The sequence below is a fragment of the Pseudenemella bisphenolivorans genome, from assembly GCF_051133435.1.
In the GTDB taxonomy this organism is placed as follows: domain Bacteria; phylum Actinomycetota; class Actinomycetes; order Propionibacteriales; family Propionibacteriaceae; genus JAAYAO01.
Genome location: NZ_JBPGNY010000004.1, coordinates 395,230 through 452,422, shown reverse-complemented (window position 1 = coordinate 452,422; position 57,193 = coordinate 395,230). Strand labels below are relative to the sequence as shown.

General features: G+C 67.6%; 54 protein-coding genes, 1 tRNA gene and 2 pseudogenes (2 of these 57 running past the window's edge). 44 read left to right on the top strand and 13 right to left on the bottom strand.

What is annotated here, in order from left to right:
- From ACR4XW_RS12265 to ACR4XW_RS12245, 5 genes are all read left to right on the top strand, one after another.
- On the top strand, positions 1-627 hold the 3' portion of the coding sequence (locus ACR4XW_RS12265) for a bifunctional DNA primase/polymerase (RefSeq protein WP_434760831.1). It extends 276 nt beyond the left edge of the window; only the last 627 of its 903 coding nucleotides appear in the window; the start codon falls outside the window, past its left edge; its stop codon occupies positions 625-627.
- A complete protein-coding gene (locus tag ACR4XW_RS12260; RefSeq protein WP_434760830.1) occupies positions 624-1,457 on the top strand; it encodes a helix-turn-helix domain-containing protein in 834 nt (277 codons plus the stop codon). The genes ACR4XW_RS12265 and ACR4XW_RS12260 overlap by 4 nt, the downstream gene beginning before the upstream one ends.
- Positions 1,454-1,996 carry a hypothetical protein gene (locus ACR4XW_RS12255; protein ID WP_434760829.1) on the top strand — a complete coding sequence of 181 codons (543 nt, stop codon included), beginning with the start codon at positions 1,454-1,456 and terminating at the stop codon, positions 1,994-1,996. The genes ACR4XW_RS12260 and ACR4XW_RS12255 overlap by 4 nt, the downstream gene beginning before the upstream one ends.
- 99 nt (positions 1,997-2,095) lie before the next feature.
- Positions 2,096-2,986, top strand: a complete 891-nt coding sequence (locus ACR4XW_RS12250; RefSeq protein ID WP_434760828.1) for a hypothetical protein — start codon at positions 2,096-2,098, stop codon at positions 2,984-2,986.
- A complete protein-coding gene (locus tag ACR4XW_RS12245) occupies positions 2,983-4,032 on the top strand; it encodes a ParB N-terminal domain-containing protein (RefSeq protein ID WP_434760827.1) in 1,050 nt (349 codons plus the stop codon). Before ACR4XW_RS12250 ends, ACR4XW_RS12245 begins: the two co-directional genes overlap by 4 nt.
- Before the next feature lie 78 nt (positions 4,033-4,110).
- Here ACR4XW_RS12245 and ACR4XW_RS12240 read toward each other — a convergent pair whose 3' ends face one another.
- Both ACR4XW_RS12240 and ACR4XW_RS12235 read right to left on the bottom strand, forming a co-directional pair.
- Positions 4,111-4,629 carry a helix-turn-helix transcriptional regulator gene (locus ACR4XW_RS12240; RefSeq protein WP_235829200.1) on the bottom strand — a complete coding sequence of 173 codons (519 nt, stop codon included), beginning with the start codon at positions 4,627-4,629 and terminating at the stop codon, positions 4,111-4,113.
- A 36-nt stretch (positions 4,630-4,665) separates the two neighbouring features.
- Positions 4,666-4,827: pseudogene (locus tag ACR4XW_RS12235) on the bottom strand (helix-turn-helix domain-containing protein); the annotation flags it as partial.
- 85 nt (positions 4,828-4,912) lie between these two features.
- Between ACR4XW_RS12235 and ACR4XW_RS12230 the strand changes: the two are divergent.
- The 4 genes from ACR4XW_RS12230 (at position 4,913) to ACR4XW_RS12215 (ending at position 8,456) form a co-directional block, all read left to right on the top strand.
- The gene (locus tag ACR4XW_RS12230) at positions 4,913-5,782 is read left to right on the top strand and encodes an NAD(P)H-binding protein (protein ID WP_434760826.1); all 870 of its coding nucleotides are present in this window, start codon (positions 4,913-4,915) and stop codon (positions 5,780-5,782) included.
- Between the two features lie 85 nt (positions 5,783-5,867).
- Entirely contained in the window at positions 5,868-6,560 is a 693-nt protein-coding gene (locus ACR4XW_RS12225; RefSeq protein WP_434760825.1) for a hypothetical protein, read from the top strand.
- Positions 6,561-6,567: 7 nt separating this feature from the next.
- Positions 6,568-8,184, top strand: a complete 1,617-nt coding sequence (locus ACR4XW_RS12220) for a M23 family metallopeptidase (protein WP_434760824.1) — start codon at positions 6,568-6,570, stop codon at positions 8,182-8,184.
- Positions 8,185-8,189: 5 nt separating this feature from the next.
- A complete protein-coding gene (locus tag ACR4XW_RS12215; protein WP_224355028.1) occupies positions 8,190-8,456 on the top strand; it encodes a DUF6112 family protein in 267 nt (88 codons plus the stop codon).
- Between the two features lie 18 nt (positions 8,457-8,474).
- Here ACR4XW_RS12215 and ACR4XW_RS12210 read toward each other — a convergent pair whose 3' ends face one another.
- Positions 8,475-9,500 (bottom strand): hypothetical protein, encoded by a 1,026-nt coding sequence (locus ACR4XW_RS12210; protein ID WP_434760823.1) that lies wholly within the window; start codon positions 9,498-9,500, stop codon positions 8,475-8,477.
- Positions 9,501-9,647: 147 nt separating this feature from the next.
- On the opposite strand from ACR4XW_RS12210, the gene ACR4XW_RS12205 reads away from it, so the two are divergent.
- The 3 genes from ACR4XW_RS12205 (at position 9,648) to ACR4XW_RS12195 (ending at position 13,008) form a co-directional block, all read left to right on the top strand.
- The gene (locus ACR4XW_RS12205; RefSeq protein ID WP_278687820.1) at positions 9,648-9,971 is read left to right on the top strand and encodes a DUF6112 family protein; all 324 of its coding nucleotides are present in this window, start codon (positions 9,648-9,650) and stop codon (positions 9,969-9,971) included.
- Between the two features lie 113 nt (positions 9,972-10,084).
- On the top strand, positions 10,085-11,524 hold the full coding sequence (locus ACR4XW_RS12200) for a TrbL/VirB6 family protein (protein WP_434760822.1): 1,440 nt from the start codon (positions 10,085-10,087) through the stop codon (positions 11,522-11,524).
- Complete coding sequence (locus ACR4XW_RS12195) at positions 11,521-13,008, top strand: SCO6880 family protein (RefSeq protein WP_434760821.1); 1,488 nt, start codon at positions 11,521-11,523, stop codon at positions 13,006-13,008. Before ACR4XW_RS12200 ends, ACR4XW_RS12195 begins: the two co-directional genes overlap by 4 nt.
- Before the next feature lie 18 nt (positions 13,009-13,026).
- Here the strand turns inward: ACR4XW_RS12195 and ACR4XW_RS12190 are convergent, their stop codons facing one another.
- Both ACR4XW_RS12190 and ACR4XW_RS12185 read right to left on the bottom strand, forming a co-directional pair.
- Positions 13,027-13,404, bottom strand: coding sequence for a VOC family protein (locus ACR4XW_RS12190; protein WP_277051204.1), 378 nt, complete (start codon positions 13,402-13,404; stop codon positions 13,027-13,029).
- Between the two features lie 41 nt (positions 13,405-13,445).
- On the bottom strand, positions 13,446-14,087 hold the full coding sequence (locus ACR4XW_RS12185; RefSeq protein ID WP_277051205.1) for a hypothetical protein: 642 nt from the start codon (positions 14,085-14,087) through the stop codon (positions 13,446-13,448).
- Positions 14,088-14,151: 64 nt separating this feature from the next.
- On the opposite strand from ACR4XW_RS12185, the gene ACR4XW_RS12180 reads away from it, so the two are divergent.
- From ACR4XW_RS12180 to ACR4XW_RS12150, 7 genes and pseudogenes are all read left to right on the top strand, one after another.
- Positions 14,152-14,946, top strand: a complete 795-nt coding sequence (locus tag ACR4XW_RS12180) for a hypothetical protein (RefSeq protein ID WP_277051206.1) — start codon at positions 14,152-14,154, stop codon at positions 14,944-14,946.
- The gene (locus tag ACR4XW_RS12175; RefSeq protein ID WP_277051207.1) at positions 14,943-16,427 is read left to right on the top strand and encodes a putative type IV secretion/conjugal transfer ATPase; all 1,485 of its coding nucleotides are present in this window, start codon (positions 14,943-14,945) and stop codon (positions 16,425-16,427) included. The genes ACR4XW_RS12180 and ACR4XW_RS12175 overlap by 4 nt, the downstream gene beginning before the upstream one ends.
- Complete coding sequence (locus ACR4XW_RS12170; RefSeq protein WP_277051208.1) at positions 16,427-16,963, top strand: hypothetical protein; 537 nt, start codon at positions 16,427-16,429, stop codon at positions 16,961-16,963. The genes ACR4XW_RS12175 and ACR4XW_RS12170 overlap by 1 nt, the downstream gene beginning before the upstream one ends.
- Entirely contained in the window at positions 16,960-18,753 is a 1,794-nt protein-coding gene (locus ACR4XW_RS12165; RefSeq protein WP_434760820.1) for a type IV secretory system conjugative DNA transfer family protein, read from the top strand. The genes ACR4XW_RS12170 and ACR4XW_RS12165 overlap by 4 nt, the downstream gene beginning before the upstream one ends.
- Positions 18,754-18,837: 84 nt before the next feature.
- The gene (locus ACR4XW_RS12160; RefSeq protein ID WP_277051209.1) at positions 18,838-19,287 is read left to right on the top strand and encodes a single-stranded DNA-binding protein; all 450 of its coding nucleotides are present in this window, start codon (positions 18,838-18,840) and stop codon (positions 19,285-19,287) included.
- Positions 19,288-19,302: 15 nt separating this feature from the next.
- A complete protein-coding gene (locus ACR4XW_RS12155; RefSeq protein WP_277051210.1) occupies positions 19,303-19,923 on the top strand; it encodes a hypothetical protein in 621 nt (206 codons plus the stop codon).
- Positions 19,924-20,266: 343 nt separating this feature from the next.
- Positions 20,267-21,349: pseudogene (locus ACR4XW_RS12150) on the top strand (recombinase family protein); the annotation flags it as partial.
- A 601-nt stretch (positions 21,350-21,950) separates the two neighbouring features.
- Here the strand turns inward: ACR4XW_RS12150 and ACR4XW_RS12145 are convergent.
- Together ACR4XW_RS12145 and ispD are read right to left on the bottom strand one after the other, a co-directional pair.
- A tRNA-Ala gene (locus ACR4XW_RS12145) sits at positions 21,951-22,023 on the bottom strand.
- Between the two features lie 63 nt (positions 22,024-22,086).
- Entirely contained in the window at positions 22,087-22,833 is a 747-nt protein-coding gene (gene ispD / locus ACR4XW_RS12140) for a 2-C-methyl-D-erythritol 4-phosphate cytidylyltransferase (protein ID WP_434760819.1), read from the bottom strand.
- Between the two features lie 186 nt (positions 22,834-23,019).
- Between ispD and ACR4XW_RS12135 the strand changes: the two genes are divergently transcribed.
- The 11 genes from ACR4XW_RS12135 to ACR4XW_RS12085 all read left to right on the top strand — a co-directional run bounded on the left by ACR4XW_RS12135 (position 23,020) and on the right by ACR4XW_RS12085 (position 33,072).
- Positions 23,020-23,718 carry a triose-phosphate isomerase gene (locus ACR4XW_RS12135; RefSeq protein ID WP_434760818.1) on the top strand — a complete coding sequence of 233 codons (699 nt, stop codon included), beginning with the start codon at positions 23,020-23,022 and terminating at the stop codon, positions 23,716-23,718.
- Positions 23,719-23,729: 11 nt separating this feature from the next.
- Positions 23,730-24,578, top strand: a complete 849-nt coding sequence (locus ACR4XW_RS12130; RefSeq protein WP_434760817.1) for a class II fructose-bisphosphate aldolase — start codon at positions 23,730-23,732, stop codon at positions 24,576-24,578.
- A gap of 11 nt (positions 24,579-24,589) precedes the next feature.
- Positions 24,590-25,120 carry a YjbQ family protein gene (locus tag ACR4XW_RS12125; RefSeq protein WP_434760816.1) on the top strand — a complete coding sequence of 177 codons (531 nt, stop codon included), beginning with the start codon at positions 24,590-24,592 and terminating at the stop codon, positions 25,118-25,120.
- Between the two features lie 71 nt (positions 25,121-25,191).
- Positions 25,192-25,452, top strand: a complete 261-nt coding sequence (locus ACR4XW_RS12120) for an HPr family phosphocarrier protein (RefSeq protein WP_434760815.1) — start codon at positions 25,192-25,194, stop codon at positions 25,450-25,452.
- 172 nt (positions 25,453-25,624) lie between these two features.
- A complete protein-coding gene (gene srlA / locus ACR4XW_RS12115; protein ID WP_434760814.1) occupies positions 25,625-26,233 on the top strand; it encodes a PTS glucitol/sorbitol transporter subunit IIC in 609 nt (202 codons plus the stop codon).
- Positions 26,230-27,249, top strand: a complete 1,020-nt coding sequence (srlE, locus tag ACR4XW_RS12110) for a PTS glucitol/sorbitol transporter subunit IIB (protein WP_434760813.1) — start codon at positions 26,230-26,232, stop codon at positions 27,247-27,249. Before srlA ends, srlE begins: the two co-directional genes overlap by 4 nt.
- A gap of 51 nt (positions 27,250-27,300) precedes the next feature.
- On the top strand, positions 27,301-27,666 hold the full coding sequence (locus ACR4XW_RS12105; protein WP_434760812.1) for a PTS glucitol/sorbitol transporter subunit IIA: 366 nt from the start codon (positions 27,301-27,303) through the stop codon (positions 27,664-27,666).
- 3 nt (positions 27,667-27,669) lie between these two features.
- Positions 27,670-28,101 (top strand): transcriptional regulator GutM, encoded by a 432-nt coding sequence (locus ACR4XW_RS12100; protein ID WP_434760811.1) that lies wholly within the window; start codon positions 27,670-27,672, stop codon positions 28,099-28,101.
- Between the two features lie 51 nt (positions 28,102-28,152).
- Positions 28,153-29,457 (top strand): NAD(P)H-dependent oxidoreductase, encoded by a 1,305-nt coding sequence (locus tag ACR4XW_RS12095; RefSeq protein ID WP_434760810.1) that lies wholly within the window; start codon positions 28,153-28,155, stop codon positions 29,455-29,457.
- 94 nt (positions 29,458-29,551) lie between these two features.
- A complete protein-coding gene (locus tag ACR4XW_RS12090; RefSeq protein ID WP_434760809.1) occupies positions 29,552-30,550 on the top strand; it encodes a sugar-binding transcriptional regulator in 999 nt (332 codons plus the stop codon).
- A gap of 14 nt (positions 30,551-30,564) precedes the next feature.
- Entirely contained in the window at positions 30,565-33,072 is a 2,508-nt protein-coding gene (locus tag ACR4XW_RS12085) for a bifunctional FO biosynthesis protein CofGH (protein WP_434760808.1), read from the top strand.
- A gap of 9 nt (positions 33,073-33,081) precedes the next feature.
- On the opposite strand, the gene ACR4XW_RS12080 is transcribed toward ACR4XW_RS12085, so the two are convergent.
- The gene (locus ACR4XW_RS12080; RefSeq protein WP_434760807.1) at positions 33,082-33,585 is read right to left on the bottom strand and encodes a DUF1707 SHOCT-like domain-containing protein; all 504 of its coding nucleotides are present in this window, start codon (positions 33,583-33,585) and stop codon (positions 33,082-33,084) included.
- A 148-nt stretch (positions 33,586-33,733) separates the two neighbouring features.
- On the opposite strand from ACR4XW_RS12080, the gene ACR4XW_RS12075 reads away from it, so the two are divergent.
- From ACR4XW_RS12075 to ACR4XW_RS12060, 4 genes are all read left to right on the top strand, one after another.
- Positions 33,734-34,768, top strand: a complete 1,035-nt coding sequence (locus ACR4XW_RS12075) for a neutral zinc metallopeptidase (protein ID WP_434760806.1) — start codon at positions 33,734-33,736, stop codon at positions 34,766-34,768.
- Positions 34,768-35,742 carry a neutral zinc metallopeptidase gene (locus ACR4XW_RS12070; RefSeq protein WP_434760805.1) on the top strand — a complete coding sequence of 325 codons (975 nt, stop codon included), beginning with the start codon at positions 34,768-34,770 and terminating at the stop codon, positions 35,740-35,742. Before ACR4XW_RS12075 ends, ACR4XW_RS12070 begins: the two co-directional genes overlap by 1 nt.
- A gap of 108 nt (positions 35,743-35,850) precedes the next feature.
- Positions 35,851-36,762, top strand: coding sequence for a hypothetical protein (locus ACR4XW_RS12065; RefSeq protein ID WP_434760804.1), 912 nt, complete (start codon positions 35,851-35,853; stop codon positions 36,760-36,762).
- 11 nt (positions 36,763-36,773) lie between these two features.
- A complete protein-coding gene (locus ACR4XW_RS12060) occupies positions 36,774-37,940 on the top strand; it encodes a glycosyltransferase (RefSeq protein ID WP_434760803.1) in 1,167 nt (388 codons plus the stop codon).
- Positions 37,941-38,042: 102 nt separating this feature from the next.
- Here the strand turns inward: ACR4XW_RS12060 and ACR4XW_RS12055 are convergent, their stop codons facing one another.
- Entirely contained in the window at positions 38,043-39,035 is a 993-nt protein-coding gene (locus tag ACR4XW_RS12055; RefSeq protein ID WP_434760802.1) for a DUF368 domain-containing protein, read from the bottom strand.
- Positions 39,036-39,245: 210 nt separating this feature from the next.
- Between ACR4XW_RS12055 and ACR4XW_RS12050 the strand changes: the two genes are divergently transcribed.
- The 3 genes from ACR4XW_RS12050 (at position 39,246) to leuS (ending at position 43,863) form a co-directional block, all read left to right on the top strand.
- A complete protein-coding gene (locus ACR4XW_RS12050) occupies positions 39,246-40,301 on the top strand; it encodes a LacI family DNA-binding transcriptional regulator (protein ID WP_434760801.1) in 1,056 nt (351 codons plus the stop codon).
- Positions 40,302-40,393: 92 nt separating this feature from the next.
- Positions 40,394-41,356: a DUF4192 domain-containing protein gene (locus tag ACR4XW_RS12045; RefSeq protein ID WP_434760800.1), complete on the top strand. Its 963-nt coding sequence runs from the start codon at positions 40,394-40,396 to the stop codon at positions 41,354-41,356.
- Positions 41,357-41,391: 35 nt separating this feature from the next.
- On the top strand, positions 41,392-43,863 hold the full coding sequence (gene leuS, locus ACR4XW_RS12040) for a leucine--tRNA ligase (RefSeq protein ID WP_434760799.1): 2,472 nt from the start codon (positions 41,392-41,394) through the stop codon (positions 43,861-43,863).
- A 32-nt stretch (positions 43,864-43,895) separates the two neighbouring features.
- On the opposite strand, the gene ald is transcribed toward leuS, so the two are convergent.
- Positions 43,896-44,990, bottom strand: a complete 1,095-nt coding sequence (ald, locus tag ACR4XW_RS12035; RefSeq protein WP_434760798.1) for an alanine dehydrogenase — start codon at positions 44,988-44,990, stop codon at positions 43,896-43,898.
- Positions 44,991-45,123: 133 nt separating this feature from the next.
- Between ald and ACR4XW_RS12030 the strand changes: the two genes are divergently transcribed.
- The 5 genes from ACR4XW_RS12030 (at position 45,124) to rpiB (ending at position 51,316) form a co-directional block, all read left to right on the top strand.
- Positions 45,124-45,969 carry a ComEA family DNA-binding protein gene (locus ACR4XW_RS12030; RefSeq protein ID WP_434760797.1) on the top strand — a complete coding sequence of 282 codons (846 nt, stop codon included), beginning with the start codon at positions 45,124-45,126 and terminating at the stop codon, positions 45,967-45,969.
- Positions 45,966-48,317: a ComEC/Rec2 family competence protein gene (locus ACR4XW_RS12025; RefSeq protein ID WP_434760796.1), complete on the top strand. Its 2,352-nt coding sequence runs from the start codon at positions 45,966-45,968 to the stop codon at positions 48,315-48,317. The genes ACR4XW_RS12030 and ACR4XW_RS12025 overlap by 4 nt, the downstream gene beginning before the upstream one ends.
- Before the next feature lie 49 nt (positions 48,318-48,366).
- Positions 48,367-49,917 carry a hypothetical protein gene (locus ACR4XW_RS12020; RefSeq protein WP_434760795.1) on the top strand — a complete coding sequence of 517 codons (1,551 nt, stop codon included), beginning with the start codon at positions 48,367-48,369 and terminating at the stop codon, positions 49,915-49,917.
- Positions 49,918-50,309: 392 nt separating this feature from the next.
- Positions 50,310-50,759, top strand: a complete 450-nt coding sequence (locus ACR4XW_RS12015; RefSeq protein WP_434760794.1) for a class F sortase — start codon at positions 50,310-50,312, stop codon at positions 50,757-50,759.
- 80 nt (positions 50,760-50,839) lie between these two features.
- Positions 50,840-51,316, top strand: coding sequence for a ribose 5-phosphate isomerase B (gene rpiB / locus ACR4XW_RS12010; RefSeq protein WP_434760793.1), 477 nt, complete (start codon positions 50,840-50,842; stop codon positions 51,314-51,316).
- Between the two features lie 85 nt (positions 51,317-51,401).
- Here rpiB and ACR4XW_RS12005 read toward each other — a convergent pair whose 3' ends face one another.
- The 3 genes from ACR4XW_RS12005 to ACR4XW_RS11995 form a co-directional block, all read right to left on the bottom strand.
- On the bottom strand, positions 51,402-51,998 hold the full coding sequence (locus ACR4XW_RS12005; RefSeq protein ID WP_434760792.1) for an acetate uptake transporter: 597 nt from the start codon (positions 51,996-51,998) through the stop codon (positions 51,402-51,404).
- A gap of 244 nt (positions 51,999-52,242) precedes the next feature.
- On the bottom strand, positions 52,243-53,022 hold the full coding sequence (locus tag ACR4XW_RS12000) for a sulfite exporter TauE/SafE family protein (RefSeq protein ID WP_434760791.1): 780 nt from the start codon (positions 53,020-53,022) through the stop codon (positions 52,243-52,245).
- An 11-nt stretch (positions 53,023-53,033) separates the two neighbouring features.
- A complete protein-coding gene (locus tag ACR4XW_RS11995; protein ID WP_434760790.1) occupies positions 53,034-54,407 on the bottom strand; it encodes a rhodanese-like domain-containing protein in 1,374 nt (457 codons plus the stop codon).
- Between the two features lie 202 nt (positions 54,408-54,609).
- Here ACR4XW_RS11995 and dnaE point away from each other — a divergent pair, with 202 nt between their 5' ends.
- Complete coding sequence (gene dnaE, locus ACR4XW_RS11990; RefSeq protein WP_434760789.1) at positions 54,610-56,973, top strand: DNA polymerase III subunit alpha; 2,364 nt, start codon at positions 54,610-54,612, stop codon at positions 56,971-56,973.
- Between the two features lie 29 nt (positions 56,974-57,002).
- Positions 57,003-57,193 carry the 5' end (the start) of a DNA polymerase III subunit delta gene (gene holA, locus ACR4XW_RS11985; protein WP_434760788.1) on the top strand. Its footprint extends 775 nt past the window's final position, so only the first 191 of its 966 coding nucleotides appear in the window; the start codon lies at positions 57,003-57,005; its stop codon lies beyond the right edge, outside the window.

The window sequence follows — 57,193 nt, the reverse complement described above, 5'->3', positions numbered from 1 at the left end:
CGCCGCGCCCTCAATGCGGGGCGGGTGGGGATGCCGGTGTTCACGGTGGTCTCCCCCTCGGGTGGACGGCATGGCTACTACCCGGCCACGCCGGATGTGGTGCAGCGATCGTGGCAAGCTGCCCGAGCCGGTGTGGATTTCCGCGGCGATGGCGGCTACATCGTCATCCCACCCTCACACACCGACGCCGGCTCATATCGGCTGGTCATGGTCCGGCAAGGGGCGTCGTCCGGGATCGACAGTGACGCGCTGCGGGACTTCCTCGACCCCCGGCCCGCCCCGCAACCCCGCGCTGCTGCTGATCGCGGCATGGCTCAAAGCGAGCCTGGGGTGGTGGTATCGCGGCTGGCTGCGTGGGTGGCGGGTTTGGGTGAGGGCGAGCGGAATCGGGGGTTGTTCTGGGCGGCCTGTCGGGCTGCGGAACACGACATCGCACCTGCCACGGCGGTGGATGTGCTCGGCGCTGCCGCCGCTGAGGCGGGGTTGGGGCCGCGGGAGATCGCCGCCACCGTGCGGTCGGCCTACCGCACCACCCACCCCACCACGTCCACAGCACCCAAGACTGCCGGACCAGCGGCAGCATCGCCGGTGCGGGTGCCGGTGGGCGCGGGTTGGGGGCTGGCGTGAGTGCGCGGCGGTGGGCGGTGCGGACGGCGGTCGCGGGGACGGTGTTCATCGCGATCGGGGCGTTCTGGCTGTCCTTCACCTCTCTGGCTGATCTCGCGGCCCGTTCGGGCATCGGGGCAGGTCAGGCGTGGGCGTGGCCGTTGATCGTCGACGGCATCATCGTGGTCGCCACCGTCGCCGTGGTCGCTCTGGCTGGGCAGAAGGCCGCTTGGTATCCCTGGGCCCTGCTGATCGGCGGTGCCGTCGTCTCGGTCACTGCCAACGCCCTGCACGCCATCGTCGCCGCCGATGCCGACGTCCCGGCCTTGTTGGCAGCAGCGATTGCCGCGGTTCCGCCCGTGGTGTTGCTGGCGATCACCCACCTCACCGTCGTCCTCACCCACACCACCGATTCACAGCCGGTGATCTGGCAGACCGTCACCCAACAGCACGACCGGCCCACACCCGGCCCAGGGCCGGGCATCGAGTCAGGCCGGCCACCGGCGGCACTCCCGGGGACCGTCAGCGCCCATCCCATCGGCGCTGACGACGAACCGGTGACTTCGCCTGCACCAGATCCCGCTGCCGAGCACGCCGAGGAAGCACCCGAGGCCGACCGATCCGCCCCGCCGGATTGTGAAGGGTCAACCGGACCTGACGTTTCCGCGTCGGGGACGGCTGGGGTGGGTCGGCGAGAGCGGGCTGCCGGGCTGCGGAGTGAGGGGTGGTCGAACAAGCAGATTGCCGCCGAGCTGGGCGTGCATCCGTCCACGGTGGGCCGCTGGCTCACCTCCACACCGACGAGAGGTTCTGAACCTGACACCAGTCCATCGATGAAGGAGGAATCATGAGCACCCACGAACACGAGCACCACCCAGTGGAGCCGCCGGTCCACGACGACTACGGCCCACCCGATCCCGAAGAACTCGCCCTGACCAGACCCGACCGCCACATGGAGGACATCAGCCGACCGACGGTGAGTGAGGGCGATCTTGCTCCACGCGAGGCGCCGGTGCAAGAACTCGATGAGCAGCCCACCCCCGACGTCGAAGGACCAGAGGGGGGCTCCCCGGGGGTGGGTGAGGGTGCGGAGGGGGTGCCGGATGCGGTCAAGGCCCGCACCGCCCGGGCAGCAAGCCGGCCTGTGGGTCGACAGGTGGGGCGGGGCGTGGAGTGGGTGCGGCCGACCGACCTGCTGGCCCGACGTGGCGCCACAGTCGCTGGCCGCGGCATCCACTTCCAGACCGCACTGAGCCAGAAGACCCGCCACGGCATCACTGTGAGTACGCGGCGCGTCGGTGATCGAGCTGCACGGTTGGCTCCATTGTCGGCGTTCGGCCACGGGCGGGGCCAGTCGGTGTCGGGTCGGTCCGCGGTGGGGATGAGTTGAGCGTGGTTACCCGCAATGACGAATCTCGCCAACACGACGACACCGCTGCCGCCGATGTCTGGGGTGGGGGTGCGCACCTGCTTGTCAGGAGGCACCACCATGACCCACACCACAACACCAACCACCGGTACCGCTGAGACCGGGAGCTCGTCGACAACGCCGTCGACACCCCGCCCCGACAGTGCTGACTTCCGCACCAGTGAGGGGCTGCGGGCCTTGCTGGAGCATCTGGCCGAGCACGGATGGCGCAACAACCCCCAAGCCAGTGAGCTGTTGGAGTTCGCGGCGGAGCGGTTCGCACCCTTGGCGCGCAAGCACGGCCTGGATGTGTGGGAGGCCGCGTCGGCGGCGTTTGATGTGATGCGAACGCCTGCGGCAAGGAGGGCCGCAGATCCGTGGGCGGTGGTCACGCATGCGGTGCGGATCACCTGCATCTACGAAGAACGCGCCCAAGGGCTCCTGTGTTCGGTCCACCAGGCCCGCCGCGCCCACATCTCCGCCCACCACGACCCCGAACGGTTCTCCGACCGCGAAACACCCCTGTACGAATACCATCCCGCCTTCCAGCTCACCGACCCCCACCACCACGACCAGCAGGAAAACGTGGATGTGGATGCGAGCGTGCACGCAGCAGTGGCGGACGCGACCCGATTGTTCGTGCTCCTGGGCTGGCCGGAACCCTCCGCTCGGGCCGGGGTGGATCACGTCACCAATGCCTTGGCCCGGATCGGGTCGCGGCGGGGCACCTACGAAGCATTGCGGCGCGACAAACACGCTCGCGCCCTGCTCGACCTCCCCGCCCCAGCCTGGACGTGCCTCCTACGTGTCCTGCTGGGCCACCCGGAACCTGCCTACGCCACCACGACGGCCGGGCGCGGGATCCTGCTGCGTCTGCTGCTCGGAGAAACACTGGCAGACCTGTTGGGTGATGACGCCCTGGTCACCGTGATCGTCCGCGCAATACCGGGACGGGAACGGGTGCGGTCATGAGCACGCCGGGGCACATCGAGCTGGACCGCACCGTCGACTCCCTGCATGTCGGCCGACGTCACCGCGCCGACCTGGGTGACATCGATGCGCTGGCGGCCTCGATTGAGCGCGATGGGTTGTTGCAACCGTTGACGGTCAGCCCCGACGGGGTCCTGATCTGCGGGGCACGACGGCTGGCGGCAATCAAGCAGCTCGGCTGGCGCACCGTCAACGTGTGGGTCCGCTCCGGCATCTCCGACCGGCTCGGCCACCTGCTGGCCGAACAAGACGACAACGTCCTACACAAGCCGCTCACCGCGCTGGAAGCCGCCGCCCTCTACCGCGAACTGAAATCCCTCATGGCCGAGGATGCTGCGCGTCGCAAGGCCGCGACCCAGTTCCGCAGCGACAACCAGCCCGGAACCGACGGTCCCGGAAAATTTCCGGAACCGTCGGGAGCCACCGGTGAGGCTCGTGAGCAGGCTGCCGGAATGATTCCCGGTGGGGCCTCGTACAAGACGCTGGACAAGATCGGCTATCTCGAACACGCCGCCACCGACGAGACACTGCCCGAACACGTGAGGGCCGCAGCGCAACGGGGGTTGGAGCAGATCGACGCGGGCAGCCCGGTCCATCCGATCTACGAGACCATCCGCAACCACACCGCCAGCCCCGATGCTGGCGATGAGGCGTTGCATCAGGCCGCGGCCGACGCCCTCGCCCGCATCCAATCCAGTGGCAAACCGAAGCCCGCGTCCATCAAGAAACCCAAGAACGACACCGAGGACGCGCCGGTGCAGTACCCGGTACGGGCGTTCGTGGTGACGTGGACCGAACTGGATCAGTGGTGGACCCACTACGACCCGGCCGTGCTCGCCGTCGAACTCACCGACGAACAGGTCGCCACGTTCCTGCGCGTGATCGAACACACCATCGCGTTCGCCGACGCCCTCCAAGCCGCCCTCACCAACCCCGACAACACCACCACCGCCTCCGGCCCTGTAGACGTCGACGACGAGAGGAACGAGGAGGCTGCGGATGGGCGTCCGCAGTTACGAGCGGTCTAGTTGACCAAGCCGTGGATGTTCGTTGAGCAGCGCAGGACGCGGGACAGCCGTTTGATCTGGACGCACTGGCCGGACGTGTTAGCCGTTTGAGACCCGAACTCGTCCAAAATCAGTGGTGAGCCAGTCCTCGATAGAGGGGCTGGGGAAGTCGGGGACGTCGATGCCGGCGGCAGCCGGCTCGGGAGTGGCGCGTTGAATGCCGTCGAGCCGAAACAGTCGCCAGTCAGTGCGGAGAATGTCGTAGGCGATCAGGTACCAGGCGCCTTGGCGCAGCGCGTGCCGGTAGGGGCGTACGTGGCGTTCGCTCACCTTGCCATGCTGGTCTGTGTAGGTGAAGCGCAGGTCCTGCCCCTGGGCCACGGCCTCTGCCAGCACGCCGAGCAGCCGCCAATCAACCGGCTCGGCGACGGGAGTGATCACTTGGGTCGCCAATGCCGTCGCTGCTGCCTGTTGACGCAGCTTCGGCGGGAGAAGCTGTTCCAGCTTGGTGCGCACCGTCGTCACTGCCTCATCTACGCCACCGGCTTCCAGGAGGAGCAGCCCGGTGACGAGTGAGCAGACCTCGTCTGCGTCTAGCAACAGGGGCGGGATCTTCACGCTCGGCACCAGTCGATATGTTCCGCCAGGTCCGGGCACGGACCGAATGTCGTATCCCAGGTATCGCAACCTGGCGACGTCCCGGCGCACCGTCCGATCTGCTATATCGAGTCGCTGGGCGAGGTCGGCTGCCGTCCAGGCGCGTCCGGTCTGTAACAGTGACAGCAGGAGCAGGGCGCGTGATGAAGGACTGTCCACAAGGCCATTATCAACCAAGATGAGGACCAAGACAGGCCGGATCTGTCGTTAGCGTGCCGTGTAAGACTTCACGAAAGGAGATCACATGCGCATTGCGGTCACGACGCCGATGGGTCACGTCGGGCGGCACGTCACATCCATGCTGATCAGATCAGGAGTGCGCCCACTCCTCCTGGCACGAAAGCCCACGAACGTCGCCCCTGAGCTGTGGGAACACGCTGACATCGTCGAGGCGAACTCCACTGATCCTGCGCAGGTCACCGCGGCGACACAGGGCGTAGACGCAATCTATTGGGTCGATCCCAGTGTGATGTCGTCTGATCCCGTGGCCGACTACACCCTAGCCACGAAAGCTCTGGTGAAGGCGGTTACCGCCAACGGAATCGGCCGTGTCGTGTTCCAAAGCAGCATCGGTGCCGAGAAGCGTCACGGTGTCGGCGAGATTGACGGCCTGGCAGTCACCGAGGTCGCGCTTGATGCCCTCGATGTGGATGTCACCCACCTGCGGTGCGGCTATTTCTTCACCAATTTGCTGCTGGACATTGATGCCGTTCGGCAGGGGCAAGTGACGACAGTGCTGCCACTCGACCAGCCGATGAGCTGGGTAGCCCCACGCGATATCGCCGAGGTCGCCAGCCTCACGCTGCTCAACACGCAGTGGCGCGGCCGCCGAGTCCACGCCGTCCACGGACCACAGGACCTGTCCTGGCGTCAGGTGGCCGAGACCTTGACTGCCCATGTCGGTCACCCGGTCCAGGCGGAGCAAATCACTGACACCGAGATGCTCCAGCGCTACCTCGCCGTAGGGATGCCTCCAATGATGGCCGACGCCGTCCTCGGCATGAGTACCGGACTGCGCGATGGCTTCCGCCCCGAACAGCGGAGAACTCTGGCAACGACCACACCCACAACTCTGACCAGCTGGATCCACGAGGAACTAATCCCGGTGCTCTGATTCCAAAGACTCGTCAACGTCCCTCAGCGGGCGGTCTCCTTCTGGAAATCGCCCGCCGGTGTTTGTGGTGGGTGCACCTCTGGGCATGGACACTTCTGATCGTTCGTCGCGTCGCCGGCTCGTGCTGATCGCTGCCGGCTCAGTCACGGCCCTGGTGTGTGGGGTCGGGATCTACGGCCTGGCCACCGGCCCCTGCACCCCGACCAGCACCCCGGGCACGTCACCGACCATCACCACCAGCCCGTCCCCCTCCGCAACCAGCACCGCCAAGCCTTCGGCCTCGGGGGCGCCGCTGGTGCCACCGGTGGCGAGTAGTGCTGATCCGGAGCAGTTCGCTCGCAATGTCGCGACCACGCTGTTTGCGTGGGACACCACCACCGGGCTGCTGCCGCTGGACTACACCTCGGCGATCCTCGCCGTCGGGGACCCCAGCGGCACCGAACAAGCCGGCCTCGCCACCGACGTCGCCGCCTACCTGCCCTCGCGGACCGCCTGGCAGGACCTGCGTGAGTACGGCACCAGTCAGCATCTGACGATCGCCCGCGCCTACATCCCCGACCAGTGGGGCGAAGCCGTTGCCCAGGCACCTGAGGGGCAACTCGCACCAGGCACGGTCGCCTACACCATCGAGGGCACCCGGCACCGCACCGGAACCTGGAACGGCGAACCAGTCACCTCGGCCCACAAGGTGGAGTTCACCGTGTTCGTAGTCTGCGCGCCGACCTACGACACCTGCCACCTGCTGCGCCTGTCACAGCTCGACAACCCGCTGCGGTGACCCGGCCGTGAAGAAACTCGCCGTCATCGCTGCCGTGCTCGTGCTGTTCAGTCCCGCCCTGCTCCTGCTGGGGGTTGGGATGATCTTCAGCCCCGGCGCCAACGCCTCCTGCACCACCAGCACGACTGGCCCGTCGGTGGTGGGGCCGGTGCCGGACTCGCTGGACGTGACGACCGCTGACGGGCAGACCTTCACGCTGAACACCACCCAGCTCACCCATGCCGCCACCATCATCCAGACCGGATCCCAGATCGAGGGCGTCACGCGTGACGGGCTGCAGATCGCGCTCATGGCCGCGCTCACCGAGTCGAATCTGCGGATGCTGGCCAACACCAGCGTCTACCCCGACTCCGGGAATCACCCCAATGACGGGGACGCCTCCGACCACGACAGCCTCGGCCTGTTCCAGATGCGACCCCAAGCCGGATGGGGCACCGTCCCTGACCTCATGGACCCTGGCTACCAGGCGCGCGCGTTCTTCGGCGGACCCACCGGCCCCAACCACCCCTCACCCCGCGGACTGCTCGACATCCCCGGCTGGCAGACCCTGTCCAAGGGCGAAGCCGCCCAAGCCGTCGAGGTGTCGGCCTACCCCGACCGGTATGCGAACTACGAGCCCGTCGCCGAACAGATCCTCACTACCCTCACCACCCCCACAGCCGACAGCCCCCAGCTGCCCGAGACCGGGCGTGTGGTCTTCCCGCTGCCCGAGGGCACCTGGGTCGCCACCTCGCCATTTGGGATGCGGGTCCATCCCATCACCGGGGAGAACAAGCTCCACACCGGCGCGGACTACTCCGCCCCCGACGGCACCCCCGTCCTCGCCGCCGCCGACGGCATCGTCACCCACGCCTCGATGTCCGGCGGGTACGGCGGGCTGATCATCATCGAACACACCACCGGCGGGCAGAAGATCGCCACCGCCTACGCCCACCTGTGGGAGACCGGCATCCACGTCAATGTCGGCGACCAAGTCACCGCCGGACAACACATCGGCGATGTCGGCTCGGCCGGCTACTCCACCGGCGCACACCTGCACTTCGAACTCCGCCAAGGCGGCAGCGACGGCGAGTTCACCGACCCCCAGCCCTGGCTCGACCAACACACCAGCGGCAACCTTCCAGCCCCCACCACACCGGTCGAGCAGGAAGGCTGCAACCCGGCCGCGACCCAGCCCGCGCCGCCCCAAAGGCCCGATGCCGGAGACCCGGACCGCAAGGTCGATGACCCCACCACCGACGGACAGATCACCGCCCGCATGCTCCACGTCTACACCCAAGCCCTCACCGCCTACCCCGACAGCTCCTGGGCCTGCTACTCACCCCGCCCCGGCACCAAATCCGAACACCCCCTCGGACGAGCCTGTGACGTCACCTTCGGCAACGCCATCGGCTCCCGACCCACACCCCAGCAGCTCGAAGCCGGATGGGCGCTGACGAACTGGCTCCAAGACAACGCCGAAACCCTCGGCGTCGAGTACCTGATCTGGCAAGGCCAGATCTGGTCCCTCGCTCGCGATGCCGAGGGCTGGCGCCCCTACAACGGCGGTGGCATGCACGACCCCACCGACGTCACCGGCGGCCACTACGACCACGTCCACATCACCGTCAAAGAAGGCAGCTGATACCCGTGAACATCTACCCCGACTTCGGCGCCTTCGGCGACAACACCACCCTCCACACCGTGATCGGCGCCCTCTTGACGTTCGTCCTCGTCACCGCCGTCCTCACCATGCTCATCAGCGGCATCACCTGGGCCATCGCCACAGCGAACGGCAACCACACCACCGCCACCAAAGCCCGCACCGGACTCCTCGTCGCCCTCGGCACAGCCACCCTCGCCGGCGCCGGCATCACCTGGCTCAACTGGCTCATCAACCTCGGCGACCAGCTGTGAGCAGCTCGAAGACAGCTGTCAGAACGGTGGTTCGTCGGTCTTCAGCCAAGGGTTGGGTGGCGAGGACGGCTGTGCTTCATCCGGCAACGGGAGGGTGCTGACGACGTACAGGTTCAAGATGTCGTCACGGTCCAAGAACATGATCTGGCTACGTTTGGATGCGTCAAGGGCGTTGCCCAGCCAGTTTCGAGCTGACTTGGTGATTTCGCCGCCAGCCACGATGAACGCGTGATCGACCAGCACTCGACGGTTGACTTCGGGATCGAAGATCTCGTGGGCGAGCATCATGAGGGCCTGGTTATGGATCTCGGCCATATTCGCATTGCCAGCCTTGGTGACGCCCGAGGCATCAAGCTTGCCCTTCTTGGCCTGAAGGCCGAAGTACAAGACGTGTTGCGTAGGCAGCGTGTAACGCATCCACACGTCCTTGCCATACTCCAACGATTTGTCCTTGTGCCCTGCCGCAGTGATGCGGTGGTAGCCGAGTTGTCTGAACATCGGGAGCAGGATCTTCTCGATGAGGTCGTCCTCGCTACACGAGTCCAGATAGGCAGCAAGGAGTTTGCGGCGCTCCTGCTCTGCCTTGCTGAACGGCCGATGCGGGTTGGCGGCCAGCACGGTCACTGACTGGGTACCCATGTGCCGGAGGTAGCAGTGGTTGTCCTCCGCGTAGAACGCGTGAAACCTCTCGCGCTCCAGAACAGCGTTGAGGAGAGCCAGAGCGCGGGGCCGGTCAGGTCCTTCGTTGAGGCGATCAGCGGGACTCATGAGCTGATCGATCAAGCGGCAGAACAACTCCGGAGGATGGCTCGGACCTTCGTGCGGTTGAGCCAAAATGTCGTCGAGAACGTCCGCAACCCACTCCCTGCGCGTCGAGCCGTCGTGTCGATACTCGGTATCAAGGTCCTGAAAGAACTCCGTAATCCGGGAACTCGACCGGTAGGGAAAGTACTTGGCCTCATCCTCGGTCTCGGCATCGTCACGTCCCACGTTACCGACCACCAAGTCAGCCAACGCGACCAGATTCCTGCGCTTGAACTTCACCCTCGAAGTATCGCAGCAGCACCGAGGGCCGTCGATCACAACAGGAGCAGGCTGCACACCTGACAGGCAGACCTCCCCTGGTTGCCTGGCCTCCCGGTCGTCCCGGGGGCGGGTCCCTTTCGTCCTTCTGTCTGTGAGGAGCTTGCTGTGCTTGATCTGATGACGTCTGTCCTGCCCACGCTGCCGATGATGCTGCCGATGGAGGTGGACATCACGCCGAACGATGATGGGCTGCCGGGGATCGCGCAGCTGCGCAACATCGTGGGGGCGGTGATGACGATCGGGCTGATCCTGTCGGTGCTGGCGCTGATCATCTCCGCGATCGTGTGGGGCTTCGGCGCGAACTCCTCCAACCCGCACCTGGCCGGCCGCGGCAAGGTCGGTGTCCTGGTCTCCTGCGGGGCAGCGATCATCTGCGGTGCCGCGGTCACGCTGATCAACTTCTTCTGGAACGTCGGCCAGTCCGTCTAACCCCTACCCAACCGTTCCAACCCCACGTGTGAGGAGTGATTGCGGTGGGTGTGTGCGATCTGCCCGTCATCTCAGGTGTCTGCGAAACCGCTGGCGAAGCAGCCGCCTCACTGGTGTCGGCTCCGTTCGACTGGCTCGCCCAAGCCATGGGCTCAGCCGCGGGCTGGTTGTTCGAGGCCGTGTGGAACGTCTTCGACGCCACCACCCTGGTCGACATCACCAGTGACGGATACCTGTCGGTCTACAACCTGCTGTTCGGCATCGCGGTGTTCGTGATGCTGCTGTTCTTCTGCCTCCAACTCATCACCGGCCTCATCAGACGTGACCCCACGGCCCTCACCCGGGCCGCCCTCGGCCTCGCCAAGAGCGTGTTGGGGTCGTTCGTGGTGATCACCCTGACCGGGCTGCTGTTGGAGGTGGTCGACCAGCTGTGTGTCGGGATCGTCCAAGCCGCCGGCGAGACCACCGAATCGATGGGCGAGAAGATCACGATCCTCGCCGGCGGACTGACCGCGATCAACATCGCCGCCTCCGGGGTCGGGGCGATCATCACGATCTTCCTCGCCGGGCTCGCGATCACCTCCGCGGCGATCGTGTGGCTGTCGCTGCTGGTGCGCAAGGCCCTGCTGCTGGTCGCGATCGTGTTCGCACCCCTGGCCCTGTCAGGCTCCTCGTGGGACGCAACGAGGGGGTGGATCAGCAAGTGGGCGATGTTCGTGGTCGCGCTGATCTGTTCCAAGCTCGTGCTGGTCGTGATGTTCCTCGTCGCGATCACCCAGGTCGCCGCCCCCATCGATGGGGACCTGTCCTCGATCAGTGACCCGCTGGCCGGGGTCGTGCTGATGGCGATGGCCGCGTTCGCCCCGTACCTGACCTACCGGTTCATCAGCTTCGTCGGGTTCGACATGTACCACGCCATCGGCGCCGAACAAGACGCCAAGAACTCCCTCAACCGCCCCATCCCCCTCCCGGACCGCCAGCCCGGCAACCCCCAACAGGTCCTCGACGGCAGTGGCGGTGACAGCGGTGGTGGCGGGAAGCAGCCGCCGAAACCCAGCACCCCGAACCCCTCGGCCTCCCAGGGTGGAGCCGAAGCTGGGGCTGGCGCTGGCGGGGCAGCTGGGTCTGGGGCTTCCGGGTCGGGTGCGGCATCCGGTGGGTCTGCTGCCGCTGCGGGTCCTGCGGCCGCGGCCGTGGTCGGGGTGCAGGTGGCCAAGGATGCCGCCACGGTGGGCCCGAAAGCTGGTGCCGAACTGGGTCAGCAGGCCGAGACCGCGGCAGACGCCGCCGACCACACCCCCACCAACAACGGAGGCGCAGGCAATGGTGGGAATACTCCGCCGGCGCCTGCACCCGGTGGAACGCCGCCACAGCCGAGCACACCACCTGCCAGTACACAACCCACCCCGCCCAGCACCCCAAGCTCACAACCACCGGAGTCGTCCTCACATGGTGGGGGTGAGCAAGTGTCGCCGTCCGCGCCAGTGCCGAACCCGCCGCCCGCTGACAATCCGCCACCGCCGTCGAGTGCAGGGAAGGAGCCGCAGGCATGAGCCGCCGCAAGAAGAACAACAGCCACGAACCGGAGGCGACCGGTTCGGAGCTGGTGCCGGTGAAGTTCTCCCGGCTCACCCGTCGCGGCATCCTGCTTGGCCTGTCCGCGGCCCAGCTGGTCACCGTCGGGATCGCGATCGCCACCATCATCACCGCCCTGTACGCGGGGGGCGGGATGTGGCTGGCCTACACCGCCCCCGTCTGGGCCACCGCCGTCCTCCTCACCTGGGTACCTGTCGCGGGACGCCCGGTCATCGAGTGGGTGCCCGTGGCCGGCTGGTGGGTCTACCGCACCACCATCGGCCAGCTCCTCTACCGGCGCCGCATCGTCACCCCACGCCCCGCCGGAACCCTCGCCCTGCCCGGCGACCAAGCCCGGCTGCGCGAGTACGAGGACCCGACCACGGGGGCGGGAATGATCCACGACCCCCACCAGAACACGCTCACGGTGGTGTGCGAGATCACCCACCCCGCGTTCGTGCTCCTCGACCCCGCCGAACAAGAACGACGCGTCACCGCCTGGGGCCGCGTCCTGGCCACCGTCTGCCGCTCCGGCAGGATCGCCACCCTCCAGATCCTGGAACGCACCCTGCCCGACTCCGGCACCGGACTGGCCGAATGGTGGACCACCCACGGACAGCCCGATGACACCAGCTGGGCTGCCACCACCTACGCCGAACTCATCAACCGCGCCGGCCCCGCCGGCGAACGCCACGCCACCACCCTCTCCCTCTCCCTCGACATGAAGGCAGCGGCGAGGCAGATCCGCACCGCCGGCGGCGGCATCCGCGGCGCCGCCGCCGTCCTCCGCCAAGAAATGAACACCCTCACCGCCGCCCTCCGATCAGCCGACCTCACCCCATCTGGTTGGCTCACCCCCGGCCAGATCGCCGTGATCCTGCGCTCGGCCTACGACCCCGCCATCGCCGCCACCCTGGAACGCCACGGCCAGATCGGCCACGACCTCGCCACCGCCGGACCGGTCGCGGTCAACGAAACCTGGAGTCGTATCCGCACCGACTCCGCCCACCACGCCGTGCTGTGGATCAGCGAATGGCCCCGCTCCATGGTCTACCCAGGCTTCCTCTCACCCATCCTGCTCTCCAGCGGAATCCAACGATCGTTCTCCCTGATCTGCACCCCCATGCGCTCCGACCAAGCCGCCCGCGACATCCGCAAGAAGAAAGTCGAACACATCTCCGACCAAGCCCAACGCGCCAAAATCGGACAGATCGAAGACGCCTCCCAGACCGCCGAATACCACGACGTACTCCAACAAGAAGCCGACCTCACCGCCGGCCACGGCATCCTGCGCTACACCGGCCTCATCACCATCACCGCCACCACGATCGAAGACCTCGACGCCCACGTCGCCGCCCTCGAACAAGCCGCCATCCAAGCCAACTGCGAAACCCGACTGCTCGCCGGACAACAAGCCCAAGCCTTCACCGCCGCAGCCCTACCCCTCTGCCGCCAAGTCTGACGACCAGGAAGGGTGGGGTCATTCAGGCACTGTGACGAGGCAAAAGGGATGGCCTGCGGGGTCAGCGTAGATGCGCCAGGCTTTCGGGCCTGGGTCCAACACGTCAGTGAGTGGGTGGCCACCTGCTGCTTCGACGACGGCACACGCCTCCGAGAGGTCATCGACCAGCAGGTCAAAGTGAACCTGCAGCTCGCCTCTATGTCCCGGCCACTGCGGGGGTTCGTAATCGGAGACACGATGGAAAGAGAGGCGTCCGACAGGCTCCCAGTCCAGCGTCAACCACTGGTCATCACCGGTGGCCGGTGCAAGATCCAGGACCTTCTGCCAGAAGAGTGCTTCCGTAATCGGGTCCTTGCACTCAAAGACGAGTTGCGTGAGGCGTCCGATTGCTGGCATCTCTCTATGCTAGGACGCATCCCCTGACCAGCCGAACGGTTCTATCGGGGTGCAGGGTGCTCACCGCGTGACGCCTGACCGATCGCATGGGCAAAGCGGGAGTTCATCGGGTCGTGCAGGTCGAACCACTCGATCGCTGCGAGTTCGTCGACGTGCGCTCGATACAGCTCGGGCCACGCTTCCCCAAGAACTTCGGTGTTGGTCGGTGTCGCGTATCCCAATGCGTCGCCGGCGACGGGAACCAACCGATCGCCAAAGTGCGTCAACGTGTTCCAGAGACGGTGCCGCCCATTGGTGATGGGCTCGAACCAGGGGTCGACGCACACTGCTTCGGCGGCAGAGAACCATGAGGTCACGATGTGCCGCTCAGTCCTCGTCAGTGGTTCCAGCACCGGGGCCGTCACCATTCCGTAGTACGTGTCGTCATCTTCATCGATGGTCCACCGCCCCGCGGCAAGCTCGTCTCCGACCAGGGCAACGGCATAGGCAATCAGTCCCCAGCGCTGCTCGAAGGTGTCACTCCAACGAGGTTCACGGTGATCCTCCTGATCCGGGTCTTCAAGCACCCATTCTCGAACGTGCTGCGCTGCGCCTCTCCACCAGAACGCGGGCATCCACACAGGAACTGACAACTCCATGAGCACCTCGCATCCCTCGAATCGGCTGTCCACCATCACAGCCATTAGAGGACACCATGGCACACCTCCCTCGTAGGCGTACCGCCGATGCGTAGAGAGGACTGTTGGGATGGCGACGTTTGTTGATCCGGTTGCTGATGCTGCTGAGGCCTATGAGGGGTTGCGGGGGTTGGCGCACGCGACTCGCACGTTTGAGGATCCGGCTGACACGTTTCGGGTGTTGGCGGAGGTGTCGGGGTCGGTGCGGCTGTTGCGGCAGGTGTTGGACCAGCTGTCTCGTGCTCATGCTGATCACCGCGATATCGCGTTCACCGATGACCGTGTGCCAGCGGAGGCGGTGGCGTTGGCAGCGGCGGATGAGTTGCATCAGGCCGCCGACGGGCTGGATGAGGTCGCTGATCGGGTGATGCGCGCACACGAAGCGTCCGGTCGGATCGCCTGGCACACCCACAGCAGCCCTGAGTCCGAGTATTCGCGGCGGTGGGTGAATGTGGTGTTCCTCCAGGGCGCCGAGGCCGATGAGGTGCTGGAGCTGATTGATGTGGAGGGGGTGCAGGCGGGGATTGCGCATCTGGCGCAGTGGGATTTCGGCGACGAAACCACGGCGGCGGCGTTCGTGAACGGTGAGGTGTATGACGAGCTGCCGGGCGGGCAGTGGGATCGTAGCTTCGAGGCCGACGGGTATGTGCTGACTTACAACCCGCAGATGGGGTATGTCGGGCTGGTCCGCGAACGCCCCGACAGCACGCCCTCACCCGACGAGGAGGAGGTCGTCGCTGCGCGGGACGCTTTCAGTGGTGTCACCTCTGAGTCTCCGCGTCGGGCAGTTGCGGGCACGGATTGGTTCACGCCCCCGACGGGCGGAGCAGCAGCAACGTCGTCTTCGGTGGGGCGGTCGCTGTGAGTGGCGAGAAGGAACGGCTGCACGCTGCGGTGTTGGTGTCCCCGGCCGCTGAGCGGCGGAAGGCCCGTAAGGCTCGTCGTCAGGCTGCCGCCCGGTTGCAGGCGGAGCAGGCCAGGGTCGAGCGTGAGGCGGCGAAGGCGAAAGCGGCGGCGGAACGGGAGGAGCGCAAGGCAACGACGTTTCTGCCGGCGGCCGGTGAGGCGGGGCCAGCAGCGTTGCGGTCGCCCGGACGGTTGCGACTGCCGCGGCATCAGGACACCTCGGCCACGTTGGCCGGTGCGTATCCGTTCATGGCCGAAGGCGGTCTCGGGTCGGATGGGGTGTTCGTCGGGCAGGACCTGTATTCGGGTGGCAGTTTCGTCTACGACCCGTGGGTCCTCTATGCCCGCGGGATCATCACCGCCCCGAACCTGGTGCTCGCGGGGATCGTCGGATCAGGCAAATCGTCGCTGGCGAAGTCGCTGTATACGCGGTCGTTGCCGTTCGGGCGCCGCGTCTACGTCCCCGGCGACCCCAAGGGCGAACACACCGCGGTGGCCGAAGCGGTGGGTGGGAAGGCGATCGTGCTCGGCCACGGCCTCCACACCCGCCTGAACCCGCTCGATGAGGGCCACCGCCCCGGCGGGCTCACCGACCAAGAGTGGGCGAGCACCGTCGCTTCCCGGCGCCGTGACCTCATCGGTGCACTGGCCGAAACGGTGCTGGCGCGGGGATTGACGCCGTTGGAGCACACCGCCATCGACCTCGCCCTCACCGCCACCGTGGCGGAGAACGAGGTGCCGATCCTTCCGATGGTCGTCGACCACATCCTCGCCCCCAGCCACGATCCCGACGGGCGCCTGGCCGAGGACGGGCGCCTGGTCGGCCACGCTCTGCGGCGTCTGGTGGCCGGTGATCTCGCCGGTCTGTTCGACGGCCCCTCCACCGTGGCGTTCGACCCGGATCTGCCGATGATCAGCCTGGACCTGTCCCGGGTGACGGAGAACTCCACCCTCATCAGCGTGTTGATGACCTGCAGTTCGGCGTGGATGGAATCCGCGCTATTGGACCCCAACGGTGGGCAGCGGTGGGTGATCTATGACGAGGCCTGGCGACTGATGTCTCACCCGGCGTTGTTGAAGCGGATGGATGCGCATTGGCGCCTGGCCCGGCATTACGGGATCGCGAACATGCTCATCTTCCACAAACTCTCTGACCTCGACAACGTCGGCGACGAAGGCTCCGCCATGCGTTCCCTCGCCAACTCGCTGTTGGCGAATGCGGAGACGCGGATCGTCTACCGCCAAGAGTCCGATCAGCTCGGCCCCACCGCCACCGCGCTCGGGCTGACCGGCACCGAACAAGCCCTGCTGCCGAACCTCGGGGTGGGCCAGGGGCTGTGGCGGATCAAGAACCGCTCGTTCGTGATCCAACACCAGCTCCACCCCGGAGAGCTGGAGCTGTTCGACACCAGCAGCCGCCTCACCGCAGGAGTCAAGTAATGCCCAAACTTCCCACCCTGAGACACCGCCGCAACGACACGAGCGAGTCAGTGCCGGTGGTGCTGCGGCACGTGGTCATCACCGTCGACATCACCGGCACCCTGACCGTGACCGCCGACCAACAGCCATACCTTCCGCCGGCGGGTGAGGTGTGGGGTCGGGGTGACTTCGCGACCATCCTCGATGACCTCACCGAGCACCGCCACGTCCCCGTCCGGGTGGATGTCTATGAGTCCGACGGCAGTCACTTCACCGACATCATCCACGCCCACCGACCACGCCGAAACCCCGAACCCGAGCCGGACGTCCCAGCCCCTACCGACGAGGAAACAGCCGCAGATACTCCAGCTCCCCCTACAGATGATTCGGGCCGGTTGGTGGGGTTCTTGCCCGGTGAGACGGTGCTCGTCGCCCAGGTCACCAAGGAAGTGGCGGCGGATGAGAACGGCACCATCACCCCACCCGACACTGCCTTGGGTCCGGTGGTGGTGGTCGGACGGACGTCCGGAACCCTGGTCGTGCAGGAGGAGTCTTGAGTGCGCAGCAGCGGCAGAGCGGGTCGATGGGCGACGAACTGACCAACGCCGCCCTCATCGGCCTCATAGGCCTGTTCATCCTCACCCTCATCCTCCGAGCGACCGGGTCGGTCGCGGCGTTCCTCACCGGCGCCCCGCAGCCCTCAGCGAACTGGGCGGCAGGTGCCGGGGTGTTGTTCAACCCCGGTAACCCCGCCGAAGCCCTCGGCGCGCCTGGTCTCAGCCCCGTCGCGTACTGGGTCACCACCGTGGTGGTCCTGGCTGTGCTGGGCGCGCTCGGCGGTTGGGGGTGGGTCGTGTGGCGGCGCCGTTCTCATGCTCAGGAGGTGGATCCGCATCGGTTGGCGGGGATCGCGACGCGGCACGAGGTCGCCCAGGTCGCCTCGGAGAAGGTGCTACTGAAACGGGCCTCGACGTTGCGGCCGTCACTGAAGAACCCGACGCCGGGTGAGGTGGGGTATCGGCTCGGGACGTCGAAGGGACATGGGGTGTGGGCGAGTGTGGAGGACTCAATCCTGCTGATCGGCCCGCCCCGCTCCGGCAAAGGCTTACACATCGTCATCCCCGCCATCCTCGACGCCCCCGGCCCCGTCGTCACCACCTCGACCCGGCCCGACAACCTCACCGCCACCCTCCGCGCCCGGCAGCACCGCGGCCCGGTGGCGGTGTTCGACCCCCAGCACCTGGCCGAAGGACTCCCGGCGGGGATGCGCTGGTCACCCGTCCGCGGCTGTGAAGACCCGCTGACAGCGATGATCCGCGCGACCGGGCTGGCCTCTGCCACCGGGTTGTCGGCTGGTGGTGTGGAATCGGGCGGGTTCTGGGAAGGCAAAACCCGCACCGCCCTCCAATCCCTCCTCCACGCCGCCGCGTTGGACTCTCGAAAGCCGGCGGACTTGTTCCGGTGGACCCTCGACCCCGCCGCCGCGGCCGAAGCCGTCGCAATCCTCACCAACCACCCCGACGCGGCAGCCGGGTGGGCTGACTCGCTCGGGGCGATGATCGACGCCGACCCCAAGACCCGCGACTCCATCTGGCAAGGCGTCGCCCTCGCCCTCGGCGCCCTCGCAGACCCCCGCGTCCTCGACGCGGTCACACCCCGCGAGGGCGAGACCCCATTCGACCCCGAGACGTTCCTGCGCGAGTCCGGGACCCTGTACCTGCTCGCCACGGGTGCTGGTGCCGGGGCGTCCGCGGCGTTGGTGGCGGCGTTCATTGAAGACCTCATCGAAACCGCCCGGCGTCTCGCCGCCCGCTCACCCGGCGCACGGCTCGATCCACCCCTCCTGCTGGCCCTGGATGAGATTGGGAACCTCGCGCCGCTGCCGTCCCTGCCGACGTTGATGGCCGAAGGTGGCGGCACCGGGATCACCACCCTGCCCGTCCTGCAATCGCTCGCTCAGGCGCGCGACAAGTGGTCCGATCACCAAGCCGGAGCGATCTGGGACGCCGCCATCGTCAAACTCATCCTCGGTGGCGCCTCGAACAGTCGCGACCTCCAAGACCTCACCACTCTCATCGGCGAACGCGACGAATACACCGACTCCGTCACGCTCGGTGACCACGGGACCAGGTCGAACCAGCGCTCCGTGCGGCGAGTGCCGATCCTGCCACCCGATCGCATCCGCACCCTCCCGTTCGGCACCGGCGTCACCCTGCTCCGCTCCGCGCCACCGATCATCACCGACCTCACCGCCTGGCCCACCCGACCCGACGCCAACACCCTCAAGCGGGATCGTCGTGAACTGGAACAGCTTCTCCAGGTCGGACTTGCAGCGCAGGACGAGTAGCCCGGGGGCGGTCGGTGCACCTGACCGGTACCACCAACCCACACCACCAGCGGGTTGCATCCACGAGTTGAGAGGTACCGCGTCATGGCCATCCGCACCCAGGAATCCCTTTCCGGGTTCATCGCATCCGACCCGCAGCTGACCTACACCGACCGCGGCGATGCCCGCTTCTACGCCCGCTTCGGCCAGGATAATTTCCAGCGCGAAGAGGACGGCACCTTCACAAAACTGGAGCCGTCTTTCGGCAATCTGGTGCTTTACCGCGCCACCGCCGAGCGGGCTTTCGAACGCTTCACCAAGGGCGACCAGTTCGTCGCCGAAGGCTACGCCCACGACTACACCTACGAGCGCGACGGACAGACCATCGCGGGCGAGGAGTTCGTCGCCAAGAAGATCGGGCACGACACCGCCCGCACCTGCTACGACGTCGACCGCACACCCCGCCAGGCACTCGAACGCCAGGCGGCTGGGCAGGCCTTCGAACCACCCCAGCAGCAGCAAACCGCACCTGCTGCCGACAGCCTCAGCATGTGACCCGGGGGAACGATCATGAGCACTCACGGCCCCGAGCCCGACGACCAGTACGAGGACCCCGGCATCTTCGACGACCACCCCCACACCCCCGACACGAGCGCGCTGCCCGAGCCACCGCACCCGATCAACTGGAACCTGCTATCAGCGCAGGATCTGGAAGCAGAACTGCTAGAACTGAACCGGTGGGTCGACTGGCTCCGCCATACCTACGGACTGCCTGCCTCGGTCGTCCCGCCCTACTGGCATCGCCATCCCGAACTGGTCTGGGAACTGTCCGCGCTGCACCTGCACTGGCTGTGCGCCTACGACCCCGAACAAAACGGTTCCGCGCCCCTGGGCTGGCACCGCGACTTCGCCGACGCCCGCCACCGTCTGCGCGACTGGGTCACCGCCTCCGGCACCCGCCTGGACCGAGACCGTCCCACCCGACAGACCACCTGGCCCGGTGAAGAACCCCAACCCAGCCACGACGAGTCCGTCATCACTGACCGGGATGCCGACTTCGTCCAGTTCGTCATTGACCAAGTCAACGAACGCCAGGCTGCTGAGGACGCCTTTTACGCGAGTCTGGATGACCGGATCGGCCCGGCGACCGGTGAGGTTCGTGACGACGTTCTCGGCTCGGAAGGCGGCTGAAGATGGTGCGCCGGTATCGCCGCGCCACGGCCCGAGTCGAGGCGGATCGGCCCCTGCGCGTCCGGTATGAGCCGCGTGAAGAAGTCGATGCCGCGAAGGTTGCGGAGGTGTTGATCCGGATCGCGCTGCGCACCGCTGGCGACCAGCCCGTCGGGCAGTCCGGTGCCCATCTTCGTCGCCCGCTCGTAGCCGGTCGCTAGACTGGGCTCACATCAAGTTTCGGCGCTGTTGGCACCTGCCTTGCTAAGCCCCGTTCGCGGGGTGTTCTTTTCGACTCTGACGTGACCGCCTCCGGCGCCCCACCCGCCCCCAGTCATGTGGGGGCTTGTGAAAGGCGGTCACCATGACACTCGATCAGCTCTCCGGCCTCGACATCTCAGGCCTTCGACGCCTCGCCCGCACCACACCACGCCCAGACGCCACAGCAACCGAGGGAGAGGGGCAGGTGGCGGCGATCAGCTACCTGCGGGTGTCCACCAAGGATCAGGCCACCCGCAACGGGCTGGAAGAGGGTCTGTCGATCCCGGCCCAGCGCGAAGCCGCGCAGCGCAAGGCCGAACAGCTCGGTGCGGTCATCATCAAGGAGTTCATCGAGCCCGGCGAGTCCGCCAAGACCGCCCAACGACGCGCGCTCCAAGAGATGCTCGACTACGCCACCACGCACCCGGTGCGGTACTGCATCATCAACAAGGTCGACCGCCTCGCCCGCAACCGGCTCGATGACGCCAAGATCCACGCCGCGCTGCGGGATGCGAACATCAGCCTGGTCTCGGTCACCGAGAACATCGACGAGACCCCCTCAGGGATGCTCATGCACGGCATCCTGGCCTCCATGGCCGAGTTCTACTCGCTGAACCTGGCCCAAGAAGTCCTCAAAGGCATGACCCAGAAAGCGGCCATCGGCGGCACCCCCACCAAAGCGCCACTGGGCTACCTCAACGTCCGCACCACCGACGCCCGAGGACGCGAGTCCCGCGAGATCGAGATCGACCCCGAACGCGCCGACCTCGTCCGTTTCGCCTTCACCGCCTACGCCACCGGCAACTGGTCCCTGTCGCGCCTGGCCAAAGAACTCACAGCCCGCGGCCTGACCACCCGGCCCACCCCCTCACAGCCAGCCAAACCAGTCACCACCACCGGGCTGCACAAGATCCTGACCAACCCCTACTACCAGGGCACCGTCACCTTCCGCGGCGTCACCTACGACGGCACCCACCAGCCCCTCGTCGACGCCGAGACCTGGCTGCGGGTCCAAACCAACCTCGACGCCAACAACGCCCGCGGCGAACGACCCCAGAAGTACGACCACTACCTCAAAGGCACCCTGTACTGCTCCTGCGGAGCCAAGCTCATGATCGAACGCCCCCGCGACAAGACCGGGGACCGCTACGAGTACTTCACCTGCTCCGGACGACGCCGCAAAACCACCAACTGCACCCGCTCCGCGATCCTTGCCGAACGCGCCGAAGCCGAGATCGAACGCACCTACCAGCGCAACTCCCTGAGCCCGGCCCAGGCCGAGCACGTCCGGAAGGTCCTCAACGACGTGTTCGACCAGCTCGAAGGATCCAGCGAGGACGAACGCAAGCTCCTGACCGCCCAGCGCGACAAGCTCGAAGCCGAACGCCTCAAACTCGTCCAAGCTCACTACGCCGACGCGATCCCCCTCGACCTCCTCAAAAGCGAACAAGACCGCATCCGCGCCAGCCTCGATCAGATCACCACCCGGCTCGACAACCTCACCGACACCTACGCCGACGCCCGAACAGGCTTGGACCAGCTCACCGAACTCCTCGTCGACCTCGACGACCTCTACAACAAGTGCGAACCAGCCGAAAGACGCATCCTCAACCGCGCCCTGTTCACCCGCATCACCATCGACGACGAAGAGAACGCCACCTACACACCCGACGAGACCACCGCCAGCGTCCTCGCCCACACCAGCATCGACGCCCCGGCGGACGTCACCGCAGAAACAAAACTGCCCCGCCATCAGGCGGGGCAAGTTTCGATTTTCTCATCTTACGTGGAGCTAAGGGGATTCGAACCCCTGACCTCTTCCATGCCATGGAAGCGCGCTACCAACTGCGCCATAGCCCCGTGCTGTCACCAGCGACTCATGATGTTAGCGCACGAACCGAGCAAAGAAAAAATCGAGAACGCTCACAGCCGCAGCAACCGCCGGAAGCGGCGTCCGGAGTGGTGTCCGAAGGCCGACCGGGCCCGCCACAGGGCGCGGGCGACCGGCATGTCGGGCGGTTCGGTGATCTTCATCGACAGGCGTGATCCGGGTACCAGGGTGACGGGGTAGCCGGCCCGCTCGGCGCAGGAGACATCGTCGGTGAACTCGGCCGGCTTCGATGCCATCTGCTGGTGGCTCTCCCAGATCACCGGCAGCCGGAAACCCTGCGGCGTCTGAATCGCGCGCAGGGTCGAGCGGTCGATCACCCGGGTGGTGCCGTCCTCGTCCATCACCCGCATGCTGTCGCTGACCGACACCGCCGGGGCCACCGCATCGGCACCCTCGCGAACCGCGGTGATCACCGATTCGGCGACATGGGCCGGCACCATCGGACGCACCGCGTCGTGGATCAGCACCACCTCGGCCTTGCTCAGGGTGGGGTGATCGTGGACGACCCGCAGTCCGTTGAACACCGACTCCTGGCGGCTGTTGCCGCCGAGGGTTTGATGTACCGGAATGGGGGAGGCCGACAGGGAAGCGCCGAGCTTCTCGGCCACCTTCGGGTTGAGTACGACCACCGCGTGGGTGCAGCCGGCCGCCGCCATCGCCTCCACCGACATCGCCAGGACGGCCTTGCCCGACAGTCGCAGGGCCGGTTTGGGGGTTCGTCCGCCGAACCTCAAACCGAGGCCGGCTCCGACAATGACGGCAACGACGGGGTCGAACATGGTGGGAATTGTTGCATAACCGACCCGGTGCTCCGTCCGGTGCTCAGAGCAAACGATTGCCGCAAAAAGTTGCGAAAAGCCGAAAACATGCTCGCCAACTATTGCGAGTAGTGGAGCGAAGTGCGATGATGACTCAAACGCACAAACGTGTGCGTAAATGCAAAAATGTGCAGTTTGGAGGGTGTAGTGGTCCAACGCAATGAGGGGTTCCGAGCCCCATTCCTGATCGTGAATCCCAAGGCGTATCTGGGTGGCGCCGACACCCTCAAGCTCGCGAAGCTGACCGACGAGCTGGCCGGCGAGTTCGGCGTGGACGTCATCTTCACCGCCCAGCACGTCGACCTGCGGATGGTCGCCGAGGCCACCACGCATCTGACCGTCACCGCCCAGCACATGGACCCGATCACCCCGGGCCGGGGGATGGGGCACATCCTGCCCGACTCCCTGGTCGAGGCCGGCGCGAAGGCCGTGGTGCTGAACCACGCCGAGCATCCGCTCGAACTGGCCACCCTCGACGCCACCTTGGAACGTGCCCGTGAGGTCGGGTTGATGACCATCGTCTGCGCCGATTCCGACGCCCAGTGCAAGGCGGTCGCCCACCTGGGCCCGGACGTGATGATCTGCGAGCCCACCGCCAACATCGGCACCGGCGAAATGGATTCGGGCGACTACATCGAGCGCACCACCCGCATCGTCAAGGACGTCGACCCCAACATCCTGGTCATCCAGGCCGCCGGGGTCAGCCGCGGCGACGACGTCGCCCGAGTGCTGCAACAGGGAGCCGACGGCTCCGGCGGCACCAGCGGCATCATCAAGCACCCCGACTGGCGCGAGATTCTCACCGAGATGTTCACCGCCATCAAGAATTCCACCCCCACCGCCTGAGGAGGCGCCACATGATCATCGGGCTCAGCGAAGCTCTCGACTACGCCGAAAAGAACCAGTGCGGCCTGGCCGCGGTGAACACCCCGTTCTTCGCCGCGGTACTGGGCACCATCGAGGTGGGTGAGGCCACCGGGGTGCCGATCATCCTGCAGTACGCCCAGGTGCACGAACCGCTGGCCGGTATCGAGAACATGGGGCCGGCCATGGTCGCCCTGGCCGAACGCTCCGAGGCACCCTTCGTGCTGCACGTCGACCACGGCGAAGACATCGACTACATCCGCAAGGGCCTCGATCTGGGATTCAACTCCTGCATGATCGACGGCTCCCACCACGACTTCGACGAGAACGTGCGGATCACCCGCGAGGTGGTCGAGATGGCCCACGAACGCGGCGCCGGCGTCGAGGGCGAGATCGGCATCCTGACCGGCAACGAGAACGGCGACCCCTCCCAGGGGATCGCCGACGAGACCCTCTACACCGACCCCGAACAGGCCGCCGCCTTCGTCGAGGCCACCGGCGTCGACTGTCTGGCCGCCTCCTTCGGCACCGTGCACGGCGTGTACCACCAGGAACCGAACCTGAACTTCGAGCTGATCTCCGAACTGCGCGAGCGCACCGGCGTGCCGGTGGTGATGCACGGCGGGTCGGGCCTCAGCGACGACGACTACCGCGAGTCGACCCGGCGCGGGGTGCGCAAGATCAACTACTACACCTACGCGGCCAAGGCGGCCCTGGACGCCGCCCGTCCGCTGGTCGCCGACCCGGACGTGGTGCTGTGGCCCAGCCTGGATCTGGCCGCCCGCGAGGCGGTGCGCGACGACGTCATGCGGTTCGTCAAGACCCTGGCCAACAAGAACTGAGGAGGCACCCGATGACCGTCCATCAGCGCACGTTCTCGCTCACCTCACACGGGGGCACCCCGAGCTTCATCGACGTCACCCCGCAGGTTCGCGAGGCGATCACCGAGTCGAAGATCACCAATGGCATCGTCGCGGTGATCTCACCGCACACCACCTGCTCGGTGTACTTCGACGAATTCGCCCACGACACGGTCGAGGACGGGTCGGACTACCTGCAGGCCGACCTGAACGACATCCTCGGCAAGATCGTCCCCGATCAGACCGACTTCCCGCCGGCCCACGGCTACCGCTACCCCGGTGAGGAGCACTTCCGCGAGGTCGAGTCGTGGCCCGACGCCGACAGCTACCTGCCCGGCGGCGACCGCACCCAACTGTTCAACGCCGACGCCCACCAGAAGGCCAGCCTGCTCGGCTCCAGCCAGGTCTTCGCCGTCACCGACGGGGAACTGGCCCTCGGGGTCACCGGCTACATCTTCTTCGTCGACTTCGACCGCGCCCGGGAACGCAAACGCCGTTGCCAGGTCGTGGTGATCGGCGAATAGTCCGCACAACAAACCGCTACCCACCCCGGAAACAATCACCACCAGAACCGGCCGATAGGAGGCCCCACCAGATGTCCACCCGAGACGCCACGATCGCCGCCCCCGAAGGTCTGCACGCCCGTCCCGCCGCCGAGTTCGTCAAGGCGGTCAAGGACTCCGGGGTGCAGGTGACGATCGCCACCGAGGGCAAGGACCCGGTGCCCGCCGACTCGATCCTGGCCGTTCTCGGCCTGGGCGTGAAGCAGGGGCAGGTGGTGACCCTGACCGCGGACGGGGACGGGGCCGAGGCCGCTTTGGACGCACTCGTGACCCAACTCGAATCCGACCACTGAACCGACAACGAAGCACCCCATGCGCGGCCGCACCGCCGGATGCGGGCGGCCGACACGAAAGAGGAAGAGAGGAGTATCCGGCGAAGAGGGCATCGCCGCTGCGAATCCCACCCCTCCCCAACGTGAGGCGTGACCTGGCAACGAGGCCACCTCACCCACGCAAGGAGTCCCCATGGATCAAAACCCTGTGATGCGCGGCATCACCTGGTTCGCCGAACATTTCATCGGCTTGTTCCAGGCCGCCGCCGAAACATTCACCGGTCTGGTGACCGGCATCCTTCCCCTGTTGATGGTCATGTTGACCTTCATGTACGCGATCACCACCTGGATCGGTGAGGAACGCGTCACCCGGGCCGTCCGCTGGGCCGGCCGCTGGGCCATCACCCGCTACACCCTGATGCCCTTCCTGGCCGTGCTGATGCTGACCAACCCGATGGCCTACACCTTCGGGCGCTTCCTGCCCGAACGCTACAAGCCGGCCTTCTACGACTCCGCGGTGTCGTTCGTACACCCGATCACGTCGTTGTTCCCGCACGCCAACGCCGGTGAGATCTTCGTCTGGGCGGGCGTCTCGGCCGGTGTGATGACCGCCGCCCCGGACAAGTACCCGACCCTGGCGATTCTGTACCTGCTGACCGGTCTGGTCGTCATCCTGATCCGTGGCATGGCCACCCAGTGGATGACCGCCTACCTGATCGTGCGCGGCGGCCACTCCGCCACCTTCAAGAAGTTCGACGCCGACTACGCGGCCGGACACATCCAGGGAGGTGTCTCGGCATGAGCTTCAAGTCCGTACGCGTCACCAAGGGCCCCGGCGGCTGGGGCTCCGGGCTGACCATCACCCCGACCGAGAAGAAGCACATCATCCTCTCGGTCACCGGCGGCGGAATCCACCCGGTCGCCCAGAAGATGGCCGAGATCACCGGTGCCGAAGCCGTCGACGGGTTCACCAACCACATCGCCGACGAAGAAGTGGCCGCGGTGGTGATCAACTGCGGTGGCACCGCGCGGATCGGGGTCTACCCGAAGAAGCGCATCCCCACCGTCGATGTCTACCCGGGTGAGCCGTCCGGCCCCCTGGCGCAGTTCATCACCGACGACATCTTCGTCTCCGACGTCAGCGTCAAGAACGTCGCCGCGGCCGATGCCCCGGCCACCACCGAGGAAACCGCCGGCGACCCCGACAACGCGGTCGACCCGGACGCCGCCGAGCCCGCGACCACCGACCCCGCTGCGAAGCCGGAACGCGCCGTGGGCGGTTCCAAGGGCTTCATGGGCCTGGTGGTGAAGTTCGGCAACTTCATCGGCTACGTGATCAACACCCTGCTCGCCTCGGGACGTCAGGCACTGCAGTTGATCCTGCAGACCGTGCTGCCGTTCATGGCCTACGTGGCCCTGCTGATCGGTGTGGTGAACTACACCGGCGTCTCGCAGGTACTGGCCAACTGGGTCAGCCCGCTGGCCAGCAACCCGCTGGGCCTGCTCCTGCTGGGCTTCATCACCGGTCTGCCCTTCCTGTCACCGATTCTCGGCCCCGGTGCGGCGATCGCCCAGGTGGTCGGCGTGCTGATGGGCACCCAGATCGGGATGGGGGCACTGCCGGTGCAGTACGCCCTGCCCACCCTGTTCGCGATCAACGGTCAGGTGGGTTGTGACTTCGTCCCGGTCGGTCTCTCCCTGGGTGAGGCCAAGCCCGAGACGGTCTCGGTGGGTGTGCCCGCCGTGCTGTTCACCCGCCTGCTGACCGCACCGGTGGCGGTCGCCATCGCCTACGCGGTGTCCTTCCTGCTGGTCTGAGCTGTGGGGTGCGTCCGGTGCGAGCCGGACGCACCCACGAAAGGAACTCCCATGACAACCATCTGGTCCACCACCGTCACCCGCGTCGGCAACGAGGCCGGCGACATGATCGACGCCGGTCTGTACATCCTGTTCGGCGAACCGGTTCCCGATGCCCTGGCCGACGTTTCGGTCGTGCACAGCGATGCGAGCGAGATCGCCCGCGAGGTCAAGGCCGGCGACACCTTCGTGATCGGCGATCTGCGCTATGTCGTGGACGAGATCGGCGACCGCGCCAACACCAACCTCGCCGACCTCGGACACATCGTGCTGTACATCAACCAGCCCGACCAGGACCTGCTGCCCGGCGCGGTCAAGGCCTCCGGCCCCGATCCGGTGGCCCCCGCGGTCGGCGCAACGATCACCATCGAGGGCTGACCAATGGGCGGAAACTGGGTCTTTCCCGCGATTCTGGGCGCTGCGCTGCTGATCGGGGTGGCGATGACCTTCCTGCAGCAATGCGCGTACAACAAGCACCTCAACGAGGCGATGGCCCAGTCAAGGGGAGCCCACGATGTGCTGGCCTCGGGCCAGGGACGATCCCCGCTGGGAGGTGCGGTCGTCATCCTGATCGTCGACGCCGCCACCCGTGAGATCACCTGGGCCACCGCGATGGTCGGCGCCACCGTGTTCTCCCGTTTCCGCCCCCGTCCCCAACTGCTCGGACCGGTCGACACCGCGGCCGACCGTGTCAACGGCAAGCAGTTCAAACACGCCGTGGAAATGGCGGTGGCCCAGGTGAAGCCGGCTGTCGCCCGAGCCGACACCCCACGCCGGACGAAGACGTCCGTGCGCGCGGAGCAGTCGTCCTGAATCCCACCCACCCGTGGGCCAGCGCCCACATGCAATGAAGGGAAGTATCCCATGGGCTACTCCAAGGGTCTGTTGCAACGTCAGGCCGAACTCGGCCGTCCGGTCTATGTCGGCGTGGTCGGCGCCGGGCAGATGGGCTCGGGCCTGATCGCCCAGATCTGCCGCGCCCCCGGGCTGACGGTCGCCGCCGTCGCCGACATCGTGATCGAAAAGGCCGAACAGGCACTGCGCAATGCCGGACGCGACGACATCGTCGTCGCCGGTGACGACCTGGACGCCGCCGCGGCAGCGGTGCGCGAAGGCAAGGCCGTGGCCATCACCGACGGTCTCAAGATGCCCGACCTGCCGGTCGACATCGTGGTGGAGGTCTCCGGCGTGCCCGAGATCGCCGCCCAGATCGCCTACACCTGCATCACCCACCAGAAGGACGTCGCGCTGATGACGGTCGAGGCCGACATCACCGTCGGGGTGCTGCTGTCGAGCATGGCCAACGCCGGCAACTCGATCTACACGGTCTGCCGCGGTGACGAGCCGGTCGAGGCCCTGAAGCTGGTCGAATACGCCGAAGACCTCGGCCTCACCGTGGTGTGCGCCGGCAAGGGCAAGAACAACCCGAACCGGCCCACCGACGTCCCGGAGGATGTCGAGGAGGAAGCCAAGGCCAAGAACATGAACCCGCGGATGCTCTGCGAGTTCACCGACGGCACCAAGACCCAGCTCGAAATGGCTGCGCTGTCGAATGCCACCGGGTTCCCGGTCGAGGTCGGCGGCATGCACGGGGTGGAGTGCGATATCGACGAACTCGCCACCAAGCTGATCCCGAAGGCCGACGGCGGCATCCTCGACGGCGACAAGGGCCCGGTGGTCGAATACGTCACCGGCAACGTCGCCCCCGGGGTGTTCGCGATCGTGAAGTCGGAGTCGGACGTGGTCACCCACGAACTCGACTACCTCAAGCTCGGCAAGGGCCCCTACTACGCCCTCTACCGGCCCTACCACCTGGCCTCTATCGAGGCTCAACTGTCGATCGGTGAGGCGATCCTGGAACGCCGTGCCGACTTCCAGTCGGTGTACGTGCGCTCCGAGGTGGCCAGCCGGGCCAAGTTCGACCTGAAGGCCGGCATCACCCTCGAAGGCATGGGCGGGCACCACGTGCACGGCTGGACGATCGACGCCGACGAGGCCCGCGCCAAGAACGCGCTGCCGATCGGTCTGATCGCCGGGTGCAAGCTCGTGCGGGACATCGCCGCCGGTGAACTGGTCACCTACGACGACGTCGAGATCGACGAAACCCGTCCCCTGGTGGCGATGCGCCGCCTGCAGGACGCGTTGGTCGCCAACGGCGTCCTGGGCTGAATCATGAACACCGGGGCTCGGAGTTCGGCTGGACTCCGAGCCCCGGTGCTTCTTTCTGAGACACTGGGGGATATCCCTGCCCGTGAGGAAAGAAATGCCCGCGAAGCGTGACCAACAGGTGCTGATCGACGCCGCCAGGATGTACTACCTGGAAGACCTCGATCAGGGCCAGATCGCGCGCCGGCTCGGCATGTCACGCTCCAGCGTCTCGCGGATCCTGACCAAGGCCCGACAGGCCGGCATCGTCGAGGTGCGCATCGTGGGCGATACCACCCTCACCCGACACCACGAACTCGAAACCGCGATGCGCCGCACCTTCGGGTTGAACGAGGTCCTGGTGGCCGATGTCGGCTCCGGGGACAGCCACCTCGGTGTGGTCGCCGAACTCGGCGCCCAGGTGTTCACCCGGATGGCCGCCTCGGCCCAGGTGATCGGCTTCAGTTGGGGACACACCATCAGCCAACTGATCGAATCCCTGCCGCACCAGGCGCTGCGTCCCGGTGCGGTGGTGGTGCAACTGGTCGGCGGCATGCCGCAACTCGACACCGGACGCTCCGGCAACAGCAACCTGCAGATCGTCGCCGAACGCTGCCGGATCACCGCCGAACGTTTCGACGCCCCCGCGGTGGTCGAATCAGCGATCACCGCGCAGGCGATGATGGCCGAATCGACCGTGCGCGCCGCCCTGATTCGCGCGGCTTCGGCCGACCTGGCCTTCGTCGGCATCGGCAGCTTCGGGGTGCAGAGTTCGAAGAAACTGCTGGACGCGATGAAGCTCGACGAGGACGAACTGGCCCGGGTGCTGGCCGCCGAACCCGTCGGCGACATCAACGGCCGCTTCTACGACCTCGACGGCACCCCGCTGGGCCCGCCCACCTCCGAGCGGGTGATCGGGCTGACCATCGACGAACTCCGCGGGATCGGCACCGTGGTGGGAATCGCCGCCGGCCAGGAGAAAGCCGGGGGAGTGCTGGGCGGGATCCGCACCGGCATTTTCGACACGCTGGTGGTCGACAGCGATCTGGCCGCCGCCGTCCTGGCTCTGGCCGGTCCCGGTGCGGTGGACGACGACGCGGACGATTCCCAGCCCTGACATACAGTGCCGATATGAGCACGACGATCCCCGGAATGCGCCGGGCCCTGGCCCGAGCCCGCGACGGCAAAGCCCTGGACCGGGCCGAGGCCGAGATCCTGCTGGCCGCCCGCGGGGACGACTTGGTGACGCTGTGCGAATCGGCCACCCGGGTGCGCGATGCCGCGATGGTCGCCGCCGGACGCGCCGGACAGGTCACCTACTCGCGCAAGGTCTTCATTCCGCTGACCCGGCTCTGCCGCGATCGCTGCCACTACTGCACCTTCGCCACCGCCCCGCACAAACTCCCGGCACCCTTCCTGTCGCCCGACGAGGTGCTGCAGATCGCCCGGGACGGGGCCGCGGCCGGTTGCAAGGAGGCCCTGTTCACCCTCGGTGACCGCCCCGAGGACCGCTGGCCCGCCGCCCGGGAATGGCTGGACGCACACGGCTACGACGACACCTTGAGCTACGTCCGGGCGATGGCGATCCGGGTGTTGGAGGAAACCGGGTTGTTGCCGCACCTCAACCCCGGGGTGATGAGTTGGAGTGACCTGCAGCGGCTCCGTCCGGTGGCGCCGTCGATGGGCATGATGCTGGAGACCACCTCGATGGAGGTCTTCGAGAACGGCGCCCACAAGGGTTCGCCCGACAAGGACCCGGCCGTGCGGCTGCGGGTGCTCGAGGACGCCGGACGGGTCGGCGTCCCGTTCACCACCGGCATCCTGGTCGGGATCGGCGAAACCCCGGCCGACCGGGTCGATTCGATCCTGGCGATCCGCAAGGTCGCCCGCGAATACGGTCACGTGCAGGAATGCATCGTGCAGAACTTCCGCGCCAAGGACGACACCGCGATGCGTGCCGCCGACGACCTGGGTGCTGAGGAGTACCTGGCCACCATCGCCGTGGCCCGACTGCTGCTCGGCCCTTCGGTGACCATTCAGGCGCCGCCGAATCTCTCCGATCCCGACGAGATCTCCCGGCTGCTCGCCGCCGGGGTGGACGACTGGGGTGGGGTGTCCCCGGTCACCCTCGACCACGTCAACCCCGAACGGCCCTGGCCCAATATCGACGACCTGGCCGCCGCCACCGCCGCCTCCGGCCTGGAACTGGTGGAGCGGCTCACCGCCCACCCGCGTTACGTCCTCGGTGCCCTGCACCGCGACGAGGCCTGGATCGACCCGCGCCTGCACCCCCATGTGCGCGCCCTGGTCGACCCCGAGACCGGCCTGGCCGCGGTCGGGGCCCGACCGTCCGGCATCTCCTGGCAGGAACCCGACGGCGGCCTGGACGCCAATACCGGACGCACCGACCTGAACACCGACATCGATCACGCCGGACGCACCGATGACCGGCGCTCCGACTTCGCCGAGGTCTACGGCGACTGGGATGCGGTGGCCGAGCGGCTCGACCCGGCCCGAGCGGCCCAGGTGGTGTTGCCCAACGAGGCGCGGGCAGCGCTGCGCCGCGCCGAAGCCGACCCGGCCGGCCTGTCCGATGCCGACTACCTGGCCCTGGTCACCAGTGACGGTGGCGACTTGGACGCCTTCGCGGCCCTGGCCGACGGGCTGCGCCGCGAGGTGGTCGGCGACCCGGTCAGCTATGTGGTGAACCGCAACATCAATTTCACCAACGTCTGTTACGTCGGCTGCCGGTTCTGCGCCTTCGCCCAACGCAAGACCGACGCCGACGCCTTCACCCTGTCGGTGGACGAGGTTGCTGAGCGGGCCGCCGAGGCGCAACGGCTCGGCGCCACCGAGGTGTGCATGCAGGGTGGTATCTCACCCGACCTGCGCGCCGGTGACCTGGCCCGGATCGTCCGGGCGGTGAAACAGGCCGCCCCCGGCATGCACGTGCACGCCTTCTCGCCGATGGAAGTGGCCTCCGCCGCGGCCAAGGAGGGTGTGACGATCGAGGCCTGGCTGACCGAACTGCGCGAGGCCGGCCTGGACTCGATTCCCGGCACCGCCGCCGAGATCCTCGACGACGACGTCCGCTGGGTGCTGACCAAGGGCAAATTGCCCACCAGCCAGTGGATCGAGGTGGTCGAGACCGCCCACCGCCTCGGCCTGCCGTCCAGTTCGACGATGATGTACGGCCATGTCGACCGGCCCGACCACTGGGTCGCCCACCTGCGCACCCTGATCGGGGTACAGGACCGCACCGGCGGCTTCACCGAGTTCGTGCCACTGCCGTTCGTGCACACCAACGCCCCGGTCTACCTCGCCGGCCTGTCGCGTCCGGGCCCCACCCTGCGCGACAACCGGGGGGTGCACGCCCTGGCCCGGGTGATGCTGCACGGCCGGATCGCCAACATTCAGACCTCGTGGGTCAAACTCGGCATCGAGGGCACCCGGATGATGCTCACCGGTGGCGCCAACGACCTGGGCGGCACCCTGATGGAGGAGACCATCTCCCGGATGGCCGGTTCGGAACACGGCTCGGCCAAGACGGTGGCCGAGTTGGCCGAGATCGGTGCCGGCATCGGACGTCCGGTGGTGCAGCGCACCACCCTGTACGAACTCCTCGCCGAGGCCGCCTGAACCGCCGTCTCAGGGCAGCATGCGGTGGCCGCCGCCCTGGCCCAACTCACGGATCTGGCGGGAGCGACGCTCCACCGCCCGCTGGTGATGACGGGTCAGGGTCAGCGTGAAAGCCGCGCCGCCGATGGCTCCGAGCACGCCGACCACCATCGCGGCGAAGACGCTCCCGAAACCGTAGAAGGACAACAGGATCGGCCCGGCCATCAGCATGGTCAGGAAGATCACCACCACCGCGGCCGTGTCGATGCCGCCCCACCTGCGTTCGGGGGTCTGCATCACCGTGGTCGGTTTCGGCGACAGCCGCAGGGTCGGCAGATCCGACAGTTGTCGCCACAGATCCTCGGTGGTTCGGGCCGCCATCACCTTGGACAGACGGTGGTCGAATTCCTCGTTGGTGATGCGGCCGGCCGCGAAGTGGGTCGACAACTGTTCGGCCGCGACATTGCGCTCGGCATCGCCGATGCGCTGCTGCAGCCGAACCCGGGCATCTGGAACCGGACGACGAGGATTCATACCTGCCATTGTCCCCGATGGTGGTGCACGTCGGCGTCCGACTGCCGTTGGATTCGAGGATCCGCCGCCCGGATGAGTCGATGACTTCTCGTGTGGCACCGGTAGTTGGCAGACTGTGCGGCGACCAGTGACACAAGCGAGGCTCACCATGACCCACCCCTACGGAGTACCGGCGCAGCAACCTCCGCGACCGCCGGCACCTCGGCCCGCCCGGTGGCCGCTGGCGGTCATCGCCGCGGTCGTGGTGTTGGCGCTGGTGATCGGGGCGGTCCTGATGATCGGCCGCAGTGGGGGAGCCGATACCGCCGAACCGGTGTCGACTCCCGAGCCGACCGAAGCTTCGCCGGCCAGCCAGGCCCCGCCGCCACCGGAGCCGACGGCCGAGGCGACCACCACCGAGCCGTCCCCGACCCCGAGTGAACCCACCGAGACCAAGCCGAGTGCGCCGGAGGGTACCGACGGCAAGCCCGAGACCGGCTATTCCGGCAACGGGATGACCGACACCCGGCTGTACAACGTGATGTGGGCCAACGGGTCGCAGGCCTGCAGCCCCACCAAGCTGCCCGAACCACCCCTGCCGGACGAGCAACTGGCCGGCCACCTGCAAGACGTGATGGACTGCATCACCGAGGTGCACAAGCCCGCCCTGGCCGAACAGGGCATCACGATCACATCCCCCAAGGTCGTCGCCTACGCCGACACCCAGAGCACCCCGTGCGGCACGATCAGCAATCAGAACCCGGCGTTCTACTGCTCCGGTGACCAGACCCTCTACGTGCGCTACGACTCCGATGAGAATCCCAACGGATACGCCCGCTCGAACATGGGGTACTGGATTCTGGCCACCCACGAGTTCGGCCACCACCTGCAAGCAGTGACCGGCATCTTCGACGAATACAGCCAGGCCCTGTCGGGGGCAAACGCCGAGGAGAAGGATGCACTCTCCCGCCGCCTGGAGGCGCAGGCGACCTGCTTCTCCGGCGTTTTCCTCGGTGCCACCCGGGTCAGCCTGAAGTATGACGACAACGTCAACGCGACCCGCAACTTCTACCGGTTCAACGGTGGGCGCGGCTACGCCTCGGGCGAGAACATGGTGGCCTGGTTCGAACGCGGCTATGACGTGGAATGGAATGCCTTCGCCCGGTGCAATACCTGGAGTGCCCCCGACGACCAAGTGAGCTAGTGACCCGCTTTCCCGGCCACCCCGAGATCGAGGAGCGAACCCGGGCCGAGTCCCGGCCGGTTCGCTCCCGTCGACCCCTGCTGCCGCGGCTGGCCCTGACGCTCGCGATCGCGCTCGGGGTGCTGGGGCTGATGGTCGGCATCGGGACGCTGACCGGCACCGGTGACGGGCCGCGCGACACCGACACCGCCGCCGATCCGGGTTCGACGCCGACCCCCACCCCGAGCCCGACCCCCGACGGTCAGGAGGCGGGGGACCGACGCGGCCCGGCGCGCAGCACCAGCCCGATCTACCGGATCACCTGGGACCCCGGCGCGGTCGATTGCCCCGATACCCCCAGGCCCGCCCCGCCGCTGCCCAACCCCGACCTGGCCGGCCACCTGCGCGAGATCGTCGACTGTTTGGTGCGCACCCACCGACCGATGATGGAGCAGGCCGACCTGACCCTGACCGTCCCCGGGGTCGCCACCTTCAGCACCGACGTGGAAACCCCCTGCGGGGTGATCTCGGCCCGCAACTTTCCCGCCTTCTACTGTTCCAGTGACGAAACGATCTACGTGCGGCTCGATTCGGATGAGGATCCGAACGGCTACGCCCGCTCGCCGATGGGGTACTGGATCGTGATGAGCCACGAGTTCGGTCACCATCTGCAGCAACGGGCCGGCATCTTCGACGAATACGTCGAGCTGCGCGCGGCCGCCTCCGGGCCCGAGTTGGCCGCTCTGAGCCGACGGTTGGAACTGCAGGCCAACTGTTTCTCGGGCGTTTTCCTCGGGGCCGGCGGCGACAACCTCGGGTTCGGGCCGCACCACGGCGAAGCCGTCGACTTCTACCGCTACATCGCCTCCCGGGAGACGGTGGCTGCGACCCACGGAAGTCCCCATAGTCTGGTCTCGTGGTTCGACACCGGATACCGGTCGCGCTCCTTCGCGCAATGTGTGACCTGGGATGCCCCGGGGGATCGCGTTGCATGATGAGTGCCCGTCCGGGGTCGAATCGGGGTCGACTCAGCGTGCTCCCCGATTACCGAGGCCCCTTCCCCGTGGTTGAGTTGCCGTGATGTTGATGTTCGGGCAGGCCACATGTTGACCGCGGTGGCGGTCACCGTCGCGGTGATCGCGGCGGTGTGTTTCGCATGGGCCGCCACCTTGCAACATCGAGCCATCGGGCAGTCGCTGGATCGCGCCCAACCCGACGAAGGACGCCTGCTCAACCCGCGTCGACTCTGGTTGTTGATCAACAGCCGCGGCTGGCTGGTCGGCACCGCCCTGGTGGGTGCCGGTGCCGCCCTGCACATCGTGGGCCTGACCCTGGCGCCGGTGTCGATCATCCAACCCGTCGGCGTGCTGGCCGTGCCGCTCGCGGTGCTGTTCGCAGCCCGACTCAACCGGCGCCGCCCCTCGCGCCGGTTGCTCGGATTCGCGCTGATCACCGTTGCGGGCATCACCACCTTCGTTTTCCTGTCGGTCACCCACGATTCGGCCAAACACGCGGTGAACAGCGCCCGGGCCCCCTGGGGTCTGGGGGTGCTCTCCGTGCTGATGATCGGCTGCGTGGTGATCGCCCTGGTGCGACCCGCCCGCGATCAATGCCTGGCCTGGGCGGCTGCGGCGGCCGCCGGCTTCGGTCTCGGCTCGGCCCTGCTGCGGATGCTCACCCTGCTGTGGCACCGCGAGGCCGGCTGGGGCCCACTGGTTCTCTACGCGGTACTGATGCTGCTGTCGTGGACCGCCGGGGCCTGGTTCCACCAACAGGCCTACGCGGCCGGACCCGCCGAGGTGGTGCTCGGCGTGTTGAACGTGATCGACCCCCTGGTGGCGGTCGTGTTCGGCGTCCTGATTCTCGGCGAGGGCGGTTTGTTGACCGTCCCCGTCACCATCACGATGGCGGTGGTCGGCCTGGTGGCTGCTGCCGGGGTCGTGTTGTTGTCCCGTCATCACCCCGAAGCTCGTCGGATGCGTTCGGCAAGACCCGGCACCGTGCCGGTTGTGTGAAAGGAAAACCAGTGAAAATCCTGCTCGGTAGCGACACCTACCCCCCTGACGTCAACGGCGCCGCCCAGTTCACCCAGCGGCTCGCCGGCGGGCTTCAGGGTCGCGGCCACCAGGTACACATCGTGTGCCCCTCCCACACCGGCCCGATGGGCGTCGAGACCCAGGAAGACGGGGTCACGGTGCATCGGGTGAAGTCGGTGCCGTGGCCGCTGCACGAGAACTTCCGGATCTGCATGCCCTGGCACGCCCGTCCCGAGATCGCCGCTCTGCTGCGTGCCCTGCAGCCCGATGTGGTGCACCCGCAGGCCCACTTCCTGGTCGGCCGTTTCCTCACCATCGAGGCCCACAAACAGGGCTTCCCGCTGGTGGCGACCAACCACTTCATGCCCGAGAACCTGGTCGACCAGGTGCGGGTGCCGCGCCGCGCCCAGCAGTGGGCCGCCAAGCTGGCCTGGCGCGACCTGGCGCGGGTGTTCGGCCGGGCCCAGATCATCACCGCCCCCACCCCTCGCGCGGTGGAACTGTTGCGCACCCAGGCCGGCATCACCCGGGCCCTGCCGATCTCGTGCGGGATCGACGCCGAGAAGTACTCGCGAGCCAGCAGTGGCACCGACTCCGATGACACCCTGAACGTGCTCTTCGTCGGCCGACTCGACCAGGAGAAGCGGGTCAACGAACTCATCGACGCCTTCGCCGATCTGCCCCCCGGCATCAACGCCCGGCTGGAGATCGTCGGCGACGGCACCCTGCGCGAACGCTGGAAGACCCAGGCCGCCGGGCTGGGGGATCGGGTGATCTTCCACGGTTTCGTCGACGAGAAGGAACTGCTCGCCGCCTACGCCCGCTGCGACGTTTTCGTGATGCCGGGGGTCGCCGAACTGCAGTCGCTGGTCACCCTGGAGGCGATGTCGGCCGGCAAGCCGGTGATCGCCGCCAACGCGATGGCGCTGCCGCACCTGGTGCACAACGGCCGCAACGGCTGGCTGTACACCCCCGGTGACGTCGCCGAACTGACCGACCGGCTCGCCACGCTGCTGCAGGATGCGACCCTGCGCCGCCGGATGGGGAGCCAGAGCGCCGAGATCGTGCGGGCCCACGACATCGACAACACCCTCGACGCCTTCGAAGGGCTCTACCTCGACGCGGTCAAGGGCAACCGCCGACTGCGGGTCGCCTGACCGAGTGGCTGAAACCTCACCCGAAAGCGCGGTTTCTTGCCCTTGAGCGCAATGTCACCGTTGGTGGGGTGAGGTTTCAGCCATCTGTGGTCGCCACCGGGCTCAGTGGCCGGCTTCGATGGCGGCGCGCTGGTCGCTGTAGCGGTCTTCGACCTTGCTGAACAGGTACGACGCGATGGCACCGACCACCAGCAGGGCCAGGGCGAACCCGACCGCGGCCGGCAGGCTCAGCCCACTGTTGGCCAGGCCCGTGGAGGTGAAGGCCGGGAAGACGTGGGTGGGGAAGATCGCCAGCGACGAGCCGACCACCATGCCGAGAATGAAGTGGTACATGCCGGCGTAGTACTTGTCGAACAGCCAGTTGGCCAGTTTGGCGAAGACCAGGATGCACGCCACCAGGCCGAGGAACAGCGGGATGATCACCGTCAGATTACCGCTGGTGATGCCGGCGGCCATCTTGTCGTAGAGGCCGAAGTAGATCAGGAAGTTCGACGGGCTCATCCCCGGCACGATCACGCCCAGCCCGATCAGCGCACCCGACATCAACCAGGCGGGGATGCTCGGCGGCAGGTCGACCAGCACCTGGCTGCCCAACTGCATCACCGCGAAGATCGCCACCGCGGCGATGCCCAGAATCACCATGTGCACCGGACGGCGGCCCTGTTCCCCGGCCTGCCGGTACAGCGACGGGAAGGTGCCGATCACGAAGCCGATGAACAAACAGACGAACTGGGCGGCGTATTTGCCGAAGGCCGCCTCCACCACATAGGAGAACAGCACCACGCCGATCAGGCCGCCGATGCCGACGGGGATGAAGAACAGCACGTTTTTCACGAACTTGTGGCGCACGTTGGCCAGGAACCGGATCATCGGGTCGTAGATCTTGAAGATCACCGCCAACACACCGCCGGACAGTCCCGGCAGGATGAAGCCGATGCCCACCGCGATGCCCTTCAGCAGCCGGGTCAGCCAGTAGCGAGGGTTGTCCTTGCGGTCGACCGGGTCGTAATGGGCCGGACGGTCCGGATCCGGGTTGATCGCGTTCTCGTCGATCTCGTCGTTGATCGCGTTGTCATCGGGGTGAGAGGGACTCAAGGCACAACCTTCGGTCGGGGACAGCGCGGCCCATCGTAACCCCCTGCGCGCCGAACCTCATGTCCCGGTAAGGGCAGCCCCCGGAGCCCAAGCCCAGGCGAGGTATCCCGGTGTCGGTGGGCAGGGTTGGCCACCCGATCCGCGGTGCGGGACACCGCTACTCAGCGGTGCGATTCCTATGCGGCGGCAAAGGTTGACTAAAGTGGCGATGTGTCAGTGAATCTGAAAGCTGTTGCCGAACGTGCCGGGGTGTCCTTGGCCACCGCCTCCCGCGTGATTTCGCGAAGCGACTATCCGGTCCGCGAGGAGTTGCGCGAACGCGTGCTGGCCGCCGCGGCCGAACTCGATTACGTGCCCAATGCCCAGGCCCGGGGCCTGTTGCAGGGCAATCCGATGACCGTCGGGGTATTGGTGCCCTACCTGGGCCCCCTGGTGAACACCTTTTTGGAGCACCTGCACAAGCTGCTCGACCCCTACGGCTACCTGCTGACCACGATCACCACCGGCACCGACGTCGAGCAAACCATCCGTGGGGTGACCACCCTGCAGGGGCATCGCACCGGCACGGTGATCTTCGCCGACGGTGGTGCCCCGATGAGCACCGACAACGAGCGCCTGCACCAGCGGGTCAAGTCGATGGTTGCCAGCGGTCACTACGTGGTGCTGATCGCCGAGGAGAGCCAGCTCGACCTGCCCCTGGTGAGGATCCCGTACAGCCGGATCGGTGCGATGGTCGGCGAATGGCTGGTCGACAACGGGCACACCGAGGTCGGCCTGATCGAGGTCGGCACCGATGTGGTGGCCACCAACCAGCAATCCAAGGGATTCAACGAAGCCACCTCGGGCATCACCGTGCACCGGGTGGGTGCCCAAGCGCCGACCCGTGAGGTGGGCCGCGAACTGGCGGCCGAATTGCTCGACCAGCATCCGAACATCACCGCGATCGTCGGCGAGATCGACGCGCTGGCGATCGGTGCAGTGCAGGAGGCCCGGGCCCGCGGCATCGACATCCCGGGAGAGTTGAGCATCATCGGGGCCTACGACGCCGGCGGTTCGGAGGACTACGACCTGACCACCGTGCACGTGCCGCAGGACGATATCGCCCGGTTGGCGCTGCGGGCGGTGAAGATGGTGCGCGAGGATTCGCTGCCCAAGGACAGGGTCGCCGCCGAGGTGGAGATCAGTTGGCAGGAGCGCGGCACCACCGCGCCGGTCGGCAAGAAGGCCAAGAAGGCGTCGAAGAAGACCTCGGGCAAGAAGAAGTAGGTATCCACAACCCGCCGGCAGCCGAGTGAGCGTTCTCCACAAGGCGCCGGTGTCGGGGGAAGAACGGTCGGCGGCGGCCCACCGTAAGGGGTATGCCCACTTCTTCGAATGCCCACCCGCCCGTCCGAATCACCTCCTACCCCGACTTCTGTCGGGTGATCCCGCTGATGTTGGGGTTCAGACCCCACGATTCCCTCGTCCTGGTTGTGATCAGCGACCGCACGATGGCGATGGCCGCCCGCTTCGACCTGCCCCACACCGGGGAGGTGGCGATCGAGGTGGCCCGGCAATGCGCCGATCTGGCCGACCGTCACGATGCCGACGAGGTCGTGTTGATCGGGTACACCGACACCCCCGGTGACCTGTGGGGTCTGCTCGATCAGGTCGACACCGGCCTGGGTGAGGTGCCGGTGCACCTGCTGGTCACCGACCACCGGCACTACTGGCAGGGCCCGGACGACCCGGGCACGGCCCTTCCCGAGAACGATGTCCCCGGGGCCGGGGCGCTGGCCGGACGCCCGATCCTGGACAGCCGTGACGAACTGGCCGACACCGTGGCCGGCCCGAACCGGGTCACCGACGAGATCTGTTCGGTGATGGCCAGCACCGAACAGTTCAACGCCCACCTGACCGTTCCCGAGCAGATGAGTCTGCTGCACGAACTGATCCGGGAATATCTCGGAACCCCGGTCGAAGTATCCCTGCAGTCGCGGCTGCTGGCGGCCGCCCTGGTCGACGACCCCTTCGTGCGCGAACACGCCAGGCTCTCGATCAACCGCCGCAATGCCGCAGGCCATGTGCCGCTGTGGCAGCAGGTGGTCGATGTCACCCCCGACGAGATCGCCACCGGGCCGTTGTGCCTGCTGGCGATGGCGGCCTGGATGTCGGGGCACGGGGCGTTGATGCAGGTGTGTCTGGAACGCGCCGAATGGTTGTCACCCGATGACGAGATGGTGACCTACCTGACCATGTTGGCGCGCAGCGCGGCCGACCCCCGAACCTGGGAGGGGTGGCCGGACGTCCACGAGTCCTGGCGGGATGATGCGGTGAGCTAAAGTCAGCCGTTGGGAATCCAAGGAAAGAAGGAACCGTGACCGAGACGAGCGAGCGCCGTTACGATGCCGTGGCCGCCCAGGAACGCTGGCAGGCGTTCTGGGCCGAGCAGCACACGTTTGCGCCGCTCGACGACGGGTCCAAGGAACGCCGCTACGTCCTGGACATGTTCCCCTACCCGTCGGGTGACCTGCACATGGGCCATGCCGAGGCCTTCGTGATGGGCGATGTGGTGGCCCGCTATTGGCGGCAGTTGGGCTATGACGTGCTGCACCCGATCGGTTGGGACTCCTTCGGGCTGCCGGCCGAGAACGCCGCGATCAAGCGCGATGCCCACCCGGCCGATTGGACCTACGCCAACATCGAGACTCAGGCCACCTCGTTCAAGCGTTACGGCCTGAGCCTGGACTGGTCGACCCGGCTGCACACCTCCGACCCGGAGTACTACCGCTGGACCCAGTGGTTGTTCCTGCGGTTCGCCGAACGCGGGCTGGCCTACCGCAAGGCCAGCTTCGTCAACTGGTGCCCCAACGACCAGACCGTGTTGGCCAACGAACAGGTCGTCCAGGGTGCCTGTGAGCGTTGTGGCGCGGCGGTGACCAAGCGACAGCTCACCCAGTGGTACTTCCGAATCACCGAGTACGCCCAGCGGCTGTTGGACGACATGGCCGAGTTGGAGGGGAATTGGCCCGACCGGGTGCTGGCCATGCAGCGCAACTGGATCGGCCGCTCCGAGGGCGCCCACGTCGATTTCGAGATCGAGGGACGCGGCGAGCCGGTGCGGGTGTTCACCACCCGTCCCGACACCCTGTACGGGGCCACCTTCTTCGTGGTGGCACCCGAGTCGGCACTGGCCGATGAACTGTGCGCCGACGAGCAGCGGGCCGAGTTCGAGGCCTACGTGGAGAAGACCAAGCAGGCCACCGAGATCGAACGCCAGTCCACCGAACGCCCCAAGACCGGGGTCTTCCTGGGCAGGTACGCGATCAACCCGGTCAACGGCGAGAAGCTGCCGATCTGGGCGGCCGACTATGTGCTGGCCGATTACGGCACCGGTGCGGTGATGGCGGTACCGGCCCATGATCAGCGCGACCTGGAATTCGCTCGGGCACACGACCTGCCGGTGCGGGTGGTGGTCGATACCGGTGAGGCCGACCCGAACGAGACCGGGGTGGCCACTCCCGGCGACGGCACCTACGTCAACTCCGGCCCGCTGAATGGGCTGACCGACACCGCCGAGGGTGTTCGGGTGATCACCGAGAAGCTGGCCGGTGAGGGGCTGGCCGAGGCGGCGGTGAGCTTCCGACTGCGGGACTGGCTGCTGAGCCGGCAGCGGTTCTGGGGCTGCCCGATTCCGATCGTGCACTGCGCCGACTGTGGTGAGGTGCCGGTGCCGGATGACCAGTTGCCGGTGGAACTGCCCGACCTGCGCGGTGCCGCGCTGTCGCCGAAGGGCACCTCGCCGTTGGCCTCGGCCACCGACTGGGTGAACACCACCTGCCCGGCCTGTGGCGGCCCGGGCATGCGCGACACCGACACGATGGACACCTTCGTCGATTCGTCCTGGTATTTCTTCCGCTACTGCTCGCCGAACCACACCGAGGGGCCCTTCGACCCCGAGGCGGTGGCCCGGTGGATGCCGGTGGCCCAATACGTCGGCGGTGTGGAGCACGCGATTCTGCACCTGCTGTACATGCGGTTCTTCACCAAGGTGCTGCATGACATGGGTCTGGTGTCATTCACCGAGCCGATGCGTGCCCTGCTGAACCAGGGCCAGGTGATCAACGAGGGCAAGGCGATGAGCAAATCGCTGGGCAACGGGGTCGACCTGGGTGAGCAGATCGACAACTACGGGGTGGATGCGATCCGGCTGACGATGGTCTTCGCCGGGCCTCCCGAGGAGGACATCGACTGGGCCGACCTGTCCCCGGCGAGCTCCCTGCGGTTCCTGCAGCGGGCCTTCCGGTTGGCCGCCGATGTCACCAGCGAACCCGGCACCGACCCCAGCGGCGGTTCGAAGGCACTGCGCCAGGTCACCCACCGGACCTTGCACGAGTCGAAGCAACTGCTGGATTCACAACGCTTCAACGTGGTGATCGCCCGAGCAATGGAGTTGGCCAATGCCGCCCGCAAGGCGATCGACGGTGAGCCCGGCCCGGCCGACCCGGCGGTGCGCGAGGCGGTGGAGGCCCTGGCGATCGTGCTGAGCCTGGCCGCCCCCTACGTCGCCGAGGACATGTGGGAGCTGCTGGGGCATCAGCCCTCGGTGGCCGATGCCGGCTGGCCCGCGGTGGACGAAGCCCTGTTGGTGGCCGACGAGGTCACCTGCGTGGTGCAGGTGCAGGGCAAGGTGCGCGCCAAGTTGCAGGTGCCCCCCGACATCGCCGATGCCGAGCTGGAGGCGCTCGCGCTGGCCGACGAGGGTGTGCAGCGGACTCTGGCCGGCCGTGAGGTCGTCAAGGTGATCGTCCGGGCTCCCAAGCTGGTCAGCATCGTCCCCGGCAAGTAACCGGTTCGTCGCGACGGGCCGGACGGTGGGGTTCAGCGCCGTTCGGCCAGCTCCATGCCGTGGGCCTCGGCCACGCCGGGGGAGTACAGCTTGCCGCCCGAGGTGGTCAATCCCGGCAGAGTGAGCAGATCGGGATTCGGCTCGCAGAGAGCCTCGGCGACCTTCAACACGTACGGTCCGGTGGCGTGGGTGAGGGCTTCGGTGGAGGTGCGCGGTACCGCGGCGGGCATATTGGACACGCAATAGAACAGTGATGAACCGACCCGGTAGACCGGATCGTCCAGGGTGGTCGGACGGGTGTCGGCGAAGCAGCCCCCCTGGTCGACCGCGATGTCGACCAGCACCGAACCGGTCGGCATCGTCTCGACCATCTCGCTGGTCACCACGATCGGTGCCCGGGCGCCACGCACCAGCACCGCGCCGATCACCAGTTCGGCGTTGAGCAGTGCCTCGGCAACCGCCTCGGGGGTCGACAGCACCATCCGGCCGCGACCGCCCAAGCGCTCCGACAGCCGGTCCAGGGCGGCCTGGGATTTGTCGAAGACGGTTACATCGGCGCCCAGTCCGACGGCGACCTCGGCGGCCTCCGAGCCGCTCATGCCGGCACCGAAGACCACCACATGGGAGGCGCCGGAGCCGGGCACCGCGCCCAGCAGGACGCCGCGTCCGCCGTGCGGTGCCAGCAGGGTTTCGGCGCCGACCTGGGTGGCCAAACGACCGGCGATGCGGCTCATCGGCGCGAGCAGGGGCAGACCGCCGTCGGCGTCGACCACCTCTTCGTAGGCCAGCGACGTGGTGCCGGCGGCCAACAGGGCCTCGGTGCAGGGGCGGTCGGCGGCCAGGTGCAGGTAGGTGAAGAGCACCTGATCGGGGCGCAGGAAGTGATACTCCTCGGGTTGGGGTTCCTTGACCTTCATCACCAGGTCGGCACCCCAGGCTTCGGCGGCGGTGACGATCTCGGCACCGGCCTCGCGGTACTCGTCGTCGAAGAGGTGGGAGTCGGTTCCGGCATCCGATTCGACCAGCACCCGGTGGCCCTGAGCACACAACGTGCCGACCAGATCCGGTTGGACGGCCACGCGGCCCTCGTAACTCTTGACTTCGCGGGGAACACCGACAACGACCATCCGTATATCCCATCACAAGCCGCCGGATTTACTCCACAAGGTCCCGACGAGAGTTCTCCACAGAAACTCGCGGGGAGGGAACTTCGCCGATCGGCGGACCACCGTGTTGGGTATGGGACCACACCCTCGCTCGATGAGCCCACAGGTTCGGGACCGGTTGCAACGCATCGTCGCCGAAAGACGCGCCGAACTCGGCACACCGGACCCGCGCGTCAGCCTGCCCGACAACCCGCGCGGCAGCCCGCCCGAAAACTCTCGGGAGAACCTGCCCGAACCCACACCGGACGGCTACCCTCACGAGTCGCGCCTGGACGAGTACTCCGAGCCTGCCCCGGCCCGGGCTCTGGGCGGGCGCTTCGAGCGGCGGCACGTGTTGGTGGTTGCGGCGGTGCTGCTGGTCGGGTTGTTGATCACCGGCGCCTGGCTGATCCGAGCCCGTGAGGTGGCCTCGGTGCCGGTCGAGACCATCGCCCCCGAACCCGTCGCCACCCCCGAACCCCCGGCCACGCCCACACCCGAACCGGTCGTGATCCGGGTTCATGTCCTGGGGGCGGTGGGTGCGCCCGGAGTGGTCACCCTGGCCGAGGGTGCCCGGGTGGCCGACGCGGTCGAGGCCGCGGGTGGTCTCACCGACGATGCCCACCCGGGGGACCTCAACTTCGCCGCACCGGTGCCGGACGGGGCCCAGATCATGGTGGGCGGTTCGGCCAATCCCGGCGGTGAAATCCGTCCGGCCGGCCCGGCTGCAGCACCCGACACCAGCCCGGGCGACCCGGGTGCCGCCGACGGGTTGGTGAATCTGAACACCGCGACACCCGAACAGTTGGAAACCCTCCCGGGAGTGGGCCCGGTGACCGCCACCAGCATTGTTGCCTGGCGCACCGAGAACGGTCCCTTCACCGAGGTCGACCAACTTCGGGAGGTCTCGGGAATCGGCCCGAAGACCTTCGAAAAACTGGCCCCACTGGTGACGGTGTGAACCCCGACGCGCCGACCGCAGCCGTCGACACTGCAGCCGCAAATACGGGGGGCGACTATCGGTTGGCTCCGATCGCCGCCGCGGCCTGGCTGGCGATGTGGGTCGCCACCAGCGGCATCGGGTGGTGGGCGATCGCGGTGGTTGCGCTGGCGGCGGTGATCGCGGTGGTGGCGTGGGTGCGACGCAGTTGGCTGTTGCTGGCGGTGGCGGTGGTACTGGCGGCCGCCCTGGCCTTCGGGGTGGCCCGGCACAGCGACCGACACAGTGGTCTGGTCGCCCAGGTGGCCGACCGCGGCGGTGGGGCCCTGGTGCAGGCCGAGATCACCGGCGATCCGAGACCCGGGCGCGGGCAGGCCGCCTACGCCCATGCCCGGGCCACCGTGGTGCGGATGACCGTCGGCGAGGAACACCGGCGGCTGCGCAGCCCCGTGGTGTTGGTGGTCACCGGCCGAGGCAGTCGTGAGCTGGTCGGTCTGCCGGTCGGCACCGTGGTGCAGGCCAGGGTGCAGGTCGAGGCCGCCGATCGCGGTGATGACGTGGCCGCGGTGCTGCGCACCACCGAGGTACAGGTTGTGGCCGGGCCGGACGCGGGCCTGCGACTGGTGGAACGGGTCCGCGGTGGGCTGCGTGATGCGGTCGCGGATGCTCCGCCGGCCCAACGCGCTCTTGTGCCGGCTCTGGTGCTGGGCGACATCAGTGCGATGCCGGATGAACTGCGCGAGGACTTCGTGCGCACCGGGTTGACCCACCTGACCGCTGTGTCGGGGGCCAACCTGACCTACCTGCTGGTGTTCCTCACCGTCGGCGCCCGGGCGATCGGGGTGCGGGGGCGCTGGCTGCAGGTCGTCGGGGTGCTGGCGGTGGCGATCTTCGTGGCCCTGTGCCGCACCGAACCGAGCGTGCTGCGGGCCGCTGCCATGGGACTGGTTACCGTCGCAGCGCTCAGCGTGGTCGGCGCACCCCGACGCGGCGCACCGCGCAGGGGAGTGCGGCACCTGTCGGTGGCGGTACTGACCCTGGTGTTGATCGACCCCTGGTTGTCGCGGTCGATCGGTTTCGTGCTGTCGGTGACAGCCAGCGCCGGAATCATCGTCTGGGCGCGGGGGTGGACCGATGCGCTGGCCGGGTGGTTGCCCCGACCCGTGGCCGAGGCGATCGCGGTACCGCTGGCCGCCCAGTTGGCCACCCAGCCGGTGGTGACCGCGATCTCGGGTGAGATCAGCCTGGTCGCCCTGCTGGCCAACGCCCTGGCCGGGCCCGCGGTCGGGCCGGCGACCGTGCTGGGGTTCGGTGCGGCCGGGGCGAGCCTGTTGCACCCGGCCCCGGCCGGGGTGCTCGGCTTCGCGGCCGGGTGGTGTGCCCAAGTGGTGATCTGGGTCGCCGAGGTCGGGGCCGGCTTCCCCGGCTCGGCGATCACCTTCCAGGGCACGACCTCTGCACTGGTCTGGCTGGTGGCGGTGGTCACGCTGTCCGCGCCCCTGATCACGACCCTGCTGCGGCGGCGCTGGGTGATGCTCGCGATGGCGGTGGTACTGGTGATCGCGGTACTGCGCGGCCCGACCCCACCCGGGTGGCCACCACCGAATTGGCTCGTGGTCGCCTGCGATGTCGGGCAGGGTGACGCACTGGCGATCCGGGCCGCGCCGGGTCAGGTCGTGGTCGTCGACACCGGGGAAGAACCCCTGTTGTTGCAACAGTGCTTGTCCGAACTCGGTGCCCGCCGGGTGCCACTGCTGATGCTCAGCCACTTCCACAGCGATCACGTCGGCGCCACCGAGGTGGTGAACCGGATGCCGGTCGACCTGGTGCTGGTCTCGCCACTGCCCTCACCACGCGACGAGGCGGTACGGGTGGACGCCCAGTTCGGTGAGCGCATCCTCGTCGGCAGACCGGGGCAGCGGTTCGAGATCGGCCAGGTGCGTGTCGAGGTGCTCGGCCCCACCCGGGTACCGAAAGCCGCAGCCACCTCGGACGGGGAATCCTCCACCGAGAACGACGCCTCGATCGGCGCACTGATCGAGGTGGATGGGGTGCGGGTGCTGTTGACCGGCGATCTGACCGCCGAGGGCCAACGCCGGCTGGCCCGCGACCTCGGTACCCGCGAGGTGGACGTCCTGAAGGTCGCCCACCACGGCTCCGCAGATTTCGACCCCGCCCTGATCAGGGCCGCCGACGCGCCGATCGCGGTGATCAGCGTCGGCGCCGACAACTCCTACGGCCACCCTGCCCCCAGCCTGCTGCGAGCCCTGACCGAACACCGCATGACCATCGCCCGCACCGACCAACACGGAGCCGTGGCCATCGTCCGCGACGGCGACCGGGTGCGGGTGATCGGACGCAACCCCTGACCCCCGCCCGGCAAATCCCCATGCCACCCCCAACCCGAAAGGACCCCCGATGAACCTCCCTCGATGGCTGGCAGCGCTGCTGTGTGCTGCGGCGCTGATCATGCTGCCCACCCACCTGGCCCATGCTCGCCCCGACGACGGTTTCGGCCCCGCCGGACACCGGATCCCGACCCCGCGCGGTACCGCGGAGATGGGCCAGTATCACCTCGGATCCACGGTCGTGTACTGCATCGACCTCAACTCCCGAGGGCCCCGCAACGCCTCCGGCTGGGTGTCGAGCATCGCAGCCAAGGTGCCGAAACAGGTCGGCTATGGCGGAACCCAGGGCGACCCGCGCGCACTGCGTGGCCCGGTGATCACCGACCGGGCCTGGGCCGAGATCGCCTGGCTGCTCGACCACTCCCGGAACAAGAAGGACAGTGACTGGGTTGCTGCGATGGATCACGTGATCCGCACCCGCACCGCCGGGGGCCGTGCCCAACACGACCGGGTTGCCGAACGCTATGCCGCAACGGTTCGGGCGCGCCCGGCGGTGGCACGACATGTGGCGACGATGGAGCGGTTGATGACCGAACGCTCCGGGCCGTACCGGTTGGAGGTGATGTGGGTAACGAAACCGGGCCTCGAAGAGCGGGGCATCGCGCGGATTCGGGTGTTGGCCGCTTCCGGACAACCGATCCAGGCACCGGTGAAGGTGCAGGTCAACGGTCGCGGCGTCACCCCGCAGTACGCGGGAGGTGAGTACCGGGTGCAGGTTCCGGCCGGGGCCGGCAAGCACACGGTCGAGGTGCGTGCCCACGTGCCGGCGAGTCGGCCACTGCTGTATCGGGCCCGACACCATGCCAATCCCAACCACATCGATGGCCGGGTGCAACGGATGACCGGAATGGCGCCGCGCGCCGAGCTGACCGGTGCGATCACCACCACCGTGGCACTGCGACAGCCGAAGGTGTCGACCACGACCTCGGCCGCGGAGATCGAAGCAGGGGCAGAACTCAGCGACGTCGTCACCCTGACCGGCATCGACCCCGGAACCCAGCAGGCCACTGCAATCCTGTACGGCCCCTACGACGAACCGCCGACCGCACAACACTGCCGGGCCGATGAGGAGCACGGTCGGGTCACCTTCGCGGTATCCGGGGCAACCAGCACGGCGGTGACCACCCCGAGCCTGAAACCCACCGAGCCGGGCCACTACACGTGGGTGATCGAGCTCGGCCGGACACCCACCCAGCAAGCACACCGGACCGCCTGCGGTATCGCGTCCGAAACCACGCTCGTCACAGAGCCGCCACCCGAACCATCCGCCGAACCCAGCCCGGAGCCGGAACCTCCCGCCCCGTCACCGGAAGCCACGCCCACCCCGCAACCGACTCCCGCGCCGGAGGCGACCCCGACGCCTAACCCCGTCCCGTCCCCGCATCCGACCGGTCCGGCAGCGATGGCATCGGCCCCGGAGCAACCGGAGGCGTCCCGGCGACTGCGGATCCGCGCGGGTGGCCTACCACCGATGATCACCGGGCAGATCGTTGCCGTGGGGGCGGGGATTGTGTTCGCCGGTGCCCTGGCCGGTGAAATCCGCCACCGGCGGCGCCGATGACCCGGCCCCGTCGCGCAGTGGAGAGCCCTCGACGTCGGGACCGGGCTGCGCCGGCAGGGCCACGAAGGTCCGCCGCCGAGGCACGCGCACCTCGTAGAGGCTCCGCGCCGAGGTGCAGGGGTGGGCTGGGAGTGACCATTGCCGCGGTATTGATCACCGTGTTGCTGGTCGGAATCGGGCTCGGTCAACTCGGCAGGGTGCTGGCGCCCCCATCCGCACCGGCGGCAGCACCCTGGCGGGCACCGGACACGGCGGCGTCACCGACATCGGCTGAGAGCGACTCCGAGCCCAACACACAGATGCCAACGCCTTCGACATCGGCACTGCGGACCGCAAGCCCGCATCCGCACCCTCGCACCACCGAGCCGAGCGTCCAGTCGGCACCATCGCAGGTGCAAGCCGAACGCTTGGTGATCGAACAGTTGGACGTCTCTGCTCCGATCGACCCGGTCGGCTCGGCGGCCGGCGAGTTGTTGCTGCCCGACCACCTCGAACGCATCGGACGGTGGAGTGGCGGTGCCGAGCTCGGCGACGCCCATGGCACGGTGCTGTTGGCCGGCCACGTCGCCCTCGGCGCCCGCCCCGGAGTGGGGCACCAATGGCACCGACTGCAACCGGGCGCCACGATCCGCACCGTCGACACCGCCGGGCGCACCCACCTGTGGCGAGCTGTGGAACTGAACGTCTACCGAGCCCACGATCTGCCGCTGGACCTGTTCGACACCGGGGGTCCGCATCGGCTGGCACTGGTCACCTGTGCGGGACCGGTGATCACCGTCAACGGCCGCAACGAGTACCGCGACAACCTGGTGATCATCGCCGAACCTGTCGCGAAGCCGTGATGACCGCCCCCGGGTTGGCGCCGACACCACCCACGGCGAACAATGGCTGATGCAGACACCGCACAACCACAGGAGCAGCCGTGAAGATCGCCTTGGGCAATGACCACGCCGCCGTCGAACTCAAGAAGTACTTGGTCGAGAAGATCACCGCAGCCGGCCACGAGGTGATCGACGTCGGTGTGAACAGCACCGAGAGCGTCGACTACCCGGTGTACGGCGCTGCCGGTGCCCACGAGGTCGCCCAGGGCCGAGCCGATCGCGCACTGCTGATCTGCGGCACCGGGGTCGGCATCGGTATCTCGGCCAACAAGGTTCCCGGCATCCGGTGTGCGATCTGCTCCGAGCCGTACTCGGCCGAGATGTCGCGGCGGCACAACGACGCCAATGCATTGGCGATCGGTGCCCGGGTGGTCGGGCCCGACCTGGCCTGGATGATCGTCGAGACCTGGCTGGCGGCTGAGTACGAGGGCGGACGCCACGACCGTCGGGTGGAACTGATCAACGACCTGGACGGCGACACCCCGGACACCACCGAAGTTCCGCGCTGCCCCGCCTGACCCCGAAGCGGCCCGAAAAGAGACGGTGACCGGTCTGTGCGCAGAACCGGTCACCGTCTCTTTGTGCTCTTGTGCTTGTGGAGGATCAGCTCTTGCCCAGGGGCAGCAGTTCACGCCCGAAGGTGCTCGACAGCACCGAGGCGGCACTGAGGTACCACGCACAGAAGGCGGTGATCAGACCGGTGAAGCCACCGATCCGGGTCAGCACGGTGGTGGCGGTCAACGCCCCGGAGGTGAGCATGATGAAGGTGATCAGCAGCAGCACGAAGGTGATCAGCATCATCTTGTGCACCTTCGAGGCAGCCACGGTGAGATACACCGTGAACAGGGTCCAGGCGAGCAGGAAAATGCCGGTCGCCAGATGAGCCGATTCCTTCGGCAGCCCCGGTGACACGAAGGTGGCGTAGTACCAGAACGCCAGCCAGAAGCCACCGTAGGAGCAGAACACGATGGCACCGAAGGTGGAGTTCTTGAAGAACTCGATGATGCCGGCGATCACCTGAATGATCCCGCCGTAGAACAGTGCCAGGCCGAAGACCACGGGCTCGAGTTCGAGGGGCAGCAGGCCCGCGTTGAACGTGCTCAGCACAAAGGTGGTGACCGCAAAAGCGGCGGTGCCGAGAGCACCGGGGTCGGCGATCGCAATGCCGGGCGAGGGGGAGACGGAAACGGTCTGGGTCATCGTTGGCCTTCTTACCGTGGGTGAATGTGACTCGCCGGGAAGTACTGCCACTCACCCGGCGATATGTCCCGATGTGACGCATGCCACCGGACTCCGGTGAGCCTACTCACAGCGCCCCTGCATGCAGGGGCCATCTCGTCAACTATCTTCCCGCTGAGTGGGTGTTGTTAATCACATCAGAAGTGTGGCTGCGATCACACCGAGCCCCGGCCGGGCCTGCTAGGGCGGGGTCGAAACGGCCGGCTCAGCCGAACAGGGCGGGAACGTTCGCCACCGCCATGTACGTGGCCACCGTCAACAGCATCACGATGAAGGCCTTGGTCAAGGTGGTCGGCGAAATGCGCTGGGACACCCGGGCCCCGAACAGTGACCCGATCACCGCGAACAGTGCGAAGCCGCCGATCGCCACCCAGTCGAGTTCAACCCCGCTGCCCAGTCGGAAGAACAGGGCGGTGGCACTGTTGATCGCGATCACCAGCAGGGAGGTGCCGACCGCCACCGGCATGGACAGGCCCAGCACCAGCACCAGGGCCGGCACCACCGCGAAGCCACCGCCGACCCCGAAGAAGCCGGTCAGCACCCCGACCCCGGTGGCCACCAGCACCAACCGGACGGGCCGGACCTTGGTCTCGGTCGTCTCCCGGCCGCCACCGGCTCGGGCGGCGCGCCGGACCTTGGCGATCATCAGCGCGCCCACCACGAACATCAACCCTGCGAAGGCCGACATCAGCACCTGCGGGGCCACTCCGGCCGCCAGCCGGGCCCCGAGGAAGGAGCCGGCGATGCCCAACAGGCCGAACACCACGCCCTGACGGGTGCGCAGGTTGCCCTTGCGTCGATGCGGCAGGGTGCCGGCCAGTGCGGTGAGGCCGACGATGATCAGCGACCCGGTGGTGGCGGCTTGTGGTGATTGTCCCAACAGGTACACCAGAGCGGGCACCGTCAGGATCGCGCCGCCGCCGCCCAGGCTGCCGAGCGCGAGCCCGACGATCAGCCCGAGCGGGGCGACCCACAGCAATGCCATCCAGTAGCCCCTCAGGCCGACACGGTCGCGATGGCGTTGTACCCGCCGAGCACGTCGGACACGTCGTCGAAGCCATGGTTGCGCAACCAGCTCGCGCCCACGCTCGAGCGGTAGCCGCCGGCGCAGTGCAGCACGATCGGCTTGGCGGGGTCCAACTCGTCGCGGCGCTTCGGCAACTGGGCCAACGGAATGTGCTTGGCCCCCTCGACCTGACCGTTGGCCAGTTCGCCGTCATTGCGGATGTCGACCAGTTGCACCTCGCTGTCGGCGTTCAGAATCTCGAACATCCGCGCCGGGGTCATCCGGCTGGCCCGGCGGGCCCGATCCTGGTGCTCGACCAGGTACTGCTCGATCCGGGGCACGTATCCGATCGCCTTGTCGAAGCCGATCCGGGCCATCCGCACGGCGGTCTGCTGCTCGTGCCCGTCCTCGGCCACGATCACGAACTTCTGGTCGGGCTCGATCACCATACCGGCGGTCTCGGCCATCCGGCCGTCGAAGCCGACATTGATCGAACCGGCCAGGTGGCCGGCGGCGAAGTCCATCGGGTCACGGGAGTCCAGCACGATCACGCCCTCGGCCAGCACCGCGTCCAACTGGGTGGCATTCAGTGCCGGAATCTCGGCGTCGACCTCGCGCACCTGACGGTCTTGGCGGTTGGCCATCGCATCGTGGGCGAAGTAGGCCGGGGCGGGGGGCTGCCCCTCGGTGACCAGGTCGACGAACTTCTCCTCGCTCATCGGCGCGCAGGCGTAGTTGCTCATCCGCTGGGCGCCGATCGTGGAGACCTTCTCCGTCGACAGGTTCTTGCCGCAGGCCGAACCGGCGCCGTGGGCCGGGTACACCTTCACCTCGTCGGGCAGTGCCATCAGTTTGTGCTGCACCGAGTGGTACAGCTGCGAGGCCAGTTCGGCCTGGGTGACCCCGATCGAGGCCAACAGGTCGGGACGGCCCACATCGCCGATGAACAGCGCGTCGCCGGTCAGCACCCCGTACGGCACCTCGTCGTCGGCGTGCTCGTAGACCAGCACGCTGATCGACTCGGGGGTGTGGCCCGGAGTGGTCATGATCTGCAACTGCACGTCACCGAGCGAAATCCGTTCCCCGTCGGACAGGGCGCGGAAGTCGAATTCGGGCTCGGCCCGGTCGCCGAAACCGATCCAGGCGCCGGTCTGTTCGGCCAGCTCCAGGTGTCCGGAGACGAAGTCGGCGTGGAAGTGGGTCAGAATCACGCCCTCGATGGTCAGGCCGGCGTCGCGGGCGTCGGTCAGGTACTCCTCGATGTCGCGACGGGGATCCACCACGACGGCACGGCCGGTGCTGGGATCGCCGATCAGGTAGGACGCCTGCGAAAGGCAGTCCAGGTAGTACTGCGTGAAATGCATGGGTGCTCCTCGGCTGCGGGTAGCGGTCTCGTCCGATCACTAGATTACATACCCCCAGGGGTATATGCAAGATCTCCCCGGGGGTATTGATCTCCAACTCCGGGACGGAAGGATTCGGTACCGGTGAACCCCCATCCCCACATCGTCCGGTGATGCATGTCACAGTGGAGGATAAGTCGCGAGCGGTGGGGAGGGACAGGGGATGGCCGATCAGTTCGTGCACCTGCACGTCCACACCGAGATCGCCGCCGGGGACGCCAACGCCAAGGTCGGCGACCTGTGCGAACGGGCCCGGCGGCTCGGTATGCCGGCGCTGGCGATCACCGACCACGGCTACCTGCACGGCGTACCGGAGTTCGTCCGGGCCGCCGAGGCCGCCGGTATTCGACCGATCATCGGCCTCGAGCCCTATCTGGCGATGCGGCCCGACGACACCGGTAGCTTCGGCCATCTCACCGTCTGGGCCGCCGACGACACCGGATTGCGCAACCTGTTCCGGCTCGCCTCCGCGCCCCAGCGGCCCGATCCGGAGGCCGAGCTGCCGATCACCGACGTGGAAATGCTCGCCGAGCACGCCGAGGGCCTGATCGGCACCACCGGGTGCGCCGAGGGGGACGTGCAGCGGCTGCTGCGCCGGGGCGAATACGACGAGGCCCTGGCCACCGCCGCGGTACTGCGCGACATCTTCGGCGCCGACAACCTGTACGTGGAGGTAGTCGCCCCGCAGTTGCTCAGCAGCCGGGTGCGTGACGGGCTGCTGCGGATCTCGACGGACCTGAACCTGCCCCTGGTCGCCACCAACGACGTCCACTACGTGCTGGAATCGGACGCGGCGAACAACGAGGTGCTGTTGCGGCTGCCCGGCCGCGGGCACACCCATGCCCCCGGTGAGCTGAGCCCCGGCGATACGAACCGTTCGCTGTTGTCCCCGGCCCGGATGCGAACCCTGTTCGCCGACCTGCCCGGAGCCTGCGAGGCCACCCTGGAGATTGCCGAACGCTGCACCGCGCGGTATCCGCGGCCCGGCGTGCAGGCACCCGAAGCGGTGGTTCCGGACGGGCACAGCGCACACGGCTGGTTGACCCGACTGGTCGAGCGGGGCCTGGTCGAGCGCTACCCCGACGGAGTGCCCGAACCGGTGCGCGAACGGGCCGGTGAAGAACTGCGGGTGATCGGCGAATGTCACCGCAGTACGCACTTTCTGCTCGTGGCCGAACAGGTCGCCCGGGCGCGTGCCCGGGGGATCGTGGTCGGGCCCGGGCGGGCCGCCAACGCCGGTTCGGTGTGCTGCTATGCCCTGCACATCACCGACCTCGACCCGCTGGAACACGGCCTGCTCTTCGAACGGCTGCTCAACCCCGAGACCGATGACTTCCCCGGGCTGCCGGTCGACTACGAGGCCGACCGGGTCGATGAGGTCATCGACCACACCATCGGCCATCACGGCGCCGACCGGGTCGCCCGCACCCTGCGCTCGGCCGTCTTCGGCCCCGGAGCGGCGATGCACGAGGCGATCCGGCTGAGCGGTTGCTCCGAGGAGCTGGCCGGGCGGGTGCGGCGGGCGATCCCACCCCGGCTGCCCCTGTCGGAGCTGCAGAACACCACCCACCAGCTGCACGGCACCGGGGAGCAACTGCGCCGGTTACTGCAACTGGACGAACGGGTGCACCCGATCGTGCAGACCGCGCGGGCCCTGGAGGGGCTGACCCGTCGGCATTACCCGCGGCATCGGGCGCTGGCGATCTCCGCGGGGCCGATGGAGGACAACGTCGCCACCACCCGCGACCCCGACGGGGTTCGGGTCACCCAGTTCACCGATCCGGCGAACCTCACCGAATGCGTCGAATCCCTGGGGCTGGCACCGCTGTCCACGATCGCCGACGCACTGCGCCGGTTGCGCTCCATCGGGGTGGAGGTGGATCTGTCGGAGCTGTCGCGCACCCCGTCCGATCGCACCACCTTCCGGATGCTGAACCGGGGCAACACCGCGGGGGTGTTCCAGTTCGAACAGCGCAGCCGCACCGACCTGCTGCGCCAGATCCGGCCCGACCGCTTCGCCGACCTGGTCGCCTTCTCCGCGCTGCTCCGGGGCTCGACACCGGACGCGGGGATGGCCGGTGCCTATGCCCGCCGCAAACACGGGCTCGAGGAAGTCGGCTACCCGCATCCCGAGCTGGCCGAAGTGCTTCCCTCGGTGCTGTCGGAGACCTACGGACTGGCCCTGTACGAGGAACAGGTGATGCGCGCGATCCACGTCCTGGCCGGCTACCGCCCGACCGAGGCCGACCGGCTGCGCCGCAATCTGGCCCGGCAGCACTACCCGATGCTGGACGAGGAGTTCATGCGCTTCCAGGCGGCGATGGCCGGACGCGCCCACAGCCTGGACGCCGCCGAAGCCGCCTGGAACTGGTTGTGGGAGGTCACCGGCAACACGGTGTTGAAATCACACATGGCCGGGTACGCGATGATCACCTACTGGATGGCCTGGCTGAAGGCGCGCTACCCGAGCGAGTTCACCGTGGCGGTGGCCGCCACCTCGTCGACCCGGGACACCGCTGACCACTGAGTGTCGGTGGCAACTGGCATGCTGGGCACGTGGAGGCAACACCGTTCGGCACCGTCACCCTGATCACCGGGGGCGAGGACCTGCTCGTCGACCGCGCCGTAGCGCGCCTGGTGCGGGCCTGCCGCGAGGCCGACCCCCAGGTCGAGGTGCACGATGTCGCCGCCGGTGAGGTGACCGGCGGCTCACTGACCGAGATGACCGGCGGATCGTTGTTCGCGAC

What these genes read in the sequence shown, in the direction of transcription:
- ACR4XW_RS12255 (WP_434760829.1), top strand. Translation starts at nt 1,454, where the DNA reads ATGAGCACCCACGAACACGAGCACCACCCAGTGGAGCCGCCGGTCCAC.
- ACR4XW_RS12250 (WP_434760828.1), top strand. Translation starts at nt 2,096, where the DNA reads ATGACCCACACCACAACACCAACCACCGGTACCGCTGAGACCGGGAGC.
- ACR4XW_RS12245 (WP_434760827.1), top strand. Translation starts at nt 2,983, where the DNA reads ATGAGCACGCCGGGGCACATCGAGCTGGACCGCACCGTCGACTCCCTG.
- ACR4XW_RS12230 (WP_434760826.1), top strand. Translation starts at nt 4,913, where the DNA reads ATGCGCATTGCGGTCACGACGCCGATGGGTCACGTCGGGCGGCACGTC.
- ACR4XW_RS12225 (WP_434760825.1), top strand. Translation starts at nt 5,868, where the DNA reads ATGGACACTTCTGATCGTTCGTCGCGTCGCCGGCTCGTGCTGATCGCT.
- ACR4XW_RS12195 (WP_434760821.1), top strand. Translation starts at nt 11,521, where the DNA reads ATGAGCCGCCGCAAGAAGAACAACAGCCACGAACCGGAGGCGACCGGT.
- ACR4XW_RS12190 (WP_277051204.1), bottom strand. Translation starts at nt 13,404, where the DNA reads ATGCCAGCAATCGGACGCCTCACGCAACTCGTCTTTGAGTGCAAGGAC.
- ACR4XW_RS12185 (WP_277051205.1), bottom strand. Translation starts at nt 14,087, where the DNA reads ATGGCTGTGATGGTGGACAGCCGATTCGAGGGATGCGAGGTGCTCATG.
- ACR4XW_RS12180 (WP_277051206.1), top strand. Translation starts at nt 14,152, where the DNA reads ATGGCGACGTTTGTTGATCCGGTTGCTGATGCTGCTGAGGCCTATGAG.
- ACR4XW_RS12170 (WP_277051208.1), top strand. Translation starts at nt 16,427, where the DNA reads ATGCCCAAACTTCCCACCCTGAGACACCGCCGCAACGACACGAGCGAG.
- ACR4XW_RS12160 (WP_277051209.1), top strand. Translation starts at nt 18,838, where the DNA reads ATGGCCATCCGCACCCAGGAATCCCTTTCCGGGTTCATCGCATCCGAC.
- ACR4XW_RS12155 (WP_277051210.1), top strand. Translation starts at nt 19,303, where the DNA reads ATGAGCACTCACGGCCCCGAGCCCGACGACCAGTACGAGGACCCCGGC.
- ispD (WP_434760819.1), bottom strand. Translation starts at nt 22,833, where the DNA reads ATGTTCGACCCCGTCGTTGCCGTCATTGTCGGAGCCGGCCTCGGTTTG.
- ACR4XW_RS12130 (WP_434760817.1), top strand. Translation starts at nt 23,730, where the DNA reads ATGATCATCGGGCTCAGCGAAGCTCTCGACTACGCCGAAAAGAACCAG.
- ACR4XW_RS12125 (WP_434760816.1), top strand. Translation starts at nt 24,590, where the DNA reads ATGACCGTCCATCAGCGCACGTTCTCGCTCACCTCACACGGGGGCACC.
- ACR4XW_RS12120 (WP_434760815.1), top strand. Translation starts at nt 25,192, where the DNA reads ATGTCCACCCGAGACGCCACGATCGCCGCCCCCGAAGGTCTGCACGCC.
- srlA (WP_434760814.1), top strand. Translation starts at nt 25,625, where the DNA reads ATGGATCAAAACCCTGTGATGCGCGGCATCACCTGGTTCGCCGAACAT.
- srlE (WP_434760813.1), top strand. Translation starts at nt 26,230, where the DNA reads ATGAGCTTCAAGTCCGTACGCGTCACCAAGGGCCCCGGCGGCTGGGGC.
- ACR4XW_RS12105 (WP_434760812.1), top strand. Translation starts at nt 27,301, where the DNA reads ATGACAACCATCTGGTCCACCACCGTCACCCGCGTCGGCAACGAGGCC.
- ACR4XW_RS12100 (WP_434760811.1), top strand. Translation starts at nt 27,670, where the DNA reads ATGGGCGGAAACTGGGTCTTTCCCGCGATTCTGGGCGCTGCGCTGCTG.
- ACR4XW_RS12095 (WP_434760810.1), top strand. Translation starts at nt 28,153, where the DNA reads ATGGGCTACTCCAAGGGTCTGTTGCAACGTCAGGCCGAACTCGGCCGT.
- ACR4XW_RS12090 (WP_434760809.1), top strand. Translation starts at nt 29,552, where the DNA reads ATGCCCGCGAAGCGTGACCAACAGGTGCTGATCGACGCCGCCAGGATG.
- ACR4XW_RS12085 (WP_434760808.1), top strand. Translation starts at nt 30,565, where the DNA reads ATGAGCACGACGATCCCCGGAATGCGCCGGGCCCTGGCCCGAGCCCGC.
- ACR4XW_RS12080 (WP_434760807.1), bottom strand. Translation starts at nt 33,585, where the DNA reads ATGAATCCTCGTCGTCCGGTTCCAGATGCCCGGGTTCGGCTGCAGCAG.
- ACR4XW_RS12075 (WP_434760806.1), top strand. Translation starts at nt 33,734, where the DNA reads ATGACCCACCCCTACGGAGTACCGGCGCAGCAACCTCCGCGACCGCCG.
- ACR4XW_RS12065 (WP_434760804.1), top strand. Translation starts at nt 35,851, where the DNA reads ATGTTGACCGCGGTGGCGGTCACCGTCGCGGTGATCGCGGCGGTGTGT.
- ACR4XW_RS12045 (WP_434760800.1), top strand. Translation starts at nt 40,394, where the DNA reads ATGCCCACTTCTTCGAATGCCCACCCGCCCGTCCGAATCACCTCCTAC.
- ald (WP_434760798.1), bottom strand. Translation starts at nt 44,990, where the DNA reads ATGGTCGTTGTCGGTGTTCCCCGCGAAGTCAAGAGTTACGAGGGCCGC.
- ACR4XW_RS12030 (WP_434760797.1), top strand. Translation starts at nt 45,124, where the DNA reads ATGAGCCCACAGGTTCGGGACCGGTTGCAACGCATCGTCGCCGAAAGA.
- ACR4XW_RS12020 (WP_434760795.1), top strand. Translation starts at nt 48,367, where the DNA reads ATGAACCTCCCTCGATGGCTGGCAGCGCTGCTGTGTGCTGCGGCGCTG.
- ACR4XW_RS12005 (WP_434760792.1), bottom strand. Translation starts at nt 51,998, where the DNA reads ATGACCCAGACCGTTTCCGTCTCCCCCTCGCCCGGCATTGCGATCGCC.
- ACR4XW_RS12000 (WP_434760791.1), bottom strand. Translation starts at nt 53,022, where the DNA reads ATGGCATTGCTGTGGGTCGCCCCGCTCGGGCTGATCGTCGGGCTCGCG.
- ACR4XW_RS11995 (WP_434760790.1), bottom strand. Translation starts at nt 54,407, where the DNA reads ATGCATTTCACGCAGTACTACCTGGACTGCCTTTCGCAGGCGTCCTAC.
- dnaE (WP_434760789.1), top strand. Translation starts at nt 54,610, where the DNA reads ATGGCCGATCAGTTCGTGCACCTGCACGTCCACACCGAGATCGCCGCC.